Source organism: Acinetobacter lwoffii, assembly GCF_019048525.1.
GTDB classification, from domain to species: Bacteria; Pseudomonadota; Gammaproteobacteria; order Pseudomonadales; family Moraxellaceae; genus Acinetobacter; species Acinetobacter lwoffii_K.
The window spans coordinates 2,420,184-2,477,854 of the sequence record NZ_CP077369.1; the positions used below are offsets into that span (position 1 = coordinate 2,420,184).

45 protein-coding genes and 2 pseudogenes (2 of these 47 cut by a window edge) are annotated in these 57,671 nt (G+C 43.6%); 12 read left to right on the forward strand and 35 right to left on the reverse strand.

The genetic code is table 11. The features are described from left to right. A pseudogene (locus I6L24_RS11380) lies at positions 1-120 on the reverse strand (AMP-binding protein) (its annotated part extends 731 nt beyond the left edge of the window); the annotation flags it as partial. Positions 121-122: 2 nt separating this feature from the next. On the opposite strand from I6L24_RS11380, the pseudogene I6L24_RS11385 reads away from it, so the two are divergent. Further along, positions 123-284: pseudogene (locus I6L24_RS11385) on the forward strand (MarR family transcriptional regulator); the annotation flags it as partial. 74 nt (positions 285-358) lie between these two features. Here I6L24_RS11385 and I6L24_RS11390 read toward each other — a convergent pair. Further along, positions 359-1,630, reverse strand: coding sequence for an MFS transporter (locus tag I6L24_RS11390; RefSeq protein ID WP_004646947.1), 1,272 nt, complete (start codon positions 1,628-1,630; stop codon positions 359-361). Between the two features lie 358 nt (positions 1,631-1,988). Between I6L24_RS11390 and I6L24_RS11395 the strand changes: the two genes are divergently transcribed. Continuing rightward, positions 1,989-3,212: a CaiB/BaiF CoA transferase family protein gene (locus I6L24_RS11395; RefSeq protein ID WP_004646948.1), complete on the forward strand. Its 1,224-nt coding sequence runs from the start codon at positions 1,989-1,991 to the stop codon at positions 3,210-3,212. A 70-nt stretch (positions 3,213-3,282) separates the two neighbouring features. Here I6L24_RS11395 and I6L24_RS11400 read toward each other — a convergent pair whose 3' ends face one another. The 8 genes from I6L24_RS11400 to I6L24_RS11435 form a co-directional block, all read right to left on the reverse strand. Further along, positions 3,283-4,965 (reverse strand): AMP-binding protein, encoded by a 1,683-nt coding sequence (locus tag I6L24_RS11400; RefSeq protein WP_004646949.1) that lies wholly within the window; start codon positions 4,963-4,965, stop codon positions 3,283-3,285. 76 nt (positions 4,966-5,041) lie between these two features. Continuing rightward, positions 5,042-6,538 carry a flavin-containing monooxygenase gene (locus I6L24_RS11405; protein ID WP_216986025.1) on the reverse strand — a complete coding sequence of 499 codons (1,497 nt, stop codon included), beginning with the start codon at positions 6,536-6,538 and terminating at the stop codon, positions 5,042-5,044. A gap of 12 nt (positions 6,539-6,550) precedes the next feature. After that, entirely contained in the window at positions 6,551-7,390 is an 840-nt protein-coding gene (locus I6L24_RS11410; protein ID WP_004646952.1) for an alpha/beta fold hydrolase, read from the reverse strand. Positions 7,391-7,519: 129 nt separating this feature from the next. Continuing rightward, positions 7,520-9,322: an acyl-CoA dehydrogenase C-terminal domain-containing protein gene (locus tag I6L24_RS11415; RefSeq protein ID WP_004646953.1), complete on the reverse strand. Its 1,803-nt coding sequence runs from the start codon at positions 9,320-9,322 to the stop codon at positions 7,520-7,522. 210 nt (positions 9,323-9,532) lie between these two features. Then, complete coding sequence (locus tag I6L24_RS11420) at positions 9,533-10,513, reverse strand: NAD(P)H-dependent flavin oxidoreductase (protein WP_005096900.1); 981 nt, start codon at positions 10,511-10,513, stop codon at positions 9,533-9,535. An 11-nt stretch (positions 10,514-10,524) separates the two neighbouring features. Continuing rightward, positions 10,525-11,313: an enoyl-CoA hydratase-related protein gene (locus I6L24_RS11425; protein ID WP_216986026.1), complete on the reverse strand. Its 789-nt coding sequence runs from the start codon at positions 11,311-11,313 to the stop codon at positions 10,525-10,527. 37 nt (positions 11,314-11,350) lie between these two features. Further along, entirely contained in the window at positions 11,351-12,274 is a 924-nt protein-coding gene (locus tag I6L24_RS11430; protein ID WP_216986027.1) for a 2-hydroxyacid dehydrogenase, read from the reverse strand. Next, positions 12,271-13,026, reverse strand: coding sequence for a class II aldolase/adducin family protein (locus I6L24_RS11435; RefSeq protein WP_004646958.1), 756 nt, complete (start codon positions 13,024-13,026; stop codon positions 12,271-12,273). Before I6L24_RS11435 ends, I6L24_RS11430 begins: the two co-directional genes overlap by 4 nt. A 110-nt stretch (positions 13,027-13,136) precedes the next feature. Between I6L24_RS11435 and I6L24_RS11440 the strand changes: the two genes are divergently transcribed. Continuing rightward, complete coding sequence (locus tag I6L24_RS11440; RefSeq protein WP_004646960.1) at positions 13,137-13,574, forward strand: PaaI family thioesterase; 438 nt, start codon at positions 13,137-13,139, stop codon at positions 13,572-13,574. Positions 13,575-13,694: 120 nt separating this feature from the next. Here I6L24_RS11440 and I6L24_RS11445 read toward each other — a convergent pair whose 3' ends face one another. Genes I6L24_RS11445 through I6L24_RS11455 form a run of 3 tightly spaced genes read right to left on the reverse strand, consistent with a single transcriptional unit; the run spans position 13,695 to position 17,228 of the window. Further along, complete coding sequence (locus I6L24_RS11445) at positions 13,695-14,906, reverse strand: 3-oxoadipyl-CoA thiolase (RefSeq protein ID WP_004646962.1); 1,212 nt, start codon at positions 14,904-14,906, stop codon at positions 13,695-13,697. 25 nt (positions 14,907-14,931) lie between these two features. Beyond that, positions 14,932-16,452, reverse strand: coding sequence for a 3-hydroxyacyl-CoA dehydrogenase (locus I6L24_RS11450; RefSeq protein ID WP_004646964.1), 1,521 nt, complete (start codon positions 16,450-16,452; stop codon positions 14,932-14,934). Positions 16,453-16,454: 2 nt separating this feature from the next. Beyond that, positions 16,455-17,228 (reverse strand): enoyl-CoA hydratase, encoded by a 774-nt coding sequence (locus tag I6L24_RS11455; protein ID WP_004646965.1) that lies wholly within the window; start codon positions 17,226-17,228, stop codon positions 16,455-16,457. Positions 17,229-17,684: 456 nt separating this feature from the next. Here I6L24_RS11455 and I6L24_RS11460 point away from each other — a divergent pair, with 456 nt between their 5' ends. The 3 genes from I6L24_RS11460 to I6L24_RS11470 all read left to right on the forward strand — a co-directional run bounded on the left by I6L24_RS11460 (position 17,685) and on the right by I6L24_RS11470 (position 21,583). Then, positions 17,685-18,983: an MFS transporter gene (locus I6L24_RS11460; protein WP_004280309.1), complete on the forward strand. Its 1,299-nt coding sequence runs from the start codon at positions 17,685-17,687 to the stop codon at positions 18,981-18,983. Positions 18,984-19,100: 117 nt separating this feature from the next. Further along, positions 19,101-20,366: a DcaP family trimeric outer membrane transporter gene (locus I6L24_RS11465; RefSeq protein ID WP_216986028.1), complete on the forward strand. Its 1,266-nt coding sequence runs from the start codon at positions 19,101-19,103 to the stop codon at positions 20,364-20,366. A 17-nt stretch (positions 20,367-20,383) separates the two neighbouring features. Beyond that, positions 20,384-21,583, forward strand: a complete 1,200-nt coding sequence (locus tag I6L24_RS11470; protein ID WP_191112372.1) for an MFS transporter — start codon at positions 20,384-20,386, stop codon at positions 21,581-21,583. 173 nt (positions 21,584-21,756) lie between these two features. On the opposite strand, the gene I6L24_RS11475 is transcribed toward I6L24_RS11470, so the two are convergent. The 6 genes from I6L24_RS11475 to I6L24_RS11500 form a co-directional block, all read right to left on the reverse strand. After that, positions 21,757-24,336 carry a bifunctional diguanylate cyclase/phosphodiesterase gene (locus tag I6L24_RS11475; protein WP_216986029.1) on the reverse strand — a complete coding sequence of 860 codons (2,580 nt, stop codon included), beginning with the start codon at positions 24,334-24,336 and terminating at the stop codon, positions 21,757-21,759. 206 nt (positions 24,337-24,542) lie between these two features. Then, positions 24,543-25,202: a 3-oxoacid CoA-transferase subunit B gene (locus I6L24_RS11480; protein ID WP_086044822.1), complete on the reverse strand. Its 660-nt coding sequence runs from the start codon at positions 25,200-25,202 to the stop codon at positions 24,543-24,545. Then, positions 25,202-25,873: a 3-oxoacid CoA-transferase subunit A gene (locus I6L24_RS11485; RefSeq protein WP_216986030.1), complete on the reverse strand. Its 672-nt coding sequence runs from the start codon at positions 25,871-25,873 to the stop codon at positions 25,202-25,204. The genes I6L24_RS11480 and I6L24_RS11485 overlap by 1 nt, the downstream gene beginning before the upstream one ends. A 40-nt stretch (positions 25,874-25,913) precedes the next feature. Beyond that, positions 25,914-27,194 carry an MFS transporter gene (locus I6L24_RS11490; protein WP_180180723.1) on the reverse strand — a complete coding sequence of 427 codons (1,281 nt, stop codon included), beginning with the start codon at positions 27,192-27,194 and terminating at the stop codon, positions 25,914-25,916. A 255-nt stretch (positions 27,195-27,449) separates the two neighbouring features. Then, positions 27,450-28,649, reverse strand: a complete 1,200-nt coding sequence (locus I6L24_RS11495) for an acyl-CoA dehydrogenase (protein WP_005096909.1) — start codon at positions 28,647-28,649, stop codon at positions 27,450-27,452. Positions 28,650-28,680: 31 nt separating this feature from the next. Beyond that, the gene (locus I6L24_RS11500) at positions 28,681-29,835 is read right to left on the reverse strand and encodes an acyl-CoA dehydrogenase family protein (protein ID WP_216986031.1); all 1,155 of its coding nucleotides are present in this window, start codon (positions 29,833-29,835) and stop codon (positions 28,681-28,683) included. 503 nt (positions 29,836-30,338) lie between these two features. On the opposite strand from I6L24_RS11500, the gene I6L24_RS11505 reads away from it, so the two are divergent. Both I6L24_RS11505 and I6L24_RS11510 read left to right on the forward strand, forming a co-directional pair. Beyond that, entirely contained in the window at positions 30,339-31,175 is an 837-nt protein-coding gene (locus tag I6L24_RS11505) for an IclR family transcriptional regulator (RefSeq protein WP_004280319.1), read from the forward strand. A 227-nt stretch (positions 31,176-31,402) separates the two neighbouring features. Next, on the forward strand, positions 31,403-33,115 hold the full coding sequence (locus tag I6L24_RS11510) for an electron transfer flavoprotein-ubiquinone oxidoreductase (RefSeq protein ID WP_216986032.1): 1,713 nt from the start codon (positions 31,403-31,405) through the stop codon (positions 33,113-33,115). Positions 33,116-33,374: 259 nt separating this feature from the next. Here I6L24_RS11510 and I6L24_RS11515 read toward each other — a convergent pair whose 3' ends face one another. From I6L24_RS11515 to betI, 5 genes are all read right to left on the reverse strand, one after another. Beyond that, positions 33,375-35,576, reverse strand: coding sequence for an OsmC domain/YcaO domain-containing protein (locus I6L24_RS11515; RefSeq protein ID WP_216986033.1), 2,202 nt, complete (start codon positions 35,574-35,576; stop codon positions 33,375-33,377). A 334-nt stretch (positions 35,577-35,910) separates the two neighbouring features. After that, positions 35,911-36,681 (reverse strand): TorF family putative porin, encoded by a 771-nt coding sequence (locus tag I6L24_RS11520; protein WP_004646976.1) that lies wholly within the window; start codon positions 36,679-36,681, stop codon positions 35,911-35,913. A 129-nt stretch (positions 36,682-36,810) separates the two neighbouring features. After that, the gene (gene betA, locus I6L24_RS11525; protein WP_216986034.1) at positions 36,811-38,466 is read right to left on the reverse strand and encodes a choline dehydrogenase; all 1,656 of its coding nucleotides are present in this window, start codon (positions 38,464-38,466) and stop codon (positions 36,811-36,813) included. 11 nt (positions 38,467-38,477) lie between these two features. After that, on the reverse strand, positions 38,478-39,953 hold the full coding sequence (betB, locus tag I6L24_RS11530; protein ID WP_216986035.1) for a betaine-aldehyde dehydrogenase: 1,476 nt from the start codon (positions 39,951-39,953) through the stop codon (positions 38,478-38,480). Between the two features lie 21 nt (positions 39,954-39,974). Then, a complete protein-coding gene (betI, locus tag I6L24_RS11535) occupies positions 39,975-40,553 on the reverse strand; it encodes a transcriptional regulator BetI (protein WP_005266375.1) in 579 nt (192 codons plus the stop codon). A 268-nt stretch (positions 40,554-40,821) separates the two neighbouring features. On the opposite strand from betI, the gene I6L24_RS11540 reads away from it, so the two are divergent. Together I6L24_RS11540 and I6L24_RS11545 are read left to right on the forward strand one after the other, a co-directional pair. Further along, a complete protein-coding gene (locus I6L24_RS11540; protein ID WP_216986036.1) occupies positions 40,822-42,858 on the forward strand; it encodes a choline transporter in 2,037 nt (678 codons plus the stop codon). Between the two features lie 28 nt (positions 42,859-42,886). Continuing rightward, entirely contained in the window at positions 42,887-43,495 is a 609-nt protein-coding gene (locus I6L24_RS11545) for a MarC family protein (RefSeq protein ID WP_004280329.1), read from the forward strand. 64 nt (positions 43,496-43,559) lie between these two features. On the opposite strand, the gene I6L24_RS11550 is transcribed toward I6L24_RS11545, so the two are convergent. Both I6L24_RS11550 and I6L24_RS11555 read right to left on the reverse strand, forming a co-directional pair. Beyond that, entirely contained in the window at positions 43,560-45,737 is a 2,178-nt protein-coding gene (locus tag I6L24_RS11550) for a TonB-dependent receptor family protein (RefSeq protein WP_216986037.1), read from the reverse strand. Positions 45,738-46,239: 502 nt separating this feature from the next. Then, positions 46,240-47,157: a LysR family transcriptional regulator gene (locus tag I6L24_RS11555; RefSeq protein ID WP_216986038.1), complete on the reverse strand. Its 918-nt coding sequence runs from the start codon at positions 47,155-47,157 to the stop codon at positions 46,240-46,242. Positions 47,158-47,488: 331 nt separating this feature from the next. Between I6L24_RS11555 and I6L24_RS11560 the strand changes: the two genes are divergently transcribed. Next, entirely contained in the window at positions 47,489-47,656 is a 168-nt protein-coding gene (locus I6L24_RS11560) for a hypothetical protein (protein WP_216986039.1), read from the forward strand. 160 nt (positions 47,657-47,816) lie between these two features. On the opposite strand, the gene I6L24_RS11565 is transcribed toward I6L24_RS11560, so the two are convergent. From I6L24_RS11565 to I6L24_RS11575, 3 genes are all read right to left on the reverse strand, one after another. Continuing rightward, positions 47,817-48,014, reverse strand: coding sequence for a hypothetical protein (locus I6L24_RS11565; protein WP_216986040.1), 198 nt, complete (start codon positions 48,012-48,014; stop codon positions 47,817-47,819). A gap of 253 nt (positions 48,015-48,267) precedes the next feature. Then, the gene (locus I6L24_RS11570) at positions 48,268-49,998 is read right to left on the reverse strand and encodes a bifunctional protein-serine/threonine kinase/phosphatase (RefSeq protein ID WP_216986041.1); all 1,731 of its coding nucleotides are present in this window, start codon (positions 49,996-49,998) and stop codon (positions 48,268-48,270) included. 66 nt (positions 49,999-50,064) lie between these two features. After that, on the reverse strand, positions 50,065-50,874 hold the full coding sequence (locus I6L24_RS11575; protein WP_004646987.1) for a formate/nitrite transporter family protein: 810 nt from the start codon (positions 50,872-50,874) through the stop codon (positions 50,065-50,067). Positions 50,875-51,161: 287 nt separating this feature from the next. On the opposite strand from I6L24_RS11575, the gene cynS reads away from it, so the two are divergent. Continuing rightward, positions 51,162-51,611: a cyanase gene (gene cynS, locus I6L24_RS11580; RefSeq protein WP_216986042.1), complete on the forward strand. Its 450-nt coding sequence runs from the start codon at positions 51,162-51,164 to the stop codon at positions 51,609-51,611. A 298-nt stretch (positions 51,612-51,909) separates the two neighbouring features. On the opposite strand, the gene I6L24_RS11585 is transcribed toward cynS, so the two are convergent. The 6 genes from I6L24_RS11585 to moaCB form a co-directional block, all read right to left on the reverse strand. Then, entirely contained in the window at positions 51,910-53,259 is a 1,350-nt protein-coding gene (locus I6L24_RS11585) for an MFS transporter (protein WP_216986043.1), read from the reverse strand. Between the two features lie 330 nt (positions 53,260-53,589). After that, positions 53,590-54,231: an ATP-binding cassette domain-containing protein gene (locus I6L24_RS11590; protein WP_216986044.1), complete on the reverse strand. Its 642-nt coding sequence runs from the start codon at positions 54,229-54,231 to the stop codon at positions 53,590-53,592. A 1-nt stretch (position 54,232) separates the two neighbouring features. Continuing rightward, positions 54,233-54,916, reverse strand: coding sequence for a molybdate ABC transporter permease subunit (gene modB / locus I6L24_RS11595; protein WP_005096929.1), 684 nt, complete (start codon positions 54,914-54,916; stop codon positions 54,233-54,235). A 6-nt stretch (positions 54,917-54,922) separates the two neighbouring features. Beyond that, a complete protein-coding gene (gene modA, locus I6L24_RS11600; RefSeq protein ID WP_216986045.1) occupies positions 54,923-55,687 on the reverse strand; it encodes a molybdate ABC transporter substrate-binding protein in 765 nt (254 codons plus the stop codon). 47 nt (positions 55,688-55,734) lie between these two features. After that, positions 55,735-56,976 carry a molybdopterin molybdotransferase MoeA gene (locus I6L24_RS11605; protein ID WP_216986046.1) on the reverse strand — a complete coding sequence of 414 codons (1,242 nt, stop codon included), beginning with the start codon at positions 56,974-56,976 and terminating at the stop codon, positions 55,735-55,737. Further along, positions 56,973-57,671: the 3' portion of a bifunctional molybdenum cofactor biosynthesis protein MoaC/MoaB gene (moaCB, locus tag I6L24_RS11610; protein ID WP_216986047.1), read on the reverse strand. Its footprint extends 225 nt past the window's final position; only the last 699 of its 924 coding nucleotides appear in the window; the start codon falls outside the window, past its right edge — the gene reads right to left on this strand; the stop codon is at positions 56,973-56,975. Before moaCB ends, I6L24_RS11605 begins: the two co-directional genes overlap by 4 nt.

Below are 57,671 nucleotides of genomic sequence, written 5' to 3' on the forward strand. Positions count from 1 at the left end.
ATCAACCTTGTCATGCTGTTCTGCCACGGTATTGGATAGGTCATTCAGGAATGGGGTCGAGGCCATGGTGAAATTCACCTGATGCTGATGAATCAGATCTACTGCTTTGGCTACATCCCAGCTTGGAAACATGGGACAACTTGCAAGCTGATTTCTTTGATTTTTATGGTCAGGCCTTAAATAAACTGGCCTTTGATGATGTGGTTACCCTGATTCATCTGCTCAATAAAGTAAATGATGGTTTGAAAAGTATTCATCTGCATAAAGAAGCAGATCAGGAATAAACAAATAGAAATTCAGCTTTAATTGAAGAGTATAAAAAAGAGCCTGTATTCAGGCTCTTTTTTTGAAGTTGAAATTATGCTTTTTGTGGATCGTATTGACGGTCTTTGATGAAAATCCCGGACACTGCCCCACATAAGAAATAAGCACCGCCCATAATCAGGAAGCCTAGACCAATTGAACCACCGCTGGCTGCCGCGCCAATAATCGCAGGTGCAAACATGGCGCCAATACGACCTGCATTATAAGCACCCCCTACTGCAGTACCACGAATCGAAGTGGCAAAGCTTTCCGTCATATAAGTGGCATTAATCGCATATGGAATACCATACAGGAATCCAAAGAAAATCAGCAGATAGGCAATGTTATCTGGTGTATTGAATAGCACAATCACGGGCAGAAAAATCGCCGTTCCGATGGCACCAAAAGAAAAGACAGCGCGTCTACCCAGACGGTCTGCGGCAAAGCCCGCCAGAATTTTTCCGAAAATCATCGCCACATAAGTACCAATCATATAGCCGGCCATGGATTTAAAATTCATGTGCAATTCAGATTCCAGATATGCCGGCATCCAGTTGTTTACGCCATAGTAGCCAAATTGCAGAAAACCGGCCGTAAAGATCCACAAAATAAACATTCTGCGATTCGCAGGATCCGCGAAAATCTCTTTGACTGTGCTTTTTTTGGCAGGCTGCTGTGCTGTGATTTCAGCTGGGGCATATAGACGCTGCAAACGTGCACGCTGCCAGGATTCTGGCTCAGGAACCAGTTTCTGGATAAAAATCGCCATAACCGAGGGAATAATGGCAATAAAAAACAGGGTTCGCCAGCCATATTCCGGAATGATCCATCCTGCCAGTACCGTGGCCACAATATAACCGACGGTCCATCCTGCCTGTAAGGTACCTAAAACCGTGGTGCGATATTCAGTTGGAACATATTCAGCCATGAGCGTATTGGCTGCAATATATAAAGAGCCTATGCCAAAGGCAGAAAGGAAGCGTAAAACAGCAAATTGTTCAAAGTTCTGTGCAAAGCCTAAGGCTGCGGTCAATATGGAAAATACCAGAATCGAAATGACTACGGTACGTACACGGCCCAGACGGTCACAGGCCCAGCCCCCTATAAAGCCACCAATCGCCATACCTGCCAAGGTAAAACTGCCTAGTGTACCAGCCTGCAGATTACTGAGACCAAACTCTGCTTTCAGGCTATTTAAACTGAAAGACAACAGCAACATGTCCGCGCCATCTACCAGTAAAGCCAGAAAGGCGAAAATAAAAGCAATTTGCTGGGTTCGTTTGGTCGTAGGTTTAATCTTTTCTAATTCTCTAGCTAAATCCGTCATATTTAAATCTCTGTTTCCCTATCCTTAGGTTTTCATGATCTTTTTATATTTAAAGCTATTCCGCTAGTGAATATGCTTTAAGGCTAATCCGTTTTTAATTCACCTGATTGACTCCTTTTTTAATCCTGTCTGGGAGATCCCTTTTTCCTTTTTATCAATTACCTCTTGTTCCTCGTTCATGCTTATATTTGCATCAGGCTAAAGAAAATAAGATGAATATTCAATTATTTTAGATGTTTTATTTTGTTATACGAAATTTATTATCATAAAGTTGATTGTTCTTTCATTTTCATATAGTTTTAAAAAGAGGGATAAGAACGATATGTCATTTGAATAAGATCGAACAGGGAGCGTAATAATGGGTGCCTTAACAGGATTTCGTGTACTGGATTTAAGCCGGATTTTGGCTGGGCCCTGGTGTAGCCAGATTCTGGCTGATCTGGGTGCAGAAGTGATCAAGATTGAAAAACCGGATCATGGGGATGATACCCGTATCTGGGGACCACCCTGGCTTAAAAACAATCAGCAGCAAGATACCCATGAATCAGCTTATTACCTGTCAGCCAACCGTGGCAAGCACTCGGTTGCAATCGATTTATCTACACCTGAAGGCCAAAGTATTATCAAAAAACTTGCTGAACAAAGCGATGTAGTCATTGAAAACTATAAAGCCGGTTCGTTGAAACGATATGGGCTGGATTATGAAAGTCTGAGTCAGCTAAATCCGCGACTGGTATATTGTTCCATTACCGGTTTTGGCCAGAACGGTCCGCGTGCGCAAGAGCCGGGTTATGATTTTATCGTTCAGGGAATGGGTGGCATGATGAGTGTCACTGGCGAACGTGACGATCTGCCCGGTGGTGGCCCGCAAAAAGCAGGTCTGGCCTTTGCAGATTTGACCACCGGCTTGTATGCCGCAATTGCCATTCAGGCGGCTTTGTTGTCCCGTGAGAAAACCGGTGAAGGTCAGTATATTGATATGGCACTGTTAGATACTCAGGTTGCTTCCCTCTCTGTTCTGGCCATGAATTATCTCACCTCAGGCAAAGTACCCGGTCGCTTCGGAAATGCACATGCCAATATTGTGCCCTATCAGGTGTTTAAAGCCCAGGAAGGTGAATTTATTATTGCCTGTGGCAACGATCTGCAATTTCAAGCTTTGTGTCAGGCCGTTGGTTTGACTAAGGTGGCAGAAGATCCTCGCTTCCTGAAAAATTCTGGACGTATTACACATCGTGAAGAACTGACCACAGTTCTACAGGCTCATTTCTATACTCGACCGGCAAAAACCTGGGTGGATCTGATTCATGCGGTTAAAGTACCAGTAGGAATGATCAATGACCTGAAACAGACTTTGCAAGAAGAACAGGTATTGGCACGCGATATGGTGATTCAGATGCCGCATACCTTACGTGAAGATTACACCTCAATCGGTTCACCGATTAAACTCTCCAAGACACCGGTAGAATATAAAAAGGCCCCACCTTGTCTGGGTGAAGATACCGATGCCATTTTGAGTCAATATTTAAGTTCTGCTGAAATGGAAGAACTGAAAAGCAAAAAAGTCATCCAGCAGCGATAAGCCTGCAAGCAGTAAAAAAGGAATCTTTAGATTCCTTTTTTATTTTAAAGATAATGGATTAGATCATTCCTTAGCAGGCTTTTGCACTCGGCTGAACAGTACGAGGCAGTTCACGACGCAGAATTTTGCCAACTGCGGACTTGGGCAATCCAGACACAAACTCAATATATTTGGGCAGTTTATAACTGGTCAGTTGCTGCTTCAGATAAATCATGACTTCATCTTGGCTCAGAGTTTCATCCTGTTTCACAATAAATGCCTTTGGTACCTGTCCAGATTTTTCATCATCAATACCAATCACCGCACATTCCAATATTTTAGGATGTTTGGACAGTACGCCTTCCAGCTCATTCGGATAGACGTTAAAACCGGACACCAAAATCATGTCTTTTTTGCGGTCCAGAATGGTGATATAGCCCTGCTCATCCATACAACCGATATCACCTGTCAGAAAAAATCCATCTTTGGTAAATACATGTGCTGTTGCTTCCGGTTGCTGCCAGTATCCTTTCATCACCTGTGGACCACGTATGGCGATTTCTCCAGCTTGATTAAACTCTACAGGTTTGCCTTCGTCATTCAGAATCAGAATTTCAGTCCCTGCCAATGGCAAGCCAATCGTGCCACTAAATCGCCGGCTTAAAGGCGGGTTAAAAGTTGCAGTCGGTGAGGTTTCAGAAAGCCCATAACCTTCATAAATCTGGCAGCCTGTGACCTCATGCCATAACTCTGCTGTACTTTTTAAAATCGATGCTCCCCCGCCGGTTGTAGTTTTCAGGCTTGAATGATCCAGTTCACGAAAACGTGAATGATGCGCCAAGGCATTAAACATGGTATTCACACCCGGAAAAACGGTCGGTGGATATTTCTGGTATTGATCCGCCAAAGCATCCAGATCTCTCGGATTTGGAATCAAGACATTGGCAAAACCACGGCTTAAACCATAACTGAACAGGCAGATGGTAAATCCATAAATGTGATACAGTGGCAAGGCACAGAATACATATTCATTTTCAGCGGCATAGCGGTCACCAAAATGGCTGATAAACACGGTACTGTTCTGGGCGATATTAAATAGAATATTGCGATGGCTCAGTTCTGCGCCTTTAGAAACACCTGTGGTACCTCCCGTGTATTGCAGAATGACCGTATCTTCCTGATGTTGTACAGGCGGTTCAAAATCAATAATCTTTACCTGATTTATTGCCTGTCTAAAGTCAGAAAACTGTTTATCCGGATATTGTGCTGCCTGACTATAAACAGCACTTGGCTGCTCTTGAATAAAATCCAGCGGATGCGTCGAAATGACATATTTGAGTTGAGGACATTCATCTAGTGCTGTTAATTGCTCCAAAGTCTGTCCCAGGATAATCAAGGCTTTAGCACCTGAATCCTGTAGCTGATGATAGAGCTCGCGCTGGGTGTACATGGGATTGACATTGACCAGCACATAACCGGCACGAATAATGGCGAAGGTCGCAATTGGATACTGAATAATATTTGGCAACATCACTGCAATACGGCTGCCAGCAGTCAGTCCAAGACTCTGTAAATAGCTTGCCAGTTTCTGACTATACATATCGACATCTTGATAGCTGAATTTGCGATCCAGATAGATAAATGCGGTTTTATCCTGAAATTTCACCAAATTCTCAGCAATTGTCGTGCTCAGGGTTTTCTCAGGATCTGGCCGGGTAAACTCCGGATTGATATTCCACTTTTTATATTCTTCCATCCATGGCTGACTGCTCATGACTATACTCCTGTCCTGGATTTACATTTATTTTGTATTATTTAAACTATAAAATTTTGATTCTAATCAAATATTTTTAAACCACTTTCTGCTGTCTCGATTCAACATACTCGTAGTGATAACCGCTACGAATAAAATGCTGATTTTTATCCCTAAATGAATGAGCATAATCCGGCCAGACCAAAGTCAGCTTGCGACTGACCGGGTCCAGATACCAGCTTTTACAGCTTTCCGATAACCAGACACTACCTTGGGAAAGTTGCTGTAGCTCCTGCATATAGCTATTTTCAGCTTCTTGATCTGCTTCAAAGACCTGAATTTTTTGTTGTTCAAAGAATTGCAAGGCATCTAGAATCAGATCAAACTGGGTTTCCAGAAAATAAAGCGCTGAATTATGCCCACTGCCTGTATTTGGCCCATTCAGGATAAACAGGTTTGGAAAGTTGTGTACGGTCGTTGACTGATAACCCTGCATACCTCTGGACCATTGCTGTTCCAGACTTAAACCCTGTTTACCGACTACCTTTGCGGCATAGGGTGGACGCGCCGCTTCAAATCCTGTCGCAAATACGATGATATCTGCAGAAAATTTATTTCCCGCCTGGCTTAATACACCGTCTTTCGTAACTTCTGCCAATGCTGAGTCTTCAAGTGTGATATTTGGTTTTAGAAAAGTCGGATAATAATCATTAGAAAGCAATAAGCGCTTACAACCAGGTTCATAATTCGGCGTAAGTTTGAGCTGTAATTCAGTATCTGAAATCTGATGTTTTAAGAATTGCAGGCAGTTTTTCTTGACCCGCTCAATCTGGCTTTTCAGATTACGGCGCTGGGCAAAATTGTATTCATTGCCCCAGAACAACGAGTGTCTAAGTGCTGACATACTGTCCGGATCTTTGCGGAAAAGCTGTTTTTCTGATTCAGAATAAGGTCGGTCTGGTCGGGGCAAAATATATGGCGCACTACGTTGTAAGACGGTCAGGCTTTTGGCTGTTTTGGAAATTTCCGGCACAAGCTGGATGGCAGAAGCACCAGAACCCACCACAACGACATGTTGATTTTCCAGATTCAGCTCGTGGTTCCAGCGCGCGGAATGCATCACTTGGCCTTCAAATTCTTCCAGCCCCGGAATTTTCGGGAGATGCTCATCTGCCAGATGCCCGGTTGCGGTAATTAAAATCTCAGCCTGATACAGACCTATAGAGGTGTGAATTTCCCAGATGCGTTCTCGTGCATTCCAGCTGGCCTTTTCCAGTTGGGTATGAAAATTAATATGGGGCCGGATATTTTCCTGATCACAGCATTGAATTAAATAGCGCTGAATTTCTACCCCTTGTGGAAAGACACGCGACCAGTTGGGATTTTTAATAAACGAGAAAGAATATAAATGGGAAGGTACATCACAGGCGACTCCGGGATAGGTATTGTCACGCCAAGTACCGCCCACTTCTGCTGCACGTTCAATGATTTTAAAATCGTGGATGCCCTGCTGTTTAAGGCGGATTGCCATTCCCAAACCACCAAAACCGCTGCCTACAATTAGAATCTTGCTGCGCTGTCCTTTAGCTTGCATTATTTATCTCCTTTAAGGCATATAAGGCTGGATTTTTTGATTCACCGGATATTGTTCTGGATGCTGGCTAAACTGGTTTACCAGTTGCACCACTTCGGCTGGCGCTTCGACATAGAGCGCATGTCCTGAAGAAATTTCGATATAGCGACTGTTCGAAATTGAAGCAAACAGCAGTTTAGCTTGCGCTACAGGCACCATGCGGTCTTCACGACAGGCAACGACTAGAGTCTCTGCACAGATGTCAGATAAAGCTGATGTAATATCAATGCGATAATTCAGTTCACGCTGTTTGGCTGCATCTTGGGATGGTTTAACAAAGCGTGCCAGATCCAGCACCTGCTGTTCGCTTCGTGCAGACAGATAATCATCGCTATACAGGCAATAATTGACAAAATGAGGCAAGGCCGCAGATTGTTCAGTAAATAACTGTTGCCAGATAACGGTACGCAGTTGTTGCACCGAGCTAGTTTTGGCCCAACCGGCTAACAGGATCAAACGCGCTACGCGCTGTTTTAAACTGGCTGCTACTTGTGCAGCAATCACTGCACCGAGTGAATAGCCGACCACTGTAATGGTTTCATCTTCTGCAACCACATGCTGAATCAGTGCTTCAACTTGTTGGCTAAAATCGGTCACCTTTAGATCAGCTTTATCGGGGGTATGTAAATCAATGGATAAAACCCGTTGATGAATACCCAGCATCGGAAAAATATAACTGAAATGCTTGTCGGTATTTCCACCGGTGCCATGAATCAGAATAATGGTGGGAAATGCAGAACGCTGTCCGACTTCATGAAAAGTAAGCTGCAGATCAGCATAAGGACACTGTTGAGTAATCATGTCTAAATCCATATAGACTCCTGATCTTGTTATTTTATGGTTTATTCAATACCGAAGAATAACTCTCAATATTTGAATGAGGTTAGGATGCAAAAATTATTAAAAAAAGACCCACGACACGAGTATCGTGGGTCAAAAGGTTTAATCGAATTTGAACTCTTCAGGTTCAAGTAAAAACAGGCTTTCACCACCTGCCTGAATATTGGCAAAGTGGGTTGAAGTTCTTGGCAAAATACGTGCAAAGAAGAATTGTGCAGTTTTGATCTTGGCTGCATAGAACGGATCAGTATTACCTTCTTCAATTTTCTGCTGCGCAGTAATTGCCATTTTCAGCCACAGATAAGCGGACACGACATAACCAGAGAAATATAGGTAGTCAACTGATGCTGCCCCAATTTCATTGGCAGACTGCTGAGCCTGCTCCTGAATGGTTCTGGTTAATTCCAGCCATTGTTCAGTCAACTGGCTGACTTGTGCAACTTGCTGGCTAAACTGGGCATGTTGTTGATGTTCTTTTACAAAGCCTTGAATTTCCTCGGTTAATGCGGTCAACAGACCCAATTTTGAGCCCAGCACTTTACGCGCCAGCAAGTCAATGGACTGAATTTCAGTAGTTCCTTCATAGAGGCTGGCAATACGTGCATCACGGGCAATCTGTTCCATGCCATGTTCAGCAATATAACCGTGACCACCGAAAATCTGCATACCATGTTTAGCTGCTTCTATGCCGGTTTCAGTCATTAATGCTTTGGCAATTGGCGTTAATAATGCCAGACGGTCTTCAGCTGCTTTCTTTTCTTCCGGGCTGTCAGTGGCTTCAGCGATATCGGCATAGGTCGCCAGATAATATGCAAGTGCACGTGAACCTTCTGCAAACACCTTTTGAGTCAGCAGCATGTTACGTACAGCCGGATGCACGATAATCGGATCTGCAGGCTGGTCTGGCGCTTTCGCACCTTCAAGTGAACGCATCGCCAGACGGTCTTTGGCATAAGCCAATGCCCCCTGGTAAGAAGACTCTGCTGCTGCCAAGCCTTGAATGGCTGTACCGATACGTGCCGAGTTCATAAAGGTAAACATGCAGTTTAGGCCGCGATTTTCAGGCCCAATCAGGAAACCTTTGGCATTATCAAAATTCAGCACACAGGTCGCGTTACCGTGAATGCCCATCTTGTGTTCAAGAGCGCTACATACCACGCCATTACGGGAAGCCACATTACCAGCTTCATCCAGATTGTATTTCGGCACAATAAACAGCGAAATACCTTTGGTTCCCGCAGGTGCATCTGGCAAACGTGCCAATACGATATGCACGATATTTTCAGCCAGATCATGTTCACCGGCTGAGATAAAGATTTTCTCGCCACTGATGCTATAGCTGCCGTCTTCATTTGGCACTGCTTTGGTACGGATTAAACCTAGGTCAGAACCGGCATGAGATTCAGTCAAGCACATGGTTCCAGTCCAGCGGCCTGCAATTAAAGGTACCAGAAACTTCTGTTTCTGTTCATCGCTACCGTGGTGCTCTAAAGTACGCATGGCACCATGGGACAGGCCTGGGTACATGCCCCAAGACCAGTTCGTTGCGGTAATAATTTCAGAAATGGCAATACGGTATAAGGTCGGGAAGCCCTGACCGCCATATGCTTCGTCACCAGTTAATGAGGTAAAGCCGAGTTCTACATATTTGTCATAAGCTGCTTTAAACCCATCCGGGGTGGTTACGACGCCATCCTGCAAACGGCAACCCTGCTGGTCGCCTGTCGCATTAATCGGTAGAAGTTCGTTTTGGCAAAAGTCCGCAGCGACTTCCAGATATTGCTCCATAATATCCATAGAAACCTTGTCAGCGAATTTTGCATAGCCCTGATATTTCTGTTCAACGTTTAACAGGTCTTTCAGGACAAACTTCATGTCTTTTAATGGCGCAATATAATTTCTCATCGTAATTCCCTTGTATGAGTTCTAATTTGTATATTTATGACAATTAATTTCATAATACGAAATTATGTTTTAAATCCACTATAATATAATTTAAAGAATAAAATCTAGTCATTCGATGAAATTTCTCATTTAAAAATAAAAAATATACAGGATGAAAAAAGCCATTCATAGTGGAATGGCTTTTCTATTCAGCGACTTCACTAAAGTTGATTAACGTGGAAAAAATTGAGCTAAACGTTGCTGAACAATCTGCTCTGCCTCCTGCATGATATTTTCGATCAGCGCCTGACAAGTCGGAATGTCATGAATCAATCCCATCACTTGACCTGCAGTCAGTACACCAGCATCAATATCGCCATTTTCTAAAGCGAGCTTGCCTTTTAAACCGCTGACATAGGGACGAATCTGTTCAAATTGCAGGTTTGGATCTTCACTCATTTTCACCACAAGATCAGATACCGCATTTTTGGCAACACGGGCAGTATTCCTGAACTGTCGATACAGCAGATGTGTCGCCCTTTCATCATTATCGACATAGAACTGTTTGATGTTTGAATGGATCGGCGCTTCCTTAGTGGCACAAAAGCGTGTACCCATATTGATGCCTTCAGCACCTAAAGCCAAAGCTGCGACCAGACCACGGCCATCAGCAAAACCGCCACTGGCCACAATCGGCACAGTAAGCTGATCCGCAGCGGCAGGAATTAAAATCAGGCCAGGAATATCGTCTTCACCCGGATGGCCCGCACATTCAAAACCATCAATCGAAATGATATCCGCACCGATTCTTTGTGCTGAAAGCGCATGACGGACGGAAGTACATTTATGAATGACAATAATGCCGTGTTGCTTAAACGCCTCAATATGTTCATGTGGCTTGTTGCCTGCTGTTTCTACGATTTTGATACCGCTTTCAATGATCGCCTGTCGGTATTCTGCATATGGCGGCGGATTCACAGCGGGCAATAAAGTCAGATTGACCGCAAAAGGCTGATCGGTCATTTCTCGGCAGCGTGCAATTTCCTTGACCAAGGCTTCAGGCGTCGGTTGAGTCAATGCCGTTAATGTTCCCAAGCCACCTGCATTAGATACGGCACTGGCCATTTCTGCGGTACCGACCCACATCATGCCACCCTGGATAATTGGATAGCGAATGCCTAAAAGCTCGGTAATACGGGTCTGAATTTTCATAAATGCTCTCCTTAGCATCCGGTAAATTGTGCAGGGCGTTTTTCGACAAAAGCCTGGACACCTTCTTTATAGTCCTGACTGCTCAGAGCCAGATATTGCAGGTTTTGTTCCAGCTCCAGTTGCTGGTCCATGTTATTTTCAGCACTGCGTTGCAAGGCCTGTTTGGTTAAAGCCAGCGCATAAGTCGGCTGTTGAGCTAATTGCTGTGCAATGTCGTCGATATAAGCATCAAATTCTGTATCTGGAAGCATTTTCCAGATCATGCCCATTTCAGCAGCCTCTTTGGCATGTACAGGTTCCCCCAGAAAAGTGAATGCCATGGCACGTGCATAACCGATTAAACGTGGCAACATCCAGGTGCCACCGGCATCAGGAATCAAGCCAATTTTAGAAAAAGCCTGAATAAATCGGGCACTTTCCTTGGCAATGACCAGATCACAGGCCAGCGCGATATTGGCACCTGCACCAGCAGCCACACCATTCACTGCTGCGATTACCGGTTTGGGACTCTGGCGGATCAGATTAATCAAGGGATTATAGTATTTGGCCAGCGAGCTTTGCGGTGGTAAAGGCACATTGCCGAGCTGTCCAGCACGTTCTTTTAAATCCTGTCCCGCTGAAAACGCCCGGCCTTTGCCGCGAATCACAATCACTCGAATATCCGGATCTGTATTCCAGTTTTTCAGCACCTGCTGCACTTCCTCATGCATTTGCCGGTTAAAACTGTTGAGTGAATCCGGACGGTTAAAGCTTAAGGTTGCGACGCCTTGCTGAACCTGAGTTTGAATCGTTTCCCACATCATCAATTTCCTTATTTTTTTGCCTGTATCCCTACAATTAATAGCCTTTATTGACATCTACCTGATGGCACAAATCCAGCCCGATATTTAAGCGTCGGTCATTTTCCAGAATCTGTTCCACTACCACAGACATGGGTGCATGTGAGGCGACATGTGGCGTAACTACGATCTTTTCATGCTGCCAGAATGGATGTTCAGCAGCTAATGGCTCCTGTTCAAATACGTCGATAATTGCACCACGTAACTGGCCGGAATCCAGTGCATTGAGTAGATCCTGCTCAATTAAATGCTGCCCCCTTCCGACATGAATTAATGCCGCCTGTTCAGGCAACTGCTGAAATAATTCAGCAGAAAGAATGCCGGTATTTTCTTCCGTGAGTGGTAGCAGATTAATCAGGATCTGGCTTTGAGCCAAAAACTCGTAAAGCTGTTCTGATCCTACATAGCTTTTCACCTGAGCAATCTCTTTTGGGGAATTGGACCACCCAGACACCTGATAGCCCATGTCGGCAAAACGTTTTGCCACATAACCACCCATATGGCCAAGGCCCATAATCCCAATCTGGATATGATGGCTATAACTTTGACGATACTGTTTCCATAGCTGCTGCTTTTGCTGCTGGATCATGCGGTCAAAATAACGCTGGAAATACAGCACGCCCCAGAGCAGATAATCAAACATGCCTTTTTGATGATGTGGATCCAGTACCCGGCAGACTGACTGGTCAGATCTAATCTCGTTTAAATTTAAATGTTCGACCCCTGCAGCAATCGAATGAATCAGACCAAGCTGTGGTAGCTGCTGCACTTTTTCCAGATCTGGAAACCAGGCAGCAACAGTGGTCGCCTGTTCAGCTTCCGGGCTGTCCACTGTACAGAAACTGCCAGCAGGTGCATATTTCTGAAAAGACTTCACCAGAATTGCTTCAATATTCGGCACAGTACTGGATATCACAATCATGATGCATACTCCGTATATTGATGCTCAATCAAAGACAAAGCGGCCTGCCAGGCACGCTGTAAAATCGGTTCAACTAAAGGACTTGCGAACTGCTTGGCAGTTTTAATTCGGACTTCTTCTGCTGGATAATACAGTTCGGCACCGCCACTTAAGGCCTTCACCTGCGCCTGACAGGCACGTTCCAGAAAATAGATTTCATGAAAAGCCCGTGCAATCGTTTCGCCAGCCGTTAAAAGTCCGTGATTGCGTAAAATCATGGCGCGATGGCCGCCCAGGTCCTGAATCAGGCGCTCCTGCTCATCTGTTGACAGTGCCACGCCTTCATATTCGTGATAGGCCACCTGCTGATAAAATTTCAGCGCATGCTGGGAAATGGGAAGAAGTCCGTGTTTCTGTGCAGAAACTGCTATGCCATCTGCGGTATGCGTATGAATGACACAGTTCAGATGAGCATGTGCTTCATGAATTGCGGAGTGGATGACGAAGCCAGCCATATTCACCGGCTTGTCCTGTTCATAGCTTTCTACCACTTGCCCTTCATGATTAATCTTGACCAGCGTTGAGGCACACATTTTTTCAAAAGCGATACCATACTGATTAATCAGAAAACAGTCAGGCTGATCAGGGACTCTTAAACTGATGTGAGTATCAATCAGGTCCGTCATCCGGTAATGCGCGATAATGCGATAAAGCGCTGCGAGTTCACAACGTGCCTGCCACTCGGCATCTGTGACGAGATTTTTTATTGTCATCGTTCCATCCTGGAAAAATATAGCATTTCGATCATTATCTGTTATATCATAATTCCAGAAAAACAGAATGTTATTTCATAAAGCGAAATAAATCGTTACAAGGAGTGGATATGCCCACATCACAATTAAACGGACTTGAATATCTTACCGCAATTAAAAATGGGGAAATACCCAGCTCAGCCATGAGTGAAATTATTCCCATGCGTCTGACCTTGGTGCGCGAAAACTATGTGGAATATGAGGTGCGTCCTGATCAGCGCCATTACAATTTACAGGGTGGAATTCATGGCGGCTTTTGTGCGACGGTTCTAGATAGTGCCACTGGCGCTGCCGTGCATACGACAGTAGATGCAGGTATTAGTTTCTCGACCATTGACCTGAATGTAAAAATGCTGAAAGCGATGAAAAGTGGCGAAACCTATACAGCTATTGGTGAAGTTATCCGGATAGGACGCAATGTACTGACCTCAGAAGGCAGAATTATCGATAAAGAAGGTAAAGTTTATGCCTTTGGGTCGGCAACATTATTAGTCACTGGTCGTAAGTAATCATTACACTGATGTAATCAATCCCTGTATGTGCAGGGATTTTTTTATTTTTAAAAAAATCCCAATAAAAAATGCCATGCATATCATATATACATGGCATTAAGGCGATTACTTAAGCTGTTATGCAGCTTCAGGGTTTTCAATCACCATCGCCAAGCCTTGACCCAGACCGATACACAGACTAATCACGGCATATTTTTTACCGGTACGCTGTAACTGACGTGCAACGGTTAAAGCCAAACGCGCACCCGAACAGCCCAGTGGATGACCAATGGCAATCGCACCACCATTTGGATTAACACGCGGATCATCCAAAGCGACATCCAGACCTTTCAGGCAAGATAATACCTGACTGGCAAAGGCTTCATTAATCTCGATGATATCCATATCGTCTAGCGTCAAACCAGCACGTTGTACTGCCTTTTTAATCGCTTCAATTGGGCCTGCACCCATGATGCGTGGCTCAATGCCAGCGGCTGCAGAAGACAGGATACGAGCCAAAGGTTTTAAGCCATACTGTTCCTGAACTTTTTCACTGCCGATAATCAGTGCTGCAGCGCCGTCATTGATTCCTGATGCATTACCCGCTGTTACTACACCACCTTCAAATAGCGGTTTTAACTTGGATAAAGCTTCAAATGTTGAAGATGCACGTGGATGCTCATCCTCAGTAATTTGTTTAGGCGGCAATTTGCGTCCTTGAGAAACTTCAATCGGGGTAATTTCACCTTCAAAGAAACCTGCCTCTTTCGCTGCCTGATATTTTGCCTGTGATGCAGCGGCAAAGGTGTCAGCCTGTTCACGGCTAATACCGAATTCTTCAGCCACGTTATCACCTGTTTCAGGCATACTGTGCGCGCCAAACTGATCCGTAAATTTACGGTTCGGGAAACGGGTACCAATCGTGGTGTCATAAATTTTGGCATCACGTGAATAAGCACTTTCTGCTTTGCCCATCACAAAAGGCGCGCGGGTCATACTTTCTACGCCACCAGCAATGTACAACTCGCCTTCGCCTGCAGTGATGGCACGTGCCGAATCAATCACAGCACCGAGACCTGATGCACATAAGCGGTTTACCGTCTGCCCCGGAACTGTTACCGGCATACCCGCTAACAATGCTGCAAAACGTGCCACATTACGGCTGTCTTCACCGGCCTGATTGGTACTCCCAAAGATTACATCTTCTACATCTGCTGCCGGAATACCGGTTTTTTCCAGCAGGTTTTTAATTACGGTCGCTGCCAGATCATCTGGACGTACGCTTGCCAGACTTCCTGCATGACGACCGATTGGTGAACGTAAACCATCATAAATATATGCATTTAACATGAGTGTTATTCCTTTAACTTTTTAATTAATGTGTTGTATGAACAAGTGGTAGACCAAGCTGAACACGGCGACGCAACCAAGGACTTGGACGGTAACGCTGGTCACGGGTAATCGCAGTCATGCGATCCAGAATTTTCAGGATTTTTTCAGCTCCCAGCACATCCCCCCACTCAATTGGGCCATATGGATAGCCAAGGCCTAATTTCACCGCGATATTGATATCTTCCACCGTTGCAACGCCTTGCTGGGCAATATCACAGCCGAGATTCACAATCATTGCCAAAGCACGTTGAGCCACAAAGCCGACGCTTTCCTGAATTACACTGGCGGTCACACCATCCAGATTGAAAATCGATTGGGCTGCTTTTATCAGTTCAGCTTTGGTCACAAACGTTGGCATTAAAGTACGGTGTTTATTCAGACCGTAAAGCAGATCAATACAGACTACTTGCTGCGGAGACACCTGATAGCGGACTGCTGCTGAAGTTGCATCTTCGCCATAAGTGGCAATCAGAATTAAAGCATTTGCTGAAGGTGCTTCTGTTTGCTCGATCTGAATATTGAACTGCTGCAGATATTGCTCAAGCGCCTGACGGTCTTCGCTATATTCTGTACCTAACCAAACCGATGGATATTGATCCAGCTTTTCAACCAAGGTTGGAGCCACATCACCTACTTTGCTACCCGAAGTGTAATCATAAAAACCTTTACCGGTTTTACGACCTAACTGCTTGGCAATAAAACGCTGACGGGTAATCACGCTTGGACGGTAACGTGCTTCTTCATAATACTGATGATAAATCGATTCACTCACCGGGTGCGAGACATCCATACCGGTCAGATCACCTAATTCAAACGGCCCCATCTTGAAACCGATTCCGTCACGGTAGATCCTGTCAATATCATAAAATGGTGTGACATTTTCATTCAGAATTGCATAGGCTTCGCTACCAAAAGCACGGCCGGCATGGTTAATGATAAACCCTGGCGTATCTTTAGCTTTGACCGGACGATGGCCCATTTTAGTCGAGAGCTGGGTTAATGCTTCAATAATGTCAGCACGGGTGTTAAAGCCTTCAATCACTTCGACCACTTTCATGAGTGGGACCGGATTAAAGAAGTGATAACCGGCAACACGTTCTGGCTGCTCACAGTTGGCAGCGATTGCACTGATCGACAATGAAGAGGTATTGGATGCCAGAATCGCTTCTGGTTTTATCATTCCTTCCAGTTGCTGCATCAGTTTTTGCTTGATTTCCAGATTTTCAATAATCGCTTCAACAATCAAGTCACAATCTTTCAAGTCTTCTAGCTGCTGCGCAGTCGACAGATGAGAAATATCTTCAGCGGCTTTTTCATGGCTGAATTTTCCTTTATCTGCCAAGGTATTTAATGTTTTGGCCAGTTTGTCCTGTGCCTGTTCGGCTGCCCCTTCTTTGGCATCAAACAGTACCACATCATGACCAGACTGAATCGCGATCTGGGCAATACCTGCACCCATCGTGCCTACACCAATAATGCCGATTTTCTGAATCCGAATACTCATGCTTATCGTCCCTGATAATTTGGTTTACGTTTTTCAATAAAGGCTTGCATACCTTCTTTTTGATCTTCTGAAGAAAACAGCATCTGGAAAGATTTACGTTCCAGCATTAATCCGGCATTTAATGGCACATCTTCAGCCAGTAAAGCCACTTCCTTGATTTGTTCAAGCGCAATTGGCGGCATTTTTGCCAGACCTTCAGCCATCTTGATTGCTGTTGCAAGGGTTTCGCTGTCTTCCGTTACTTGAGACACTAGGCCAATCTGATAAGCTTCCGGCGCTGGTATCAGACAACCCGTCATGATGATACGCATCGCATGGAATTTACCCACGGCACGGAATAATCGCTGGGTACCACCGGCACCCGGCATGACACCCACTTTCACTTCAGGCTGACCAAACTGGGCGCTTTTCCCGGCAATAATAATATCTGCATGCATCGCCAGTTCACAGCCACCACCAAGTGCATAACCGTTTACAGCTGCAATCACCGGTTTTGAACACTGTGCAATCGCCTGCCAGTAACGTTCAGTCCGGCGCTGCATCATTTGAATGGTTTCTGCATTGGCCAGTTCTTTAAGATCGGCACCTGCTGCGAAATCTGTTTCACCACCGGTAAGAATAATGGCACGTACATTTTCATCGTCATTCAGTTGCAAAAATGCCGCCGCAAGTTTCTGGCGAACTTCTGTATTCAGGGCATTTTTCGCTTCTGGTCGATGAATTTTAACCATCGCTACATGTGCTGAAACTTGTTCTACTTGAACGACCTGTTCCATTAAAATCTCCATTTATTTTGTATAGCGAAATTTTATTTTATATAAAACTAAGGTTTCTCAAGCTATAAATCAAGGATTTTTAACTCCAGAATTCAAAAAAGTTATTTTTTACTAAAAATAGAGTAAAAACTCTTGTTCAGATGGTTATTTTGTGATTAATTGATTTCGCAATACGGAATTAAATATTTTAAATGCAATCTGATTATCCATTTAAATGAATAATCACCATAGGGCAGAACTTAAAATTAATTTACGAAATCAAATTTTCCAGCAATGAGATGATTTTGATTTAGCGTAATAAAGTGAAAAATCGAATGTAGCCTGATAATAAATACAGCGGCTGTAGCGTTCAGGAGCAAGTCTGTTAAATCAGGAAAACTATGTTTCCGTGAGGAAGAAAAATGGATTTAGCGGTAGCAGAGGAAATGCTACTTTTAATATATAGAGGATATAAGAATGACAAGCGATACCATCGTAACAGGAGACAATAAAACCGATGTCTCCTCCACGGATACCATTAAACAGGCACCAAAACGTCTTTGGATGACGGCTTTTATCTTTGCTTTTCTGATTTTGCTCTGTGACGGTGCAGATATCGGGATTCTGGCTTTTAGTCTGACCAGTCTGAAAGCTGAATGGGGCCTGACTTCTGTACAGGCGGGTGCCTTGGGAAGTTATTCTCTTTTAGGTATGGGGATCGGAGGCTTTATTGGTGGATGGGCATGCGACAAATTTGGACGTGTCCGCGTCATTGTACTGGCCACCATCGCCTTCTCGATCTTGTCAGCCTACTCAGGTTTTGCTCAGTCTTATACTGAATTTGCAATTTTACGTACTCTTTCTTGCTTGGGTTTAGGCTGTTTATATATTGCCTGTAATACCCTGATGTCAGAATACGTACCGACCAAATACCGTACTACTGTACTGGCAACATTGATGACTGGTTTCACTTTAGGTTCATTGGTGATTACCATGATTTCAGGCTGGATTATTCCTGAGTTCGGCTGGCGTATGCTGTACTGGATCACAATTGCTCCATTAGCTTTGGGTATCCTGATGCACTTTATGGTGCCAGAGCCAGAATCATGGAAACGTGTCCGTGAAATGAAAAGAACTGGTCAGATTGTGGATAACGATACCAAAAAAGGTAATCCATACATCACCATTCTTAAAGATAAAACCCATGGCAAGATGTTTATCTTGTGGTCTTTCAGCTCCGGTTTCCTGTTATTTGGTTACTTCGGTGTAAGTAACTGGTTGCCAAGTTATCTTGAAGCTGAATTAGGCATTAAGTTTAAAGAAATGGCACTGTATATGGTGGGTACATTCATCACCATGATTTTTGCCAAAATCATTGCAGGTTATGTTGCTGATAAAATTGGTCGCCGTATTGTGTTTGCTTTCGGCACCATGGGAACAGCGCTATTTATCCCTGTCGTGGTGTATATGCATAATGCCGATAACATTGGCGTACTGATGCTAATCTTCGGCTTCCTGTACGGTATTCCATATGCCATCAATGCAACCTATCTAACCGAAAGTTTCCCGACTGGTGTTCGTGGTACAGCGGTGGGCGGTGCATTCAATATTGGTCGTATCGGTGCAATCTTCGCGCCAATTACGATTGGTTATCTTGCGATGCATGGTTCGATCGGTACAGGTCTGTTGGTAATGGGTGCAGCATATTTCCTATGCGGTTTGATTCCTGCCCTGTTTATTAAAGACCGTTTATACGATCCGCAAAAAGCAGAATAAACCCTACTTCGGAAGGCAGGTCAAATCGCTGCCTTCCTCACTTCAAATATTTACAACACGTCAGTATAGAAAGGTCTCCTTTCATTCAGGATTAAAAATTTCTTTAGGGATTAAGAAATGAAAAAATTAGTTTTAGCGACATTATGTGGTATTGCTTCAGCACAGGCATTTTCAGCAGAAGCTTCTGAAGACCGTATGCAATTTCTTGAGTCACAGTTAAAGCAAATCCAGGCAGAACTAGAACAACAAAAAGCCGCGCAACTTGCATTAAAGAACCAGCAGGAACAAGCCAAAGCGCAAGACTCTAAAACGCTGAGTTCAATGGTAGATAATGTCGATGTTTATGGCTTGATCCGCTTTGATGGTGCAGTCGATTTCAAAAGTACTACTGAAGCCCGTGGCCGTACCATTAACCAGATTAATAAAGTACCTTTTACTGAACCAGATTCTGTACGTTCCGATTTTACTGCGGCTGCCAGCCGGATTGGTTTCCTGGCCAAAGATCTAGGAGGCAATCCGAATGTTTCTGCTCGTTTAGAAGCCGACTTCTGGACCAACAATGGTAAAGGCGATGGTGGATTACGTATCCGTCATGCACACTTAAAATACTATAACTTGACGTTTGGTCAGGCCTGGTCATTGATGTCAACACCAGAGATTAGCACTGAAGCTGTCGATTACAGCTTGTTCCTGGGTGGATCAGTCCTACGTACGCCTCAGGTGAGCTATGCTTTCAAACTTGATCCAGAAAATACCTGGAATGTCGGTCTGGAATATATGGCCGGTGGCGATCGTTCTTCTGCTTTGCCTGCATTAACCACTAAATATGTTCATCAATCAGGCCCTCTTCATTTATTAGCTCAAGGCTTTGTCAATCAAAAGCAGGCGCAAACAGATACAGGTGATATTGAAAAAGTCGGTTGGGGTGTAGGTCTTGGTGGACGTTACCGTTTTGATGATCAAAACTCGATCCAGGGGAACTATTTCCATATGGTCGGTGATCAGCGTATTGCAGCTTTCTTAACTCAAGGATCAACAACTGATGGCGCTGCCTTGGGTGGAGATTATTCGGTTGATACAGCCAATAATGAACTTTTACTGAATGAGTTCAATAGTATAAATATTGGCTTCACGCATAAATTTACGCCGAAACTACGGAGTAGTATTAATGCCAGCATTGTTGATTTTGATGATTCCAGCGACTATGCACGCGCGAATCCTGAAACCAATAAACGTTTAACTGACTATGTGGCCAACGTGATCTATTCTCCTGTTCCAAAGATTAATTTGGGTGCAGAATATCATCATGGCAAGCGTGAAACCTTTGACAATAAGGAAGCAGATATTTCGCGTATCAACCTCTCTGCCAACTATAGTTTTTAAAGCCTCAGGAGACAAGGATGTCAGCCCAAGGGCAAATTTCACGCCGTTTCATGTTCATGATGGCAATGACCTGCGCACTCTGCGCAGGTTGTAACTATTTTAACCAGCCCTTGATTTATTCTATTGCAGAGGATCTGCAGATCAGTGTAGCTCAGTCTGGCTGGACTGTAGTACTAACCCAAATTGGCTATGCCACCGGGTTATTTTTGTTTGTCCCCTTGGGGGATTTGTTCGAAAAACGGCTGTATATCTGTATTTTAATGTTCTGTACCGGACTGGCGCTTATTGGGCTTTCAGCCAGTACCAATCTACATATGTTGTATGGCTTTACTCTACTCGCCTCTTTTTGTTCGATCACCACCCAGATTCTGATTCCTTTTGCCGCCAGCCTGTCGCAACGTGATAAAAGTGCCGAAGTCGTTGGCCTGCTCATGAGTGGTGTTCTGGTCGGCATTCTGTTTGCCCGTACCGTGGCAGGACTGATTTCTACTTTATGGTCTTGGCATGCGGTGTACTTATTTAGTGGTTGTGCAATTCTTCTGCTGAGTCTGGCCATGTGGTTCCAGTTGCCGAGCGCCAAGAGCCAGTTGCAGATGAATATATTGCAAATTTATCGCTCATTATTTACCTTTGCCCGAACAGAACCCATGCTGATCCGGCGTAGTATGATCGGAGGTTTGGGCTTTGGCATGCTGAGTATTATCTTTACTACCATGACTTTTATTCTGGCTGAAGCACCTTATCATTTTAATGATTTCCAGATTGGTCTCATGGGTATTGTGGGTGTGGTCGGCATCTGGTCCTCTCAATGGACCGGTAAAATGATTGGCAGACATCGGGAAAAATGGATTGCACACCTGGCCACATGCGGACTGATTCTGGCCTGGATTCCCTTATTCTTTGCCCAAAATTATTTATGGATTTATATCCTGGGCTTGATTCTGGCTTATTTCGGAATTTCCTGTTTGCATGTCCTGAACCAGAATCTGGTCTATCGAATTTCAATGCAGGCTCGCTCGCGGATTAATGCCATCTATATGACCTGTTATTTTTCTGGTGCCGGTCTGGGTGCATTTTTATCGCTGCATTTATGGAAAAGCTATGGCTGGTCTGCCTGCGTCATTTTAGGTTTTATTTTTGCCCTATTGATCTTTGTGATTAACTATTATGATTTAAACCAAGAAAGAAATTTAGCCAATATTCAGCCTGAGCCTTAGATACTGTTAAAAACCTTTGGGGGGTTAAAAATCTATTTTTTATTCCACTTTCTATACTGAGTATAAATTATAGAGATGATACGCTCATAAAATAGGAAAATTCTTGAGGTCTGTTTATCGTTTCCCTTCTATCTGAAGAGCGGTTGAAAATATTGATATCTTAACTTTTAGAGTTAATCCAATTTACTATTTTCCATTGCAAGATAAGCAGGCTTCAATTCAGTTAAAGGTGCAGGTTTTGCATAAAAGAAGCCTTGTAGCAGATCACAACCCTGTTGATAGAGCAAGCTGGCCTGACTTAAGGTTTCGACCCCTTCCGCGACAACTTCCAAATCCAGCTGATGGGCCAGATGAATAATGGATTGCACAATCGCAGCATCCTGACCATCGAGGGTCAACTCTTCAATAAAACTACGGTCTAACTTGATTTGATTGATCGGCAAGCGACGCAGATAACTGAGACTCGAATAACCTGTACCAAAGTCATCAATGGCAACCTGTACACCTAAAGCACGCACTGCTTTCAAAATTTCTATGGTTCGATCTGCCCCATTAATGATGACACCTTCCGTAATTTCAATTTTAAGTAATTCCGGTGGTAATTGACTGAGTTCAAGCGCATGTTCAAGTACCTGCAAAAAGCCTGCTCTACGGAATTGCAAAGGAGAAATATTCACCGATACTGTGATCTGGCTATTGTGCGTCTTGTTCCACTCCGCAATATCTAGACAGGCCTTTTCCAATACCCATTGACCTACGCTAATAATTTGCCCGGTTCTTTCTGCAAGTGGAATAAAAATCGCTGGGGAAATATAACCCTGCTGTGGATGGCACCAACGGATTAAAGCTTCTACACCTGTTACCAGTCCAGTTTCAGGATGAATCAACGGCTGATAGAACAGGTCAAAATTTTCCTGATTGATCGCTTCCATGAGTTCCAGACGCAGATTCGTATAGTCTATTTCTGCGACAGGCTGCATTCTGGTTTTTTCATACCACTGCCACATATTACGACCTTGTCTTTTGGCTTCCTGCATGGCCAAAACAGACTGATAAATCAATTCAGAAGAATGATGAATTGAACTGTCATCTGCCACGATACCAATACTGGCACTTAAATGTATTTTGTACTGATCGACAATAAACAGCATGGAAAGAAGATCAAGAATTTCTCCGGCGATCGCCTCGACTTCAGTGTGCTCATCTGTCCCTGAGAGCAGTAAAATAAATTCATCTTCAGCAAAGCGGCATAGCACATTATTGCCTTGAACAAATTTTTGCAGCCGCTCGCCCACACTTTTGAGAATCTGGTCACCCACCAGATGACCTAAGCTGTCGTTGATATTTTTAAAGTCGTCCAGATCTATATACAGCAAGACTAAAGGTTGTGAGCTCTCGTGCTGTACTTCAAAAATATTTTCCAGAATCTGTTTGAATGCATGCTGGTTCGGTAAACCGGTTAAATGATCATGAGTATGCTGATGCTGAATATATTCTTCGTGAATACGTTGCTGGGTAATATCTTCCTGAATCCCCAAAAAATGGGTGCAGGTTTCTGTCTGGTCAAAAATAGGACCTATGGTTAAACGATTCCAGAACCAGCTGCCATCTTTACAGTAACTTTTTATAGTCACCTGAATTTCTTTTTGTTCTTTGACCGCTTGCTTGAGTAATGCAATCTGATCCGGATCAGTATCTGGACCCTGTAAGAAAAAACAGCTTTGTCCTAATACTTCTGCTGCTGTATAACCGGTGAGCTTTAGAAAAGCTGGGTTCACATACACGATTAACCTTTCTTCTGAAACATCGGTAATAAAAAGACTATTCGGACTGGCTTCTACTCCCCGTTTTAATAAGCGCAGATCCTCCTTGTTTTCACGCGATACAGTGATATCTCGGGCAATGCCAATAATACCGGTGACTTTCTGATTTTGAATAATCGGTAAATTGGTCAGATCCAGCCATAAGATATCCCCTGCAACATTATAAATTGGAAGTTCATAATGTTGAGATTTACCTTGCGCCGCTTCTGAAAATGAAACGTTAGCAAGTTCATGGAATTCGGGCGGTATGAAGACACAATAGTGCTGACCATGGATTTGCGCTTTAGAAAAACCTGTAATTTCTTCGCAAGCAATATTGGTATTAAGCACATGTCCCTGTAGGTCAAGTTCAAAAATAATATCTGGATGATAGGTATAAAATGAGCTGTATTTTTCATTAAGCTCATGTCTTTTTTGACGTTCCTGATCAAGCTCAATTGCGAGAGCAACTAATTTTGCCGCTTGCTGTAAAAGCTGAATATGATGTTCAGTCGGTATTTTCGGTGTTCGATAATAAGTGGCAAACGTTCCGTACAAAATATCTGAAGCATTAATAATCGGCATAGACCAGCAGCTAGACAATTTTTCTGCATTTACCAAAGCACGGTAAGACTGCCAGTTTGGGTCTTTCATTAAATTCGGACTAATGACCAACTGACGTAAGAAAGCAGCTACGCCACACGATCCTTGATTTGGCCCAATTTTCAAATCTTGAATAGCATTACAGTACTCTTTTGAAAAGTGCTGTTTGCCACTTATAACATTTAAAGTTTGGGTGTCATCCTGATAGAGCATAATGGTGACAAGCGCATCTGGAATGCGCGATTCAAGCCACTGGCTAATGACATCGAGGATAGGCTTAAGTTCAGTATGGCGACCAATCAGATTAAAAATATGAAAAATTTCTTGATCATCACAATCATTATTCATTCAGACTATCACCTTCCTTAGCTTGTTAACATTTTAGACTTATTATTAAAATAATCATTAGCAAAAGTTTGTATTTATATCTTTAAAATACGGAAATATGGTCAATATTACGTGTATTTGATAATAATTCTAAAATTTAAAAATCACAGCCGAAGCTGTGATCTAAAACTATACTTTTACTTAATCAGAATATTGCGGACTTATTTTTAGGCTGCTTGTTGACGACTGTCCACTAATTTACAGCCTGTCTGCTGTTGTAATTCTTCAAAGCTTAAGCCATCCACTATTTCAATAACCTGAGCTTGTCGGTCTTTTAATTCAATCACACACAAATCAGTATAAATACGGTTGACACAATGTTTACCTGTTAGAGGATAAGTCAGTTCTTCAACAATTTTTGCCTCACCGTTTTTGGTCACATGTTCCATGCAAACATAGACACAGCGAGCACCCACTGCCAGATCCATCGCACCGCCTACAGCAGGTACAGCATCAGCATTACCGGTATGCCAGTTCGCCAGATCACCATTAATAGCGACCTGAAAAGCCCCCATGATACAGATATCCAGATGCCCGCCTCGCATGATATCGAAAGAGTCGGCAGAATTCATAAAACTGCCACCTTGCAACATGCTTACGAGTTCTTTGCCGGCGTTAATCAGATCATCATCTGCCTGTTCAGGATCACTCAATGCAGCAAAACCTAAAACGCCATTTTCCGAGTGTAGAATTACTCCTTGTTCAGGTTTTAAATAACCTGCCACGCGTGTCGGTAAACCAATACCCAAATTTACAAAAGAGCCGGTTGGAATGTCTTGTGCAACTTTAGCTACAATCTGTTCACGACTACGTTTTTGAATATTCATTATTTAATATCTCCAACCTTGACCACATGCTGTACAAAAACTCCTGGCGTTACAATGATCTCTGGATCAAGTTCTCCCAGTTCCACAACTTGATGGACTTGTGCAATGGTGGTTTTTGCTGCTTTGGCCATGATCGGACCAAAATTCCGTGCTGCCTTACGGTAGGTCAAGTTGCCCCACTGATCTGCCTGATTGGCATAAACCAAGGCATAATCAGCATGTATCGGATATTCCAGCACATAATCTTTTCCATTGATATTACGGGTTTCTTTACCCTCAGCTATTTTGGTACCAAAACCGGTTGGAGTAAAAACAGCTCCTAAGCCTGCACCGGCTGCCTGAATACGGCAGGCCAGATTGCCTTGTGGCACCAGTTCCAGCTCAACTTTTCCGGCTTTATACAGATCTTCAAAGACGGTTGAGTTATTGGCTCGTGGAAATGAACAGATCATTTTTTTAACCAGTCCAGACAACAGCAGATTGGTTAGACCACGATCTCCAGAAGCTGCATTGTTGTTAATAATGGTTAAGTCTCTAGGACCAAAGTCAATTAATGCTTCGATTAATTCTACCGGCTGACCTGCCAGGCCAAAACCACTGGTCATAATGTGTGCACCATCAGGAATTTGCTTAAGTACCGTCTCGATATCCTGCGTGATTTTATTCATCATATTGCTTCCTAGCATGTTCTATCTATATTACGAGTGCAGATTAATCTGCCTTTTGTGGATCAAATAAGCGGTCTTTAATAAAGAAAGCGGGTATCAGGCCGCAAAGAAAATAGGCAATGCCCATAATCAGTAAGCCGGTACCAATTGAGCCTCCTTGAGCAAAATAGCCAATGGTAAGAGGTGCAAACACCGCACCCAGTCGGCCTACGTTATATGCCCCACCCACTGCTGTTCCACGCACTTTGGTGGAGAAGCTTTCTGTCATGTAAGTCGCATTAATACCGTATGGAATACCATAGAGAAAACCGAAAAATAACATCAGCCAGAGGATATTATCCGGCGTATTACCAAAGACAATCACAGGGATAAAAATTGCAGTACCCATAGTGCCGAAAGCAAATACCGCACGACGGCCAATCCGGTCAGCGATAAAACCAGCAATAACTTTGGTACACATCATGATCAGGAAAGTCCCGATCATATACATGGTCATTTCTTTAAACTTGATTCCCAGATCAGTCTCTAAATACGCCGGTAGCCAGTTACTGACTCCATAATAGCCAAACTGTAAAAATGCGGTACTGAAGGACCAGAGGATAAACATGCGACGGCTGAGTGCATCTTCAAAAATCATTTTAAAAGTATTTTTTGGTTTTTCCTGAACAATACCACTGGCTTTTGCATCCAGGCGGGCCTGACGTGCTTCTAACCAAGCTTTCGGTTCAGGCACCAAGAAGTACATCGCGAAGGCCAGTACAATTGGAATAATGGCAATATAATAGAGGTATCGCCAGCCAAATTCAGGCAATAGCCATCCAGCCAGAACAGTTGCGACCACCGAGCCTAAAGTCCAGCCAGTCATGAGCGTTGCCAATACTGTAGAGCGATATTTGGTGGGTACATACTCTGCCATGAGTGTATTACAGGCAATATATAGAGCACCTAGTCCAATCGCAGACGTAAAGCGCAGCCATTTGAACTGATCATAACTTTCCACGAATCCCAGCCAGAAGGTTAATGAAGAAAATAATGCGATGGCGATGACGATCACACGAACCCGGCCAAAACGGTCACAAGCCCAGCCACCAAAAAAACCGCCGATAGCCATGCCTGCAAGTGTCCAGCTTCCTAAGGCACCGGCCTGCATATTACTTAATGAAAACTCTTGTTTCAGACTGGTCAGACTGTAGGCTAATAATGCAATATCAGCACCATCAACCAGTAATGCCAAAAATGAGAAGATAAAGGCCAGAATCCAGACTCTTTGCTTGGGTTCGTTTCCACCTTCCACTGGGTGTTGTTGTGAACTGATCGTATCCATAATGCTCTTTCTACTTTTCGGCACTCCTGTGCCTTTTTAAAACGTATATTTCACTTAATTATTTAGGTGAAATATAGAATATTTACTGATCATTACCACGCTTGAACCAGGTGGTATAAAAATGATTTTCAAAGTTTTTGATAAAGTTGCTCTATAGAAATCACATAGCAATACATTGAAAGATGTGATTAAGCCGCGATTCTTAACCCCGAAAACAATCTAGCCAGCAATGCTGGCTAGAGGTAGATCTCAGGTTTAGTTGCAAAAGGCTGCAATTCCGGTTTGTGCACGACCTAAAATCAAGGCATGTACATCATGGGTACCTTCATAGGTATTTACCACTTCCAGATTAACCAGATGACGGGCCACACCGAATTCATCGCTAATCCCGTTACCGCCCATCATGTCACGGGCCAAACGGGCAATATCCAGCGCCTTGCCGCAGTTATTACGCTTAATTAAAGACGTACCTTCAACTGACGCAATGCCCTCATCTTTCATGCGGCCAAAACGTAAAGCCACCTGTAAGCCAAGGGCAATTTCAGTTTGCATATCTGCCAGTTTTTTCTGAATTAACTGATTCGCAGCAAGTGGTCGGCCAAACTGTTTACGATCCATGGTGTATTGATGTGCGGTATGCCAGCAGAATTCTGCAGCTCCCATGGCACCCCATGCAATCCCGTAACGCGCACTATTCAAGCAAGTAAAAGGCCCTTTTAAACCACGAACTTCCGGAAATGCATTTTCTTCTGGAACAAAGACGTTATCCATTACAATTTCACCGGTGATCGAGGCACGTAGACCCACTTTACCGTGAATCGCTGGAGCAGAAAGCCCTTCCCAGCCTTTTTCTAGAATAAAGCCACGAATGTCACCGACATTACCTTCGGCAGATACTTCTTTGGCCCAAACTACAAATACATCAGCAATCGGGCTGTTGGTAATCCACATTTTTGCGCCAGTTAAACGGTAACCACCCTCGACTTTTTTGGCACGGGTAATCATGCTGCCCGGATCCGAACCATGATCCGGCTCGGTCAGGCCGAAGCAACCAATATACTCACCGGTTGCTAATTTTGGTAAATACTTCTGCTTTTGCTCTTCAGAACCAAATTCATTAATGGGTACCATCACCAGAGAGCTTTGTACGCTGGCCATTGAACGGTAACCTGAATCGACACGTTCAACTTCACGAGCAATCAGACCATAACTGACATAATTTAAACCTGCACCGCCGTACTGTTCCGGAATGGTTGGACCGAGTAAACCCAGTTCTCCCATTTCACGGAAAATAGCCGGATCGGTTTTTTCATGACGGAACTGTTCCAGTACACGCGGCATCAGTTTGTCTTGACAGTACGCTGCCGCTGCATCGCGAATCATGCGCTCTTCTGATGTCAGTTGCTGTTCTATTAAAAACGGGTCTTGCCAATCAAATCTAATTTTTGTCGTCATTTTAATATTTCCTTATTTTAAAATTATGAGATTAGGCGGTTGCTTGTTTAATCATTTCACGCGCAATAATAATTTGCTGGATTTGTGTGGTTCCTTCATATAAACGGAACAGACGCACATCACGGTAGAAACGTTCAATTGAATATTCACTGATATAACCCGCTCCACCATGAATCTGCAAACAGCGATCAGCAACTCGACCACACATTTCAGTTGCAAACATTTTGGCACAAGAGGCTTCAGTCGTAACATTTTGGCCAGCATCACGTAGACGCGCAGCATCCAGCACCATACATTTGGCTGCATAAATCTCGGCTTTGGAGTCTGCCAACATACCTTGGATTAGCTGGAAATTCGCAATGGGCTGGCCAAACTGTTTGCGCTCCACTGCATAGTTGAGTGCGTCTTCCAACATACGCTCAGCCATGCCGACGCTATAACCAGCAATGTGCAGACGGCCCTTATCCAGAACGCGCATTGCTGTTTTAAAGCCGATCCCTTCTACACCGCCAATCAGCTGATCTTTATGCACTTTACAGTTATCAAAAATTACATCACAGGTATAGGAACCATGTTGGCCCATTTTCTTGTCAATTTTACCTAGGCTTAAACCAGGTGTACCTGCTTCAACTAGAAATGCTGAAATACCGCTCGCACCTTTAATCTCTTGATTGGTACGTGCCATCACGGTAAATGTCGTGGCACGTGGTGCATTGGTGATGAAGCGTTTAGTTCCGTTTAAAATATAATAATCGCCGTATTTGACTGCACTGGTTTTTAAAGCAGCAGCGTCTGAGCCGGAATCCGGTTCGGTCAAACAGAATGAACCAATAATTTCGCCCGTTGCATAACGCGGTAAATATTTCTGTTTTTGCTCTTCTGTACCGTCGATAATGATGCCGCTTGAGCCAATGCCGTTGTTAGTACCAATTAAAGAGCGAAAGGCAGCCGATGTATGGCCCAATTCCATCGCGACCAGAATTTCTTCTTCCATGGTAATGCCTAAACCACCATATTCTTCAGGAATCGTCAGGCCAAACAAGCCCAGCTCTTTCATCTGTTCCACAATATGTTCAGGAATGGCATTGTTCTCTTCTACTTCATGCTCAAGAGGCACCAGTTCATTTTTTACAAAATCGCGAATCGTTGACAGAAGTTGGTCTAGCATTTCCGGATCACGAATCATATGAATCTCCATGGATATAATTTAGGTAAATTCCTTTACCCTTATTTTTGTTTCGTATTACGAAATAAATAATCATATAAAATCATTTTGAGCAAGTGAAATTATTAAAAATTTTATATTTTAACTAAAAAATGAAATTTTTCTGGTATTCCAGTTGATTTGTGTTTAATATTTAATTTCACGATACGAAATATTTTGATGAGTGATTATTCTATTTATCAGTTTTTTTGAATAGATAATTAAACCTTTTTTCTTGCTGTAATATTTATCGATCACTGACTCTTTCGGAGAAATCGAAACTTTTTAAATGTATTGGCTACGTGTTAAACCTAAAAAACTAGATGATTTTATATTGTCTTCAAAGTTGGGTAACAGGATTCTTTTCGACCACAAATAATTTCGGCACTTTTTCCTATATTTTATCTTTTGTAGAAGTGTTTTATTTTGTATCGTGAAATTATGTTGCTATCATATTCATTAATTTAACTTTAATTGCCCTGACCATGACAAAAAATAAAACTGGTGAAATTCCCAACTTTGATGAAATCCGTTTAGATCCGATTTCACATATTCATAGAGAAAATAATCCTCAATTTATTGCGTCTATTGCGCGTGGATTGGAAATCTTACGTTGCTTTTCAGCGACCAATCAATTGCTTGGCAATCAGGAAATTGCACAATTAACCAACTTACCCAAGCCAACTGTGGCCCGTATTACCAGCACCCTGGTTTCTTTAGGTTATTTAAAACAACTACCGAATACCACGAAATATCTGTTGGATGTTGGCGTATTGGCTTTGGGTTATGCAGCTTTGAGTAATATTTCTGCGCGGACTCAGGCTTATCCGTTTATGGAAGAAATGTCCCGTTATTCCCAAGCCCCTGTGGCAATGGCTACCCGTGACCGTTTGAGCATGATTTATCTGGAAGTGGTACATACAGAATCGACGCTAACCATGCGCCGCCCTGTCGGTTCGACTTTACCGATTCATAGCAGTGCCATGGGACGTGCCTGTCTGGCAGCAATGGATGTAAAAGAACGCGAATATTTATTTGACGCGATCAAGAAAAGAAACGAAGATCAGTGGCCAACCATCAAGCGTAATCTGGAACGTGCAATCCGTGATTATCAGGATTATGGCTATTGTCTGTCTCTAGGTGACTGGGCTAAGGATGTGAATTCCGTGGCAGTTCCATTGGTTCACCCTAAACACGGGATATTAACGTTTAACTGTGGTGCTCCAAGTTATCTGTTAAATCAGGAAAAACTGGAAAATGAAATTGGGCCGCGTCTGATTCACATGGTGAACAATATTGCTATGAATCTCAATAATATATAAAAAAATTAATCATCAGAGCGACATTCAGTCGCTCTTCTTATTGAATACCCAATCTACACATCTTCTTCCTTTATCTATAATTTACAGCAAACCTTTTTAATACGGTGAAATAGATAAGATTTAAAAAATAGATAAAGTCCTATTTCAAATAAAAAGATCAAAAATAAGCTTCATAACCGATTTAGATAATGCTATAAATATCGTATAGCGAAATTGGATTTTATATTATGGAAGATATAACAAGAGAATCGATGGAGTTTGACGTCGTCATCGTAGGCGCAGGCCCTGCGGGTCTTTCTGCTGCGATCAAAATCCGTCAGCTTGCAATTGAAAACAACTTAAACGATTTGTCCGTTTGTGTCGTAGAAAAAGGCTCCGAAGTCGGTGCACATATTCTGTCTGGTGCGGTACTTGAACCGCGTGCCATGAACGAGTTGTTCCCGGACTGGAAAGAACAAAGTGCCCCGCTGAATGTCCCGGTGACTGAAGATAAAACCTTCTTCCTGCTGTCAGATGAAAAATCACAGGAAGCACCGCACTGGATGGTGCCTAAAACCATGCATAACGATGGCAACTATGTCATCTCGCTCGGCAACGTGGTGCGCTGGTTAGGCCAGAAAGCCGAAGAACTCGAAGTATCGATCTTCCCGGGCTTTGCGGCATCAGAAATTCTGTATCATGCCGATGGCACAGTCAAAGGCATCCAAACCGGTGACATGGGCATTGGTAAAGATGGCGAACCGACGCATAACTTTACCCCGGGTTATGAACTGCATGCCAAATACACGTTATTTGCTGAAGGTTGCCGCGGTCACTTAGGTAAGCGTTTAATCCAGAAGTTCAACCTGGACAAGGATGCTGATCCGCAACACTACGGTATCGGCATTAAAGAGTTGTGGGAAATCGATCCTGCCAAGCACAAACCGGGTCTGGTGATGCATGGTGCCGGTTGGCCACTTTCTGAAACCGGTTCTTCAGGCGGCTGGTGGCTCTACCACGCGGAAAACAACCAGGTGACCCTGGGCATGATCGTGGATCTGTCCTATACCAACCCCCACATGTATCCGTTCATGGAAATGCAGCGCTGGAAAACCCATCCATTAATTAAGCAATATCTCGAAGGTGGCAAGCGTATTTCCTATGGTGCCCGTGCCGTGACCAAAGGTGGTTTTAACTCGCTACCAAAATTCACCTTCCCGGGCGGCTCATTGATTGGTGATGATGCCGGCTTCCTGAACTTTGCCAAGATCAAAGGCTCACATACTGCAATGAAGTCCGGCATGCTCTGCGGTGAAGCGGTGTTTGAAGCAATTGCGGCCGGTGTACAACAAGGCGGTGATCTGGCGATTGCACGTGTTGTAGAGGGTGAAGATTTCTTTGTCAAAGAACTCACCGCGTATACCGATAAGTTTAACAACAGCTGGCTGAAAGAAGAGCTCTATAACTCGCGTAACTTCGGTCCTGCGATGCACAAGTTCGGTCAATGGATCGGTGGTGCCTTTAACTTTATCGACCAGAACGTGTTTAAAGTTCCATTCACTTTACATGATCTGGTTCAGGACCATGCTGCGCTAAAAACCCAGGCAGCTGAAAGCTTCAAGCCGACCTATCCAAAACCGGATGGCAAGCTGACCTTTGACCGTCTGTCTTCAGTGTTTGTCTCGAATACGGTCCATGAAGAGAACCAGCCAGCGCACTTGAAACTGACCGATGCTTCGATTCCGGTGGAAGTCAACCTGCCGACATGGGATGAACCTGCGCAGCGTTACTGCCCGGCGGGTGTCTATGAAATCATGGAAAATAATGACGGTTCGAAACGTTTCCAGATCAATGCAGCCAACTGTGTGCACTGCAAGACCTGTGACATCAAGGAACCGTCCCAGAACATCACCTGGGTAACACCGGAAGGTGGTGGTGGTCCGAATTACCCGAATATGTAAGGTAATTCCTGTGAATGAGAAAAATACATCTATTTCTCACATTCACATACCCAATCTTGAAGCAGTTAATATTAACACTTCACTTTAATTTTTTAGGTAATCCCAGTTCCCGAGGGAGCTGGGATTAATAAATTTTCAAATAGAAAAATAGAAAAGATTGCATATAGGGTCAGAGATAAAAATGGCCTACTCGAAACCGAGTAAGCCATCTTTAATATTTAAAACAAATGACGAAAACTTTTAGTCATTCATCTATGGATTATTGCTGAGCCACAAACTTTGCACGCGCCGCATGCAGTTTCTTGTAACTGTCAATCAGGCGCAAATGACGATCCAGCCCTTCTAGCTGCATGTTGGTTTCGGTCAAACCATAGAAACGGACTGTTCCTTCAATTGAACCTAAAACGGCATCCATACGGGCATCACCAAACATACGACGGAAGTTGTGTTCATAATCTTCCAGTTCCATTTCATCATCCAGAATGACTTCCAGAACGACATTCATGCACTGGTAGAACAGGCCACGTTCAACGGTATTGGTATTGAACTGCAGGAACTGCTCAACCAGATCTTTGGCTTCTTCAAATTGCTGCAAAGCCACATAAATCAGTAGTTTCAGTTCAAGAATAGTGAGTTGGCCCCATTCAGTATTTTCATCGAACTCGATACCGATCAAGGTTTTGATTTCGGTATAGTCATCCTCATCTGCTTCTTCCAGACGCTCAACCAATGCTTCCAATTGTTCATCATCCAGACGGTGCAGATTCAGGATATCTTCACGATATAACAAAGCCTTGTTGGTATTGTCCCAAACCAGATCTTCTACCAGATAAATTTCCGAATAGCCCGGTACCAGAATACGGCAAGCTGTTGCACCTAGATGCTGATACACCGCCATATAAACTTCATGGCCCATGTCTTCCAGAATCGTGAATAATTCCTGAGCTTCGTCCGCATTCGAATTTTGACCGTTATTAGTGAAATCCCACTCGACAAAATCATAATCTGATTTCGCGCTGAAGAAACGCCAAGACACTACACCGCTCGAGTCGATGAAATGCTCGACGAAGTTATTTGGTTCAGTCACGGCATTACTGCTAAAGGTTGGTTTTGGCAGATCATTCAGACCTTCAAAACTACGGCCTTGCAATAACTCAGTCAGACTGCGTTCTAATGCCACTTCAAAGTTAGGATGGGCACCGAATGAGGCAAATACACCGCCAGTACGCGGGTTCATCAGGGTGACACACATGACCGGGAACTGACCGCCTAAAGATGCATCTTTGACCAGAACCGGGAAGCCCTGTTCTTCTAGGCCTTTAATGCCTTCAACAATTTTTGGATATTTTGCCAGAACATGTTCAGGCACATCCGGTAGTGCCAGTTCACCTTCCAGAATTTCGCGTTTAACAGCACGCTCGAAAATTTCAGACAGACATTGTACTTGCGCTTCAGCCAAGGTATTGCCGGCACTCATCCCGTTACTTAAGTAAAGGTTTTCGATCAGATTCGACGGGAAATAAACGGTTTCACCATCAGACTGACGTACAAATGGCAATGAACAGATGCCACGTGCTTTATTACCAGAGTTGGTGTCGTAAAGATGGATACCCAATAATTCATCTTCAGGATCATAAATTTCACGGGTATGTTCATCTAAAACTTCTGCAGGTAGTTCGCCATTTGGACCTGGCTGGAACCATTTTTCATCTGGATAATGCACAAATTCGGCATTGGCAATATCCTCACCCCAGAACTGGTCGTTATAGAAGAAGTTACAGTTCAGACGCTCAATAAATTCGCCCAAGGCAGATGCCAGCGCACTTTCTTTGGTCGAACCTTTACCGTTGGTAAAGCACATTGGCGACTGCGCATCACGAATATGCAATGACCAGACATTCGGCACGATATTACGCCAAGACGCAATTTCAATCTTCATGCCGAGGCCTGCCAGAATGGCAGACATATTGGCAATGGTTTCTTCCAGCGGCAGGTCTTTACCTGGAATGAAAGTCGTATGATCAGAAGCCAGACTTGGCATCAATAAAGCTTGAGCATCCGCATCAATGCTTTCCACTTCTTCAATGACAAATTCAGGACCGGTTTGAATTACTTTCTTGACAGTACAACGATCAATCGAACGTAAAATCCCTTGGCGGTCTTTTTCAGAAATATCAGCCGGCAGTTCCACCTGAATTTTAAAAATCTGTTTATAGCGGTTTTCAGGATCAACAATATTGTTTTGCGAAAGGCGGATATTATCAGTCGGAATGTCACGTGCTGCGCAATAGACTTTGACAAAATAAGCCGCACAAAGTGCTGATGACGCCAGAAAATAATCGAATGGGCCGGGTGCCGAACCATCGCCTTTATAGCGGATCGGCTGATCGGCAATCACCGTGAAGTCATCGAACTTGGCTTCCTGGCGAAGATTATCGAGATAATTGACCTTAATTTCCATGTGGGTACCTAAATATTCTTATGTGCCGTCACGGACAGATAAGATGCTGAATCTGAATATACAAGCCGGTTCACGGAGGAGAACTTGAATGAAAAATAGAAAATGGTCAGGTTATACCATTTGACGAAGTGTCTGGATAACGCTGCCGAGAATGGGCGCTATTATAGAATTATTTTATGAAATTGATAATATTTGTCTGAAATTCTGGCAGATTAAACCAGATCCTCAGTCTTTCCTGAGCTGCCGGAGCATGAATCAACTTCAAGTCATGGCTTATACTATTAATCAAAGTTGCAGATAAGGCAGATTTTCACCTGCCTAGTCTGAGATAACTTTAGAAATCATAACTCAGTGCAAATACTGCAAGATTACGCTGCTTGTCATCATAGCGGTCATAACCGCCAAAGATATATTCACCTGACACACTCAACTGCGGTAAAAGCGCATAACTGAGTCCGGCAGAAGCATAACGAAAGGCAAACTGCTTTTCAGTATCGCCCAGTTCACCGCCTTCGTATTTGCCTTCATCGTTAAAATAGCTCCCCGCTGCCGTAACGCTGGCATTGAGGCGATCATTTAACTGGTGGCTCAGGTTAAGCGTGTAAAAAGTATCGCCCTGATTGGCATAAGCCACATCATACAGATAAGTCGATACGCTGGCGCCGATACTGGTCTGATCATTCAATGCACGGCTTACATTTAAACCTAGCTCATTTCCAGTGGTGTTCTCACCGCCCGGATAATAATAGGTCGCATTCCATAAATCCCAATCATAATTTTCGCTGCTATAGGTATAACCCACCAGAAAATCATGCTCGAATTTATCTGAACGATGTCCCTGACGCCCCTGCACTTCTGCATAAGAGTATCCAAGCGTAGATCCCCAATATCCGACATAAAAATTGCCATAAGCCAGATTCAATGCAGCCTGTACAGCAACGTCATCATTTTCAGGTGCATTGGTCAAACCGCGGGAGACGTATTTGGAGACCACACTCAAGTTTCCGCTTGCTTCTATTTGTTTTACTTCCGCATCATCGGCATAACAGTAAAAACTTGAAACAGCAGCACAGCCAAACAGCACTGTTTGATTGAATATTTTCATAAAATATAAATTGTATTAAGCAAAGCCGGAGATAAAACGACAGCAGTCGAGGTTTTATCTCCGTTTTGGGGAAAAAATTGAAATTCGTTTTACTCCTGCTTTGCCAGATGACAGGAATAAAACCATGATTTAAGCGCGAGGCGCCTTGTAAAAAGGTGCCGATGAAGGCGCAAGAGCAGGTTTGCCACGAATATGGTCTGCCAGTTTTTCAGCGATCATAATCGTAGTTGCATTGAGGTTACCGGTAATGATCAAAGGCATAATCGAGGCGTCAATCACACGCAACCCCTGCATTCCATGTACGTGTCCATAACCATCGACAACCGCCATGTCATCCTCACCCATTTTACAGCTACAGGACGGATGATACGCTGTTTCTGCATGATTACGAACAAATTCATCAATTTCTGCATCAGTTTGCAGATTTTTGCCCGGACTGATTTCTTCACCACGATAGGGATCCAGGGCGGGCTGATTCATAATTTCACGGGTAATACGGATGGCATCACGGAATTCGCGCCAGTCCTGTTCAGTACTCATATAGTTGAACAGAATACTTGGATGTTCAAACGGATCTTTGGATTTCAGGCGAACCCGACCACGAGATGGTGAACGCATGGAACCGACATGAGCCTGGAAGCCGTGTTCATGAATAGCATTGGTCCCATTATAGTTAATCGCCACTGGCAGGAAGTGATACTGGATGTTTGGCCATTCAAACTCATCCGAAGAACGGATAAAGCCACCCGCTTCAAACTGGTTGCTGGCACCAATGCCTTTACCCAGGAATAACCATTCTGCGCCAATCATGGGCTGGTTATACCATTTTAATGCTGGGTATAAGCTGACCGGTTTTTTGCACTTATATTGTAAGTACATTTCCAGATGGTCTTGCAGGTTTTCACCCACACCCGGCAGGTCCTGAACCACCGGAATATCCAGACTTTTTAACAGTTCGGCCGGACCTACACCGGAGCGTTGCAGGATTTGCGGCGAGGCAATTGCACCTGCACATAGCAATACTTCACGGTCTGCAAAGACCTGAATCGGCTGTAAGGTATTTTGTCCTTCAAAATATTCCACACCAATCGCCTGATTACGATTAAACAGAATACGGTTGGTCATGGCGTGGGTAATAATCGTGAGATTATCCCGGCCTTTGGCTATATCGAGATAACCACGTGCTGTACTGGAACGACGGCCTTGCGGCGTTACAGTACGGTCCATCGGCCCAAAACCTTCCTGCTGATAGCCATTCAGGTCATCAGTACGTGGATAACCGGCCTGTACACCTGCCTCGACCATGGCATGGAACAGTTCATTATTGCCATTTTTAGGTGTTGCCACCGAAACCGGTCCAGAATCACCATGATAATCATTGCCGCCAATATCGCGCGTTTCAGCTTTTTTATAATACGGCAGACATTCAGCATAGCTCCAGTGTTCTAGCCCCTTCAGGCTGGCCCACTGTTCAAGATCCATAGCATTACCGCGAATGTAACACATGCCGTTAATTAATGAAGAACCGCCCAGACCTTTTCCGCGCCCGCACTCCATACGACGATTATTCATATGAGGTTCGGGATCGGTCAGATAGGCCCAGTTATAGCGTCGTCCCTGTAATGGATAAGCCAATGCAGCAGGCATTTGTGTTCTGAAGTCTAGACGGTAATCCGGCCCACCTGCTTCCAGCAATAGGACTTTCACATCCGGATCTTCAGTTAAACGCGCTGCGAGTACATTCCCTGCCGAACCTGCACCGATAATAATATAGTCGTAATTCATCCAATCCTCCCTTATGCGCTAAATACAGACTGGAAAGGACTAAGTTCAACTTGCACCGACTTGGTCTGGGTATATTGCTGTAGCGTGACAATACCGTTTTCGCGACCGACACCTGAATGTTTATAGCCACCGACAGGCATTTCTGCCGGTGATTCGCCCCAGGTATTGATCCAGCAAATGCCGGCTTCGATTTGATGAATAATACGATGCGCACGTGCCAGATTCGGTGTCACGACACCAGCTGCCAAACCATATTCGGTATCATTGGCACGACGAATCGCCTCTTCTTCTGAGTCATAACTCAGAATACTCATGACTGGACCAAAAATTTCTTCACGGACAATCGTCATGTCGTCACGGCAATCGGTAAATACCGTTGGTAGCACATAAGCGCCTTGGGCAAACTGCTCATCTTCAGCACGGCCGCCACCACACAATAAGCGTGCACCTTCGATCTTGCCCTGTTCAATATAGCCCAGCACTTTTTCCATATGAGAGAAGCTGGACACTGGACCAAAATTGGTCTCAGGATCAAGTGGATCCCCCATACGGATATAAGGAATACGCTGCAAAATCTTGTCTTCAAATTTTGCTTTCAAGGCCAAAGGGATAAATACCCGGGTTCCATTGGTACAGACCTGACCAGAACTGTAGAAGTTAGCCATCATGGCTATATCTGCCGCCAGATCCAGATCGGCATCTTCACAGATAATCAGCGGGGATTTTCCGCCCAGCTCCATGGTGACTTCTTTCAGGCTGGAATTTGCAGCTTGGGCCATGACTTTTTTGCCGGTTGCGACACCACCGGTAAATGAAACTTTGGCTATGTCCGGATGTGAAGTCAGATAGCCACCAATGTCACCACTACCGGTCACCACATTAAATACACCATGTGGCACACCGGCTTCTGTATAAATTTCTGCCAGTTTTAATGCAGTTAATGGCGTGATTTCACTGGCTTTAAAGATCATGGCATTGCCTGCTGCCAGTGCAGGTGCAGATTTCCATAATGCGATCTGAATCGGGTAATTCCATGCACCAATCCCGGCGACCACACCCAAAGGTTCACGTCGGGTATAGACAAATGAACTGCTTCTGAGTGGGATTTGCTGACCTTCTAATGCTGGCAAAATACCTGCATAGTATTCAAGTACATCTGCACCTGTCGCAATATCGACGGTGGATGTTTCACTGAAAGCTTTACCACTGTCGAGACTTTCTAAACGCGCCAGCTCGTCATTACGTTCACGGAGGATGGCAACAGCCTTGTTCAAAATACGGGAACGTTGAATCGCCGTCATTTCTGCCCAGACTTTTTGTCCTTGTTGTGCCGATTCAACAGCGCGATCGATATCTTTTCGCGTACATACCTGCACGTCTGCCAGAATTTCGCCTGTTGCAGGATTAATCGTTTGAAACGTGCTATTGGACGTTGCATCGACATATTGTCCATGAATATAAGGACGTTGCAGTTTGAATGTTGTCAATGGAATTTCCTCGCAGGTGGGTTATTTGAGTTGTTGCCGGATATATTCACTACACAGTTCAATCGGCAGTTCTGGGTCAATTTCGCCATTTACCAAAGCACCTCTTAACCAGAATCCGTCAATCAATGCTGCCAGACCTTGAGCGGCTTTCTCTGCCTGGTCTTTATTCAACTTTTTCATGAATTCATATTTAAGGTTGGAATGTAAGCGGTAATGATTGATCTGCTGTAAACGGTGTAATTCAGGTTGGTGCAAACTGCTAGCCCAGAATGCCAACCAGACTTTCATGGCTGCCTTGTCCGTTTGTGGAGCAGCAAAATTACCACGTACGATCGCTAACAAGCGCTGCTCCGGTAAGTCATCAACCTGTATCTTTATCTGTGCAACAGATTTACCCAATTGCTGTAATAAGTAACGCATTGTGGCTTCAATCAAGCCATTTTTACCTCGAAAATAATGACTTATGATGCCGGTTGAGACACCTGCCCTCTGAGCAATTTGACTAATTGAAGCTTCTGCAAAACCTAGCTCATTCACTGCAGCTAAGGTGGCATCGATCAGTTGCTGACGACGGATCGGTTGCATACCAACTTTGGGCATAGGACTAACCTGAATAACGGATATAACAACAGAAAGTCACTCTGCTAAAAAATAGCGGAATGAGGTAACAATTCATAAACGCTTTTTTAATTGAACGTTCAATTAATAAAAATTATAGTGCCAGCTCACCCTTGATGTACAGCGCAGTTTGTTTTGGATTTGCAAAAGTTTGTAATTCACGAAAACAAGGAAGTTTTACCGCAGGCTTTTGCTTTTAAATCACACTGCACTGTAGATCATCCGGCAACAAAACGATGGTCATGGATTTATGCAAAAGAAAAATGAACAGATGCAAGATGGTCTGAATAAAGTAGTTTTTTATTTTTCGGCGACACTTATTCTGCTGTTTTCTATCATTACCATTTTATTTAATGAACAAGCCAATCAAGTCATTATTAATATTTTAAACTGGGTTAGTCGTACCTTTAGCTGGTATTACCTGCTGGCGGCCACGCTGTATCTGGTTTTTATCGTCTTTATCGCCTGCTCACGTTATGGCGAGATTAAATTAGGCCCCAAACATTCCAAGCCAGAATTTAGCCTGCTGAGTTGGTCGGCGATGCTATTTTCTGCCGGAATCGGGATTGACCTGATGTTTTTCTCGGTAGCGGAACCACTTTCCCACTATATGAATCCGCCTGTAGGTGAAGGCGAAACCTTCGAAGCTGCGCGCCAGTCCATGGTGTGGACCCTATTTCACTACGGTTTAACCGGCTGGAGTATGTATGCGCTGATTGGGGTCGCGCTAGGTTATTTCAGCTATCGCTACAATTTACCGCTCACCATACGATCGGCACTTTATCCGATCTTTGGTAAAAAAATTAATGGTCCAATTGGCCATACTGTGGATACGGCTGCAGTACTCGGCACAATTTTCGGTATTGCCACGACATGCGGAATTGGCGTTGTGCAATTAAATTATGGCCTGCATGTGCTGTTTGATTTACCGGAAAATATCTGGATTCAAACTGCACTCATCGCTGTTGCTGTGATTATTACTATTATTTCAGTCACTGCCGGTGTCAATAAAGGCATCCGGATCCTGTCTGAAATTAATATCTATGTGTCAATTGGGCTGCTGCTATTCATTCTGTTTGTAGGCAATACCGAGTTTTTATTAGCCGCCTTGATTCAAAATTTTGGTGACTATATCAGCCAGTTCCCGAAACTTTCTTTAACCAGTTTTCCTTTTGAACAACCGAAAGAGTGGATGAATAGCTGGACCCTGTTCTTCTGGGCATGGTGGATCGCCTGGTCACCTTTTGTTGGTCTGTTCCTGGCCCGTATTTCCCGTGGTCGTACCATTCGCGAATTTGTCACCGGGACTTTGGTTATTCCTCTGTTATTTACCCTGACCTGGTTGTCTATTTTCGGTAACAGTGCTTTATACAGCGTGATTTTTGATGGTAATACTCAACTTGCTACGACAGTTTTAGAAAATCCGGCACATGGTTTTTATGATCTGCTGGCGCAGTATCCAGGCTTTATGTTTACTGCAGGTGTCGCCACCATTACCGGCTTACTGTTCTATGTGACCTCAGCGGACTCGGGGGCATTGGTATTGGGAAATTTCACGACCAAATTCACTAATATTGAACATGATTCACCGCGCTGGCTGAGTGTGTTCTGGGCCATTGCCATCGGTTTGCTGACTTTGGCAATGCTCATGGCGAATGGCGTAACAGCATTACAGAACACCACGATTATTATGGGCCTGCCTTTTAGTTTCGTGATTTTCTTTGTGATGGCCGGACTGTATAAGTCCTTGCGTCTGGAGGATTTTCGGCAGGCCAGTACCAGTCTGAATGCTGCGCCTGTGGTCGGTAATGTGGATATCCTGAACTGGAAGAAGCGTCTGAGCCGGGTCATGCTGCATCCAAGCCTGTCCCAGACCCTGACCATGCTGGATAATGTTTGCAAACCAGCCATTGAGGCCGTTGCAACCGAGTTAATTGACAAAGGCATTCAAGTAAATATTCAGGAAAAATCGCTTGAGGAAGAACCTGAACTGTATCACCTGGATCTGACCATTCAGCTCGATGAAGAAGAAAACTTTGTCTATGAAATATGGCCGGTACGCTATGACACGCCAAATTTCAGTTCACGTGGTAAACGAACCAAACGTTATTACTATCGTCTGGAAAGTTATCTGTTTGAAGGCTCTCAGGGCAACGATCTGGTCGGTTATAGTAAGGAACAGGTGATCAATGACATCCTGGATAAATATGAACGCCATATGATGTATCTGCATATTAACCGGATCAGCCCAGGTAAACGTCCGCTGTTCCCGGACCGTGAAATCTAGGATATCTCAATTACGGAAGGACTGAATGATGTCAGAAAGTTTGAATGCATTTGCCCTGTTTTTCTCCCTGCTCAACCCTTTTCTGATGAGTATTTATATGCTCGGAATTATCCGTAATTCCGACGCAAAAGTATTCAACATGGCATTGATTCAGGGCAGTCTGATCAGCTTTATTGTGTTCATCATTTTTGCAAAAACCGGTGAAGCCTTCTTTAATGAAGTCTTGCATGTACGGTTTGAGTCCTTCCAGATTTTTGGCGGTATTATTTTTCTGGTGATTGGCTATCGTTATGTCTTTGAAGGTGCTGATACGATTGGTGTGATGCGTGGAGCGCCCAGTCATCTGGCGGGCACGATTGCCATGCCGTTTATGATCGGTCCGGGTACCATTTCGGCATCTGTGATCACCGGCATACAGCTCAGTTTAATGCAAACCATTCTGGTGATTTTTTCTACGCTGTTTCTGACTTGTAGCCTGCTGATCCTGATGAAATATCTGCATGATCATTTACAACATAAATATTCCAACTACATTGACCTGTATGTCGATATTGTCGGTCGTGTTGCTGCGCTTCTGATTGGTACGATTGCCATCGATATGATTGTGACAGGCGTTACCGGAATTTTAGAAACCTGATAAACCTTTTCTATCAATAAATAAAAAGAGCGGTTTTCACCGCTCTTTTTTTTGATTTTAAAAATTAAAATTTAAATGACACACCGGCATAAGTAGAAAAACCTTCACCTGGTGAAGATCGCGCTACATCAGCACCTTTATCATTCAGACCAGGAATCACGACCGCAGCATATTTCTCATCCGTGATATTTTTAAAGTTGATCCAGGTTTTCCACGATTGATGTTCTGGTGCATAACCCACGTCAATGCCCCAGATCTGATAGTCATCACTGAATCGGCTATTGGCATAATCATGTGCCATCTTCGATGCATATTCGGTATTCAAACCAATATAGAGGCCATTATTCAAGGCATAACTTAGTTGAGCCTGATACAGATGTTTAGGGATTCCTGGCAACTGGTTCTTGCCAAACAATGGATCATTTTTGTACTGGAAATCGCTAAGGGTATAAGCCTGTTGCAGACGCAGTTCGCCATATTGGGATTCATGCAATGGCGTATCTAGACTTAGCTCCACCCCTTGATGAATCGTTGGCGTCGCATTTTCTTCTACACCGATTCTTTCCTTTGGTGTATTGGGATCAACAGTATCTCCATAATCCTTAATCATTTCAGAGGTTAACAGTTCATTTTTTACTTTAGAATAATAGTAGCTCAGTGCCCAGTCTCCAAAGCCCGATTGTCCACGTCCGCCCAGTTCAAAGCTATTAGCGGTTTGCGTGTCCAAATAGATTGGCGCACGCACTCGATTTGATGCAGCTCCATTGTCTTTAGGATAATAATAAGGTGAAGACCAAGCCATCGCCCAGGGATGTGCCGGCTCAATACTGCGGCTTAAATTGGCAAACCATTGCACAGAGTCATTCGGCTGATAGGTCAACCCAAGTCGTGGTGCAAAATTCCATTCATAACGACTGACTTCAGGACTCGCCACAGGATAAGTTACTTCACTTTCCCGATGGGTATACACCGCTGCCAATCCCAGATCTAATTTGAACTGATCATTTAATGTGGTTTCCTGATCAAATTGCAGGACGTTGTCTGAACCGCGATAGGTATAACGGCGGGTAACGGTATCTGCCGGATACAAAGTTCCATCAATAGTCGTATCACGTCGGATGGTTTCCGTTACACCACTGTCCGGACGATGAGTCGTGCTGCGCAAGGCAATACGCCCCTGATGCTCCAGACCTAGAAACTGGTAAGGTTTTTCATACTGGAAGCGCGCTGTAATATCTTCATAATCGACATTAGTACGATAACTGCTTTCACGTAAATCCAGCGGATAATGATGATAAGCCAGACTGCCGGTCAGTTTAGCATCATCCTGTAAATTCCAGGTCGTAGTATTGGCCAACCAGGTACTGCCTGGCTGAATCCGTTTGGCATCTACCGCTAAATTAAAGCTATTCGCTGCTTCAGGATCATTTTTGAGCTGTTCTTGCGTAATACGACCTGGAGTTAAATGCTTGCTCTCACGGTAACGGGCATAAAAACGGGTTTCGATATCCGGACTAATTTGATAGCCCAAATTAAAAGCCAGACCTTTGCCATCGCCTTCAGCATGATCCTGAATCCCATCGAACTGGGTACCCGTCAGCGCCAAATAATAATCCATCTGATCCAGCTTTCGGCCGGTACTAAACTGATATTTCTGATAACCATGACTGCCCATTTCATATTTGAGTTCAGAGCCATCCTGATCAGCGCCAGTCTTGGATTTATAGTTGATTGTTCCACCTAAGGCCAGTCCACCCTGTTTAAAGCCATTGGCTCCGCGATAGACGCCGACATGATCAATCCACCAGGGTTCTAGCAGTTCATACGCTGTACCACCCGGTCCGGTAAATGGAATATCATCAATCAGGACGTGCGTACCGGATGCATGTGCACCCGAAGTCCGGTTGATGCCTGAGCCACGGATCGATATTTTTGCACCTTCATTCCCTGCAGACTGGGCATAAATTCCTGGCTGTAAACGGAACACATCGGCCGTGGTTGCAAGTCGCTGCTGTTCTAGCTGCTGCTCGCCAATAAAATTCGTTCCTCCTGAAACCTGAGCCAGCTCTTTCTGATATTGCTGCTGCGGATTGGCATTTTGCTCAGCGCTGATCACAATAGTATTCAGCTGTTGAACGTTGCCCGGTTCTACGGCAGTTTCAGCATAAAGATGACCTGAGACAATCGACAAGATCATGAGGCTCAGCGGGCTTTTCTTGAGAGGAATTTTTGTCATGTGCATGGCGAGTTTATACAGTCCTGTATAAGTGATTCCGTTTTATGAGAGGAAATCAGTTTAAAAATTATGCTGTAGCATAGATCAACATTGTTATTTTCAGGAGTTATTTTCTGCCAAAAAATTGACTGATCAGCGTATGTTTTTTCATTTTATTTAATCTTTTTATTAAAAATCAACTTGCAAGATCAGAACCACATCCTCACAAGTTCCAAGAACTTAATTTTTAAGTATTTGATATTTAATAATATGATATTTAATTCTGCACAGATGTATTTCCACTTGGCAAAATGTAATACTTATCAAAAATTATAATCCACTAAACCAATTCTTTAATTTCGAAAGTTGATCGAAGTTGTATATTTTCTGACTTGAAGTAGACAAGATTAACCTCATCATCTTATAGAAAAATTGAAATTCTTGAGAGAAAAAAGTCCATTTTAAAAAAATCCTGACGATGCAGGATTTTTAAGAATCACGGGCTTATAGACATTCAACTATTCATTGATCAGTTGTAGTAGACCTGTCTTTTTTTGGAAAACCGATCCAGCTGTTTCAAGAAGCCTTCAAAATAATCTTTCTGCTTTTCTTCTGTGCGATAGCCGGCGTATAAAGTTCGACGTAAGCCTTCAGGCGCTACACAGTCTAAACGGCGTGATGTCACCCAGCCTTTCTGCTCATATTCATTTACCACCCAATCAGGTAATGCACCAATCCCGCGACCACTTGCCACTAACTGAATCAGCATTTGAGTCAAGTCGGTGGTGCGAATGGCTTTTGGTAGAATATTAGCGGGAATAAACAAGCGCGACATAATGTCTAAACGGTGTTTATCCACCGGATAAGTCACCAGCGTTTCTTCAGCAAGTTCCTGAACAGTAATCTCTTTCGCACGTACCAGTGGATGGGTATTGGATAAAACCAAGCGTGATTCGTATTCAAATATCGGAAAATATTCAATGCCTTTAAGCGCAATCGGATCAGCCGTAATTAAAAGATCAAACTCTCCGGTTTGTAATAATTCATGCGGATTCGATTCAAAACCTGAAGCAAAGTCCAGATCTACATCCGGATATTGCATCCGGTATTGATTGAGTAGTGGCATCAACCAGTCAAAACAGCTATGACATTCAGAGGAGAAAACTATTCGCCCGGTCTGGCCATGCACAATACGGCTGATATCACTCTGTGCAATTTGAACTTGCGGTAATATTTCATCTGCCAGTTTTAACAACCGCTCTCCAACATTAGAAAAGCTCACAGGGCGACTACGCCGATTGACCACTTCGACGCCAAACCATTGGTCGAGTTCACGTAGCTGATGTGACAAGGCCGATGGGGTTAAACATAAATCACTTGCTGCTGCAACCAGAGAACCATGCTCCCGCAGAGCAGTTAAAGTTCTTAAATGGCGAAGTTCTATCATGGCAAATACCGGAAATTTCAAAAGACGGATGACACTTAATCTGTCTTAAGCATAACCCATTTCTCTTGTTTTATTTAGTTTTTCTCATTTTTAAATAAAAATAGTGAGATATATTCACCTATTGGGTTTGTAAGCTTTAATTGCTAATCCCTTAATTTTTATTAACTTAATTTTCTTAGTTAATTTAAACATCATTAAAATAACCCATAAAATATCATTTAAACTTACAGCAGCAACAAGATAGAAAACTAACTCCGGTATAAAAGTCACAGAATAATTTTGCTGTATTCATACAATAAAAATTAGAAAGTATTTTAGAGGATGAAAGACTATGTCGAATCCAATCGATCGAAATGATGAAGAACTCACTGAAGAGCAACTTGATCCTCAAGAAAAACAGGATCGGGAGATCCAGCGAGGTCAATTAGGCCTTCATGATCCACAGCGACAACGCGATCAGTTGCGTCAGGAAAGACAGGACGAAGAACAGAATCAATAAATTTTCAAGGATTCAAAAATACAAAAAACTCCCCGTTCTTAAAAATAGATGGGGAGTTTTTTTCAGTATTAAAAAGTTAGGGACTAGTTTTTCGTATCACAACATCTTATACATCTGATCTAACCTGAACAGCTCACCTTCTTGGATGAGTGCTGTTTTACTATTTCGCTTCTGTAGAGGCTTTTGCTTGTAGGGGCTGCGCTTGTGTTTCTGCCGTTTTTTTCTTGGCCTGAATTTGTGCCGCTATTTCCTGATTTTTCTCAGCAAAACGCAAGCCGCCATCTCCGGCGAAACTAGTTTGGCTCATCGCCATACTGCTTCCCAAGATTAAAATCAGCTTAAAAAATTGAATTTTCATGTCTCTTCTGCCTTTTTATTCTAATGGTATTAAAAATAAGCAATTATTATTCCAATGTTTTTATGCTTATTTAGATTTTAACTGCACTTTCTATTTTATAGGGATAATCCTCGAAAACACAAAGTCAATCATCGTAAAAATATAAAAATCTGCAATAAGAATAAATAGATATTTTTACTACATCTCAGCTTAAATCACTATTGATTTTTTATTTAAATCAAAAAAATAGTTCAACAGCTTATTTGAATTATTTTCATTGACTAAAATACAGTGCAAATACCCCGAGCAATAACAAAAAAAGAATCGCTGTGCAGGATTTCCAGAAAGTGACTGGATGCTTTTCAAGCATAGGACGTGAAACTGATTTTTTAAATTTGAGATCTGGGTGTTTCAGATCATATATAAATGCTGAAAGTGCCTCATAACGCTGCTCCGGGCGAATAGAAAGCGCTTTTTTAAAGATTGCATCCAGGCCATGTGGCAGATCCGGTCGATACTCATAAAGTGGATGATATCGAACCTGCTTTAAGGCCTTTTCGGTCTTGCAGCGCGCGAGGTCTGTCCCATAAGGTAATTGCCGGGTTAATAAATAATAACTCATCACCGCCAGCGAGAACTGGTCTGATTTTACTGAGGGCGAGCGTCCAATAAAATATTCAGGTGCCATAAAGGCCAAGGTTCCCAAAGGAACATCTGCATGTTTAGGATTCAGTTCAACCAGACCTCTGACCGCCGCCGACCCATAATCAATCAGTTTCACTTTCAAGGTATCGGCTGATTCGAGCAGCATGACATTTTCTGGCCGTACATCCTGGTGCAGCATTTCAAGACGGTGCATGGCATTCAATGCTTTGGCCACCTGCTCAATGATCGGGAGCAACTGTTGTAAAGTTAAAGCAGTTTTTTGACGATGCAGCCAGCGACTTAGGTTTTCCCCTTGCAAGTATTCATAACTTTGAAATAAAAACTTCTTGCTGCCCTTATGTGGATAGCATTGCAGCAGATTTTCATGTTTTAAGCGTTTCGATACCCAGTCTTCTAGCTGGAATTGTTCTATCGCTTTCAGGTCATCCTGCACATCGACAGACAAGGTTTTAATGACCAGCTGATTTTTTGTCGCTTCATCACGCGCCAAATAGAGGCTGCTACGATGATTTTGGTGCAGGATTTTATCAATTCGATAACCTTCAAACAGATCACCATGACTTAGCTGTTGCGGAAATAAAACATGGCTCTTGATATGAAAGGATTCCTCATCAGGCAACTGTTCCACTTTAATGATTTGAATGGTGAGATTGTCATCACTACCCCGCTTTAAGGCCAGTTCGACTATAGACTTGGCAATGATATCCAGATGTTGTTGCTGTTGCAGCAGATCTGATATGAGCTGCATATCAATAAACTCATAGACACCATCTGTCATCAAGATAAAGAAATCATCTTCACATAATTCAAGCTGCTGATAATCGACATCGATACGATGGTCGGCACCCAGTGCACGACTTAAATAATGTTCTGTTGATGACAGGCAAACACGGTGATCATCCGTCAACTGTTCAATGGCTTGTGCCTGAATTCGATAAATCCGACTGTCGCCAGCATGAAAGATATGTGCCCTATTTTGTTTCAAAATCAGTGCACTAAAGGTGCAGACATAACCCTGGTCTTTATCAAAACGCCCGCGGCTTTGCTGGGTTTGTGCATAGAGCCAGGAGTTGGTCGCACGAATGACCCGTGCCGCTGAAGTTTGGGTACTCCATGCATCTGAAGTCGAATAATAATCCGATAGAAAACTGCTGACAGCAGTTTCTGCTGCAATATGACTGACATTGCTGCTGCTGATTCCGTCTGCAATTGCACAGGCAATGCCCTTACTGCTAAGCGCATGGCCTTCCGGAATATAGACCCCATGAAAGTCCTGATTCTGTGCTTTGATTCCAGCGGAAGAATATTGCCCAATGCTGATCTTTAATTTTTTATTCATTTTAAATACTCAAAAAGGGATCGAATTGATCCCTTTAATCTCAAGGCATAAATCATCATGCTCAGATTAGAATTCTTTTTTATCGCCAGTACGTACATGCGTGGTATAGAGCGCCAGACCTGTCAGTGCCAGACCACCCACCAGATTCCCCAGTGCCACCGGTAATTCATTCCACAAGAAATAGTCTGTAATCGAGAAATCACCGCCCATCATCATGGCAAATGGGAACAGGAACATATTCACCACTGAATGTTCAAAGCCCATGGCGAAAAACAGCATGATTGGCATCCACATCGCGATGAATTTGCCACTGACCGTGGTCGACATCATGGCACCAATTACCCCGAGTGATACCATCCAGTTACACAGCATGCCGCGGATAAAAATTGTCATCCAGCCAGCAAAGCCATATTCGGCATAGCCCAAAGTCCGGTCTTCCCCAATATGGGCAATTTTCACCCCGACCGCGTTCGGTTCAGCTGCGAAACCCATGGTATAGACTGCGGCCATCAACACTGCCACGGTTAAACATCCGGCAAAGTTACCTAAAAAAACCAGTCCCCAGTTTTTTAAAATACGTGACCACGTTACCCCAGGACGTTTATCTAGCCAGGCTAATGGAGTCAATACAAATACCCCAGTGAGCAGGTCATAGCCCAAGAGATACAACATGCAGAAACCGACTGGAAATAGCAGCGCACCGATCAGTGGCACCCCTGTTTGTACCGCAATCGTCACGGCAAATACTGCTGCCAGTGCCAGAATTGCGCCTGCCATAAACGCACGAATTAAAACATCACGCGTGGCCATATGAAGTTTTGCCTCACCGGCATCGACCACTTTTTTTGCAAACTCTGCAGGAGCAAGATAAGCCATATTTTTATCCCCTTTATATAAATTACTTGCCTGTTTGCAAATAAAAAGACGCCTAAGGTCTATTTCAACCCTAGGCGTCTTTGCCTTGCATTATTCAAACAGATCAATTGTGTCATGGCGCCGTTGCCATATTTAATATAGATAAAAGCAAATAGCATGCCATTTATTTAAAATTATTTTTTAGAATTTAATTAATTATTTTAAAATTTAATCCTTATAATTATATTGGCACAATCTCTGCATTATCTATAGCGGTCATTTTTAAAATATAGCTATTGGAGAAGATTATGATTAGCCATCGTCAACAAGTGGCAGACATGATTATTTCAGCGAAAGTTTTAAAGTCTATCAAAGGGGCAGATGTCGCTGAAGCAATAGGCCTTTCTAAAGAATGGGTGACTGCTGCATGTTTAGGTCAGATGGCTTTTAATAAAGAACAGGCAGAAAAAATTGGTGAAATATTTGGACTGACTGATGAAGCCATCGCCTGGCTGCAAATCGTACCCTATAAAGGCTCTCTGCCAACCAGTGTGCCGACAGATCCGCTGATTTATCGCTGGTATGAGGTGGTCAGCGTCTATGGCATGACCATTAAAGAGCTGATCCATGAAGAATTCGGAGATGGTATTATGAGTGCAATTGATTTCAGTATGGATATTCAACGTGAGAATAACCCAAACGGAGATCGGGTGAATGTCGTATTATCCGGAAAGTTTTTACCTTATAAAACTTATTAATCCTCTGCTATAAGAATAAAAGCCATTATTAAAATGGCTTTTATTTTATCTGCACTTATTAAATTCATTTATTTTTTAAAATCGTCACTAAAATATATATAATTTTTTATCTAAAATTAAACATATAAACTATAAATGGTTTTATTTTTATTCGATGAATTCAATCATCCTGTCCTTTTTTAATAATACCTTCCTATCCTGAATATTGGGTTCATCATTTTATTATTGAGTTAGCAAAAGCAACAAAAAGGATATTGCTATCCTTTTTATTGATTCATTTTAAATCAGGAATGTAGTGTTATTGCTGTGCTTCTGCCAGATGACGTTCAGTCACGGCCTGTTCATATAAACGCTGTTCTTTTTCTTTATGCTCGACAGAGAAGCGGATCATCAACACACAACTTGCAGCAATCACTACCAAGCCACCCAGTACCATCAGAGTAGTTTGAATATCCAGCATGCCTTTTAACAGGAAACCCGCAGCCACTGCGCCGACATTGCCACCTGCACCAATAATACCGGCCACACCACCCAAGGCATCACGGTCGATAAAAGGCACCAGTGCATAGGTAGCGCCACATGCCATATGAGTAAACAAGGCAAAGATGGTCATCGCCATAATAGCCAAGGTCGCGCTATTCATTTGCGAGAATAGAATAAGAAACAGACCTTCCAGCATGATCAAGGCAAACAGAACTTTGGTTCGACCATCCAGACCTTTTTGAATCGCGACTTTATCCGAAACAATGCCACCCAAGGCGCGGGCAAACAATGCCAGTAAACCAAAAATTCCGGCAGTCATGCCTGCTTCTTTTAGGCCAAACTGGAAGTTGTCGACAAAGTACAAGGCAATAATATTATGGATGAAAATTTCAATACCAAAACAGGCTGCGTAAGCCCCAAACAGAATCCACACACGGTAATTACGTGCGGCATGTATCAGAATGGCAAGACTACCTTTTTTATCGCTACCGACAGAAATACCTTGCGCACGGAGTTCTTTAAAATTACCTTGTGGACAGTCTTGGGTGAATTTCCAGTACAGCACACCGACAATGATCATCAGAATACCCGGCACCAGAAGCGCAATTCTCCATCCCATTGCCTGTTCTACACCGAACATGACCAAAGCAGCCAGCATTAAAGGCATCAGGGCTTGAGTCGCACCGCCACCGGCATTCCCCCAACCTGCTGTAGTTGCATTTGCCGTTCCCACCACATTTGGCGCAAACATGATACTGGTATGATATTGGGTAATCACGAAGCTGGCACCGATGGCGCCAATCAATAAACGGAAAAACAAGAAAGATTCATAACTGTTGGCCGATGCCACACCAAACACCGGAATACTGCCAATAATCAGTAAGGCGGTATAGGTTTTACGCGGACCGTACTTGTCACATAACGGCCCCACGATCAGACGCACCAGAATGGTAATCGCGACTGCGGCAATATTGATATTGGCGATCTGCTCTTTGGTCAGGCTGAATTCACCGGCAATCACAGGCATTAAGGGTGCACAGGCAAACCATGCAAAAAAACAGACAAAAAAAGCGAGCCAACTCATATGGAAGGCCCGCATCGCTGAACTACTGAAGTTAAATAGACTTATTTTTGTTGCTTTATTGAGACTTGTATTTGAAGACATAGCCATTTCCTTACCAGAACTGAACGTATTTAAGTCACTGTGATGCACCAGGCATGTCAGTAACGATCAGAACGGACGTCATTGGCCGTCATACAAATGTAGAGTCTTCTTTGACTTTAATCAGGTATATGCACAGGTCATGCCAGATTATTTTTAACATAAAATAAACTATTCTTTTATATAAAATAATTTTTATTTCACTTTCAAATTTAGACTTTTCTTTCTTAAAAATAGAGAGAAAAATAGATATCTTCTGAGAAATTATGAGCAAAACAGCGATAGGATGACCTGCCCGGAGTCATTGCTGGTTTAAATCGGTGCAGGGCTGGATCAAATAATTTTTCCCTTTTCAAAATGCAGCAGTTGTGCCTGTAAATACGCCACTTCATCTACATGATGAGTCACATAAATCATAGGTAAATCTGTTTGATGAATCACAATTTTCAGAAAAGGTAAAATCTGGTTTTTCAGCTTTTGATCCAGTCCATTTAAAGGCTCATCCAAAAGTAATAGGTCGGGAGAAGATAAAAGTGCACGACCGATAGAAACGCGCTGTGCCTGTCCACCAGAAAGCTGATGCGCCCGATACCGAAGTAGTGGCTTTAATTCGAGTAACTCCACAATGTCTTCAAACGTAAATTTCTGCTGACCTTTATTTTTTATATTTAGCTGTTCTGCATATTTCAAATTCTGCATGACATTCAGATGCGGAAACAGTAGGGCTTGCTGAAAAATCAGGGCAATTTTTCTTTGATGAACAGGAATATTCAGTTTCTGCTGATGATCAAATAATATTTTTTGCTGAAAATGAATAAAGCCTTGTGATGGTTTTAATAGCCCTGCAATATTTTTTAAAAAGGTGCTTTTCCCACTTCCTGAGGCTCCCACAATACCAATCAATTGTGTCTGCATATCCAGACTGGCCTGTAGCTGGAAGTTTGCGTAATTAAACTGAAAATCACACTTCAGCATCTTAACCCTCCAATTTACGTTGATACTTCTGCATGATCCAGTAATTTGCAATCAAGGCTGAAAAAGCCAGAATCAGAGATAAAATGACCAAACGCATAGCCATACTTTCTCCATCAGGCTGTTGTAACAGGCTATAAATGGCGATGGGAATGGTACGGGTTTCTTCTGGAATATTGCCAACAAAGGTAATCGTGGCACCAAATTCTCCCAGACTGCGGCTGAAACATAAAATGCTGCCGATTAAAATTCCAGGCAAAGCCAGAGGCAGGCTAATGCTACAGAATACCCGCCATGGTGTGGCGCCCAAAGATCCTGCCACCTGTTCTAACTGCCGGTTGATCATTTGAAAAGACAAGCGAATTGGTTGAACCATTAAAGGAAATGCCACAATCATTGCTGCCAGTACCGCACCTTTCCAGTTAAATATCAGCTGAATTCCCCATTTATGTAGATATTGCCCCAGCATACCCTGATGACCAAATAGCAGGAGCAGAAGATAGCCCAGTACTACCGGCGGTAGCACCATAGGCATCTGCAATATTGCCTCTACGAGAAATTTGGCCCTGAATTCATAACGCGCCAGTAACCATGCTACGGCGATAGCAAATGGCAGACACACCGCTGTGGCAAAGCCCGCTACTTTGGCTGAAAGCGCTAAGGCACTCAGTTCTTCTGGTGTAAGCATGAGCAGTTAGCCTACCTTAAGCTTAAAACCATATTTCTGGAAAATCTGCCTGGCCCTTGGACTCGTCTGGATAAATTCAGAAAATTGGACTGCTGCCTGATTTTTCTGGCCCTGCTGGGTTAAAGCAATCGGATACACAATCGGACGATGTGTACTGGCTGGAAATACTCCCGAAATTTTAACTTTTTTACTCATCAAGGCATCGGTTCTATACACAATGCCGATCTGACATTCGCCACGTTCTACAAAAGCCAAGGTTGAACGAACGCTATCCGTACCGACTATTCTGCCCCGAAGCGGATTCAACCAGCCTAGCCGGGTTAAGCTTTGCTTGGCATATTTTCCGGCAGGCACCGATTCCATTTGTCCGGTACATAGATAGCCTTGAAAGGCTTTAGCAAGATTAAAGTCGGCTGACATTTTAAAATGATTTTTTTGCTGAATAGGACTAATCAATACGAGTTCATTCAAAAGCAAAGGTCGAATCTGACCGATCTGAATTTTTTGTTTCTTGATCAGATCATTCATCCAGTCTAGGTCTGCAGAGAAAAATAGATCACTGCTGGCTCCCGCCGCAATTTGTTTCGCCAATACCGAAGACGCAGCAAAAACCGGAACGATCTGGATGTCCCGATGCTGTTGCTCATATAGTCTGGAAATATCAGTAATCGCATTGGTCAGGCTGGCTGCGGCATATATTTTAACTGTTTCGGCATACAGCATGGGGCTAGTCAACAGCACGCCAGTGAGTAGAACTTTGAATAAATCCATCTTTCTCATTCTATGTGATTCGAATATTGAAAATTGCGACAGGCATTTCAAATCAGCAAACCCTGTACCACTTGCCCAGCCTGGATTTCTGTTCCTGCCGGAATACGGACCAGACAGTTGGCCTGCATCAGATTACTCAACATATGCGACTGTTGTTTTGCCAGGCTCTTGAGCTTTAAAGTGCCCTGATCAAATTCGGCAGCCATTCTTAAAAAGCGTTCACGTGCATCCGCTTTCAAGTCATGCGTCATTACCGCACTAAGCCATGCAGGTGACTGCTTTTGCCCTTGTAAGGCATTCAGTAAAGTTGCCGTATAGATTTGCATCCCGACATACACGGCAGCCGGATTTCCCGGTAGACCCAAGAGATAACAGTAACCTTGATCATCTCGACGATACTTGGCAAATAACATCGGTTTTCCGGGCTTCTGCTTCACTTTCCAGAAAATCTGCTCAAAACCCTGCTCCAGGGCAACAGGGCGAATGAAATCATAATCACCCACCGAAACCCCGCCTGTGGTCAAGATGACATCGTATTGGTGTTTGAGTCGGTTCAGTAATAATTGCAGTTCGGACTCACAATCGGGCACATGCAGAATATCTACGTTTTGACCCTGTGACTGAAACCAGGCCTGAATCAGTGGAGCATTGGCGTCAAAGATTTTTCCGGAATTCAGGTCTTCAATGCTGGAAGCGACTTCATCTCCAGTAATCACAACAGCAATTTTAGGATAACGATAGACTGAAACCTGCTTTACGCCTGCCATGCTCAAAGCTGCAATTGCACCTACATGCAGTTTTTGACCTGCATCTGCCAGACGCTGCCCTTGTGCGATTTCCTCGCCTGCATCACGTATATCCGTATGAGGCTTTAGGTCTGTTGTAATAATGATTTGATTGGCATGGCATTTGACAATTTCCTGACGGGCGACCGTTGTAGTTCCTGCTGGAATCCTGGCACCGGTAAAAATCCGGACCGCCTGACCTGGCCGCAGTTCAATTTCAGTACTTTGCCCTGCCCGAATCTCTCCAATGAGTTCAAAAGTGCTGTGAGCACTAACATTTTCTGGACTACAAAGCGCATAGCCATCTACAGCACTTTGTGAAAACAGCGGCAATGGTATGGCCGAATCAATCGCCTCTGCCAGATAGCGATTCAGAGCCCGAGCAAGCGGCAGGCTTTCAGCTACCAAGATATGCGTCTGCTCAAGTAACATCTGCAGTGCCTGATCAACAGAAATCAGTCCCGGTTCAGCACCGCAGGCTGAATGTGATAGTGCCTGATTCATTGATAGCCCCCCGCATGTGGGATATTTTTTTGCACATCAAACAAGTGCACCAAAGCCGGAAGTACCGCGATCAGAGATTCTTTCGCACCCTGACGACTTCCCGGTAGGGTCATCACCAGACTGTTCTCAATATAGCCAGCCACGCCACGACTTAATGCTGCATAAGGGGTACGTTTTTGCCCAAAACTACGTGAAGCTTCCATCAAGCCTGGAATTTCCCGTTGCAGCAAAGGTTGCAGAGTCTCAACTGTCAGGTCTTTAGGACCTAAGCCAGTACCGCCCACAGTTAGAATCAGCGGATACTGATTTTTCTGCTGTTCAATCAGGGTCAAGAGCTGTTCTGGGCTATCGGGAATAACCTGATAACTAATAGAATCAAAATTGGCTTCTTTTAAAATTTCCATTACGTTTTGTCCGGCAGTGTCCGGCTTTTTGCCTGCTGCAACCGTATCGGACAGCACAATAACCGAAGCGGACAGACTCTCTTTAAGTATGCGGGTAAAATGTGATTTTCCGCCTTTTTTCTGCTGCAACCTGCATTGATCCAGCGACAAATCTTCCGGTTCACAATGCGGCTTCAGCATGTCATACAAGGTCAGACCTGCCAGACTGACCGCTGTCAAAGCTTCCATTTCCACACCAGTTGGTCCAATGGTTTCAACAGTAGCAATAATTTCGACATGTGCATCACACAG

Coding starts and splice junctions, on each gene's coding strand:
- cynS (WP_216986042.1), top strand. CDS start 51,162: ATGATTAGCCATCGTCAACAAGTGGCAGACATGATTATTTCAGCGAAA.
- betA (WP_216986034.1), bottom strand. CDS start 38,466: ATGAATTACGACTATATTATTATCGGTGCAGGTTCGGCAGGGAATGTA.
- I6L24_RS11605 (WP_216986046.1), bottom strand. CDS start 56,976: ATGAATCAGGCACTATCACATTCAGCCTGCGGTGCTGAACCGGGACTG.
- I6L24_RS11460 (WP_004280309.1), top strand. CDS start 17,685: ATGACAAGCGATACCATCGTAACAGGAGACAATAAAACCGATGTCTCC.
- I6L24_RS11405 (WP_216986025.1), bottom strand. CDS start 6,538: ATGCAAGCTAAAGGACAGCGCAGCAAGATTCTAATTGTAGGCAGCGGT.
- I6L24_RS11540 (WP_216986036.1), top strand. CDS start 40,822: ATGCAAAAGAAAAATGAACAGATGCAAGATGGTCTGAATAAAGTAGTT.
- I6L24_RS11445 (WP_004646962.1), bottom strand. CDS start 14,906: ATGTTAAATGCATATATTTATGATGGTTTACGTTCACCAATCGGTCGT.
- I6L24_RS11410 (WP_004646952.1), bottom strand. CDS start 7,390: ATGGATTTAGACATGATTACTCAACAGTGTCCTTATGCTGATCTGCAG.
- I6L24_RS11450 (WP_004646964.1), bottom strand. CDS start 16,452: ATGAGTATTCGGATTCAGAAAATCGGCATTATTGGTGTAGGCACGATG.
- I6L24_RS11465 (WP_216986028.1), top strand. CDS start 19,101: ATGAAAAAATTAGTTTTAGCGACATTATGTGGTATTGCTTCAGCACAG.
- I6L24_RS11400 (WP_004646949.1), bottom strand. CDS start 4,965: ATGAGCAGTCAGCCATGGATGGAAGAATATAAAAAGTGGAATATCAAT.
- I6L24_RS11500 (WP_216986031.1), bottom strand. CDS start 29,835: ATGATTCGTGATCCGGAAATGCTAGACCAACTTCTGTCAACGATTCGC.
- I6L24_RS11510 (WP_216986032.1), top strand. CDS start 31,403: ATGGAAGATATAACAAGAGAATCGATGGAGTTTGACGTCGTCATCGTA.
- I6L24_RS11520 (WP_004646976.1), bottom strand. CDS start 36,681: ATGAAAATATTCAATCAAACAGTGCTGTTTGGCTGTGCTGCTGTTTCA.
- I6L24_RS11440 (WP_004646960.1), top strand. CDS start 13,137: ATGCCCACATCACAATTAAACGGACTTGAATATCTTACCGCAATTAAA.
- I6L24_RS11545 (WP_004280329.1), top strand. CDS start 42,887: ATGTCAGAAAGTTTGAATGCATTTGCCCTGTTTTTCTCCCTGCTCAAC.
- I6L24_RS11550 (WP_216986037.1), bottom strand. CDS start 45,737: ATGCACATGACAAAAATTCCTCTCAAGAAAAGCCCGCTGAGCCTCATG.
- modA (WP_216986045.1), bottom strand. CDS start 55,687: ATGGATTTATTCAAAGTTCTACTCACTGGCGTGCTGTTGACTAGCCCC.
- I6L24_RS11560 (WP_216986039.1), top strand. CDS start 47,489: ATGTCGAATCCAATCGATCGAAATGATGAAGAACTCACTGAAGAGCAA.
- I6L24_RS11480 (WP_086044822.1), bottom strand. CDS start 25,202: ATGAATATTCAAAAACGTAGTCGTGAACAGATTGTAGCTAAAGTTGCA.
- I6L24_RS11470 (WP_191112372.1), top strand. CDS start 20,384: ATGTCAGCCCAAGGGCAAATTTCACGCCGTTTCATGTTCATGATGGCA.
- I6L24_RS11430 (WP_216986027.1), bottom strand. CDS start 12,274: ATGATTGTGATATCCAGTACTGTGCCGAATATTGAAGCAATTCTGGTG.
- I6L24_RS11490 (WP_180180723.1), bottom strand. CDS start 27,194: ATGGATACGATCAGTTCACAACAACACCCAGTGGAAGGTGGAAACGAA.
- I6L24_RS11390 (WP_004646947.1), bottom strand. CDS start 1,630: ATGACGGATTTAGCTAGAGAATTAGAAAAGATTAAACCTACGACCAAA.
- I6L24_RS11435 (WP_004646958.1), bottom strand. CDS start 13,026: ATGACAATAAAAAATCTCGTCACAGATGCCGAGTGGCAGGCACGTTGT.
- I6L24_RS11590 (WP_216986044.1), bottom strand. CDS start 54,231: ATGCTGAAGTGTGATTTTCAGTTTAATTACGCAAACTTCCAGCTACAG.
- I6L24_RS11485 (WP_216986030.1), bottom strand. CDS start 25,873: ATGATGAATAAAATCACGCAGGATATCGAGACGGTACTTAAGCAAATT.
- I6L24_RS11570 (WP_216986041.1), bottom strand. CDS start 49,998: ATGAATAAAAAATTAAAGATCAGCATTGGGCAATATTCTTCCGCTGGA.
- I6L24_RS11415 (WP_004646953.1), bottom strand. CDS start 9,322: ATGAGAAATTATATTGCGCCATTAAAAGACATGAAGTTTGTCCTGAAA.
- I6L24_RS11575 (WP_004646987.1), bottom strand. CDS start 50,874: ATGGCTTATCTTGCTCCTGCAGAGTTTGCAAAAAAAGTGGTCGATGCC.
- betI (WP_005266375.1), bottom strand. CDS start 40,553: ATGCCCAAAGTTGGTATGCAACCGATCCGTCGTCAGCAACTGATCGAT.
- I6L24_RS11555 (WP_216986038.1), bottom strand. CDS start 47,157: ATGATAGAACTTCGCCATTTAAGAACTTTAACTGCTCTGCGGGAGCAT.
- I6L24_RS11420 (WP_005096900.1), bottom strand. CDS start 10,513: ATGAAAATTCAGACCCGTATTACCGAGCTTTTAGGCATTCGCTATCCA.
- I6L24_RS11395 (WP_004646948.1), top strand. CDS start 1,989: ATGGGTGCCTTAACAGGATTTCGTGTACTGGATTTAAGCCGGATTTTG.
- I6L24_RS11565 (WP_216986040.1), bottom strand. CDS start 48,014: ATGAAAATTCAATTTTTTAAGCTGATTTTAATCTTGGGAAGCAGTATG.
- I6L24_RS11495 (WP_005096909.1), bottom strand. CDS start 28,649: ATGACGACAAAAATTAGATTTGATTGGCAAGACCCGTTTTTAATAGAA.
- I6L24_RS11515 (WP_216986033.1), bottom strand. CDS start 35,576: ATGGAAATTAAGGTCAATTATCTCGATAATCTTCGCCAGGAAGCCAAG.
- I6L24_RS11475 (WP_216986029.1), bottom strand. CDS start 24,336: ATGAATAATGATTGTGATGATCAAGAAATTTTTCATATTTTTAATCTG.
- I6L24_RS11585 (WP_216986043.1), bottom strand. CDS start 53,259: ATGTCTTCAAATACAAGTCTCAATAAAGCAACAAAAATAAGTCTATTT.
- modB (WP_005096929.1), bottom strand. CDS start 54,916: ATGCTTACACCAGAAGAACTGAGTGCCTTAGCGCTTTCAGCCAAAGTA.
- I6L24_RS11505 (WP_004280319.1), top strand. CDS start 30,339: ATGACAAAAAATAAAACTGGTGAAATTCCCAACTTTGATGAAATCCGT.
- I6L24_RS11425 (WP_216986026.1), bottom strand. CDS start 11,313: ATGTGGGAAACGATTCAAACTCAGGTTCAGCAAGGCGTCGCAACCTTA.
- I6L24_RS11455 (WP_004646965.1), bottom strand. CDS start 17,228: ATGGAACAGGTCGTTCAAGTAGAACAAGTTTCAGCACATGTAGCGATG.